This is a genomic window from Vogesella oryzae, assembly GCF_902829295.1.
Classification (GTDB): Bacteria; Pseudomonadota; Gammaproteobacteria; order Burkholderiales; family Chromobacteriaceae; genus Vogesella; species Vogesella oryzae.
This window is the reverse complement of record NZ_CADEPL010000006.1, coordinates 1-51,671: the sequence shown is the minus strand read 5'-3', so window position 1 is coordinate 51,671 and position 51,671 is coordinate 1. Positions and strand designations below refer to the sequence as shown.

General features: G+C 58.6%; 43 protein-coding genes. 20 read left to right on the top strand and 23 right to left on the bottom strand.

Going from position 1 to position 51,671, the window contains the following annotated elements; genetic code table 11:
- Window positions 1-164 precede the first annotated feature (164 nt).
- The 6 genes from HU218_RS02705 to HU218_RS02680 form a co-directional block, all read right to left on the bottom strand.
- Window positions 165-2,144, bottom strand: coding sequence for a methyl-accepting chemotaxis protein (locus tag HU218_RS02705; RefSeq protein ID WP_174873412.1), 1,980 nt, complete (start codon window positions 2,142-2,144; stop codon window positions 165-167).
- 204 nt (window positions 2,145-2,348) lie between these two features.
- Window positions 2,349-3,605: a UDP-N-acetylglucosamine 1-carboxyvinyltransferase gene (gene murA, locus HU218_RS02700; protein WP_174873411.1), complete on the bottom strand. Its 1,257-nt coding sequence runs from the start codon at window positions 3,603-3,605 to the stop codon at window positions 2,349-2,351.
- 8 nt (window positions 3,606-3,613) lie between these two features.
- Window positions 3,614-3,859 (bottom strand): BolA family protein, encoded by a 246-nt coding sequence (locus HU218_RS02695; protein WP_174873410.1) that lies wholly within the window; start codon window positions 3,857-3,859, stop codon window positions 3,614-3,616.
- A 67-nt stretch (window positions 3,860-3,926) separates the two neighbouring features.
- Complete coding sequence (locus HU218_RS02690) at window positions 3,927-4,682, bottom strand: ABC transporter permease (protein WP_174873409.1); 756 nt, start codon at window positions 4,680-4,682, stop codon at window positions 3,927-3,929.
- Window positions 4,682-5,587 (bottom strand): ABC transporter ATP-binding protein, encoded by a 906-nt coding sequence (locus tag HU218_RS02685; protein ID WP_174873408.1) that lies wholly within the window; start codon window positions 5,585-5,587, stop codon window positions 4,682-4,684. Before HU218_RS02685 ends, HU218_RS02690 begins: the two co-directional genes overlap by 1 nt.
- 50 nt (window positions 5,588-5,637) lie before the next feature.
- The gene (locus tag HU218_RS02680) at window positions 5,638-6,285 is read right to left on the bottom strand and encodes a TetR family transcriptional regulator (RefSeq protein ID WP_174873407.1); all 648 of its coding nucleotides are present in this window, start codon (window positions 6,283-6,285) and stop codon (window positions 5,638-5,640) included.
- A gap of 315 nt (window positions 6,286-6,600) precedes the next feature.
- Between HU218_RS02680 and HU218_RS02675 the strand changes: the two genes are divergently transcribed.
- The 7 genes from HU218_RS02675 to HU218_RS02645 all read left to right on the top strand — a co-directional run bounded on the left by HU218_RS02675 (window position 6,601) and on the right by HU218_RS02645 (window position 16,087).
- Window positions 6,601-7,773 (top strand): efflux RND transporter periplasmic adaptor subunit, encoded by a 1,173-nt coding sequence (locus tag HU218_RS02675; RefSeq protein WP_246210703.1) that lies wholly within the window; start codon window positions 6,601-6,603, stop codon window positions 7,771-7,773.
- 18 nt (window positions 7,774-7,791) lie between these two features.
- Window positions 7,792-10,920, top strand: coding sequence for an efflux RND transporter permease subunit (locus HU218_RS02670; protein WP_174873406.1), 3,129 nt, complete (start codon window positions 7,792-7,794; stop codon window positions 10,918-10,920).
- Complete coding sequence (locus tag HU218_RS02665; RefSeq protein ID WP_174873405.1) at window positions 10,910-12,292, top strand: efflux transporter outer membrane subunit; 1,383 nt, start codon at window positions 10,910-10,912, stop codon at window positions 12,290-12,292. Before HU218_RS02670 ends, HU218_RS02665 begins: the two co-directional genes overlap by 11 nt.
- 139 nt (window positions 12,293-12,431) lie before the next feature.
- Window positions 12,432-13,235, top strand: coding sequence for a ferredoxin--NADP reductase (locus HU218_RS02660; RefSeq protein ID WP_174873404.1), 804 nt, complete (start codon window positions 12,432-12,434; stop codon window positions 13,233-13,235).
- Between the two features lie 119 nt (window positions 13,236-13,354).
- A complete protein-coding gene (locus HU218_RS02655) occupies window positions 13,355-14,134 on the top strand; it encodes a transporter substrate-binding domain-containing protein (RefSeq protein WP_174873403.1) in 780 nt (259 codons plus the stop codon).
- A gap of 96 nt (window positions 14,135-14,230) precedes the next feature.
- Complete coding sequence (locus tag HU218_RS02650) at window positions 14,231-14,890, top strand: amino acid ABC transporter permease (protein WP_174873402.1); 660 nt, start codon at window positions 14,231-14,233, stop codon at window positions 14,888-14,890.
- A gap of 51 nt (window positions 14,891-14,941) precedes the next feature.
- On the top strand, window positions 14,942-16,087 hold the full coding sequence (locus tag HU218_RS02645; RefSeq protein ID WP_174873401.1) for a trans-sulfuration enzyme family protein: 1,146 nt from the start codon (window positions 14,942-14,944) through the stop codon (window positions 16,085-16,087).
- 89 nt (window positions 16,088-16,176) lie between these two features.
- Here the strand turns inward: HU218_RS02645 and HU218_RS02640 are convergent, their stop codons facing one another.
- The 7 genes from HU218_RS02640 to HU218_RS02610 all read right to left on the bottom strand — a co-directional run bounded on the left by HU218_RS02640 (window position 16,177) and on the right by HU218_RS02610 (window position 24,519).
- Window positions 16,177-16,659, bottom strand: a complete 483-nt coding sequence (locus HU218_RS02640; RefSeq protein WP_174873400.1) for a GlcG/HbpS family heme-binding protein — start codon at window positions 16,657-16,659, stop codon at window positions 16,177-16,179.
- A 454-nt stretch (window positions 16,660-17,113) separates the two neighbouring features.
- Window positions 17,114-17,734, bottom strand: coding sequence for a response regulator transcription factor (locus tag HU218_RS02635; RefSeq protein WP_174873399.1), 621 nt, complete (start codon window positions 17,732-17,734; stop codon window positions 17,114-17,116).
- Window positions 17,731-19,164 (bottom strand): sensor histidine kinase, encoded by a 1,434-nt coding sequence (locus HU218_RS02630; protein WP_174873398.1) that lies wholly within the window; start codon window positions 19,162-19,164, stop codon window positions 17,731-17,733. The genes HU218_RS02635 and HU218_RS02630 overlap by 4 nt, the downstream gene beginning before the upstream one ends.
- Before the next feature lie 127 nt (window positions 19,165-19,291).
- The gene (locus HU218_RS02625) at window positions 19,292-20,008 is read right to left on the bottom strand and encodes a substrate-binding periplasmic protein (protein ID WP_174873397.1); all 717 of its coding nucleotides are present in this window, start codon (window positions 20,006-20,008) and stop codon (window positions 19,292-19,294) included.
- A gap of 108 nt (window positions 20,009-20,116) precedes the next feature.
- On the bottom strand, window positions 20,117-22,375 hold the full coding sequence (locus HU218_RS02620; protein ID WP_174873396.1) for an arginine/lysine/ornithine decarboxylase: 2,259 nt from the start codon (window positions 22,373-22,375) through the stop codon (window positions 20,117-20,119).
- 465 nt (window positions 22,376-22,840) lie between these two features.
- On the bottom strand, window positions 22,841-23,053 hold the full coding sequence (locus HU218_RS02615) for a hypothetical protein (protein ID WP_174873395.1): 213 nt from the start codon (window positions 23,051-23,053) through the stop codon (window positions 22,841-22,843).
- Between the two features lie 17 nt (window positions 23,054-23,070).
- Window positions 23,071-24,519 (bottom strand): phospholipase D-like domain-containing protein, encoded by a 1,449-nt coding sequence (locus HU218_RS02610; protein ID WP_174873394.1) that lies wholly within the window; start codon window positions 24,517-24,519, stop codon window positions 23,071-23,073.
- 257 nt (window positions 24,520-24,776) lie between these two features.
- On the opposite strand from HU218_RS02610, the gene gltB reads away from it, so the two are divergent.
- From gltB to HU218_RS02560, 10 genes are all read left to right on the top strand, one after another.
- A complete protein-coding gene (gene gltB / locus HU218_RS02605) occupies window positions 24,777-29,222 on the top strand; it encodes a glutamate synthase large subunit (protein ID WP_174873393.1) in 4,446 nt (1,481 codons plus the stop codon).
- 83 nt (window positions 29,223-29,305) lie between these two features.
- A complete protein-coding gene (locus HU218_RS02600; protein WP_281357099.1) occupies window positions 29,306-30,721 on the top strand; it encodes an FAD-dependent oxidoreductase in 1,416 nt (471 codons plus the stop codon).
- Between the two features lie 181 nt (window positions 30,722-30,902).
- Window positions 30,903-32,333: a UbiA family prenyltransferase gene (locus HU218_RS02595; protein ID WP_174873392.1), complete on the top strand. Its 1,431-nt coding sequence runs from the start codon at window positions 30,903-30,905 to the stop codon at window positions 32,331-32,333.
- Entirely contained in the window at window positions 32,330-33,625 is a 1,296-nt protein-coding gene (locus HU218_RS02590; RefSeq protein WP_174873391.1) for an FAD-binding protein, read from the top strand. Before HU218_RS02595 ends, HU218_RS02590 begins: the two co-directional genes overlap by 4 nt.
- Entirely contained in the window at window positions 33,625-34,377 is a 753-nt protein-coding gene (locus HU218_RS02585) for an SDR family NAD(P)-dependent oxidoreductase (RefSeq protein ID WP_174873390.1), read from the top strand. The genes HU218_RS02590 and HU218_RS02585 overlap by 1 nt, the downstream gene beginning before the upstream one ends.
- Before the next feature lie 107 nt (window positions 34,378-34,484).
- Complete coding sequence (locus tag HU218_RS02580; protein ID WP_174873389.1) at window positions 34,485-36,176, top strand: hypothetical protein; 1,692 nt, start codon at window positions 34,485-34,487, stop codon at window positions 36,174-36,176.
- Window positions 36,177-36,240: 64 nt separating this feature from the next.
- On the top strand, window positions 36,241-37,188 hold the full coding sequence (locus tag HU218_RS02575; RefSeq protein ID WP_217450691.1) for an NAD-dependent epimerase/dehydratase family protein: 948 nt from the start codon (window positions 36,241-36,243) through the stop codon (window positions 37,186-37,188).
- Window positions 37,189-37,190: 2 nt separating this feature from the next.
- Window positions 37,191-38,480, top strand: a complete 1,290-nt coding sequence (locus HU218_RS02570) for an NAD(P)/FAD-dependent oxidoreductase (protein WP_174873388.1) — start codon at window positions 37,191-37,193, stop codon at window positions 38,478-38,480.
- Entirely contained in the window at window positions 38,477-38,878 is a 402-nt protein-coding gene (locus HU218_RS02565; protein ID WP_174873387.1) for a GtrA family protein, read from the top strand. Before HU218_RS02570 ends, HU218_RS02565 begins: the two co-directional genes overlap by 4 nt.
- Before the next feature lie 6 nt (window positions 38,879-38,884).
- Entirely contained in the window at window positions 38,885-39,826 is a 942-nt protein-coding gene (locus HU218_RS02560) for a lysylphosphatidylglycerol synthase transmembrane domain-containing protein (protein ID WP_174873386.1), read from the top strand.
- Between the two features lie 27 nt (window positions 39,827-39,853).
- On the opposite strand, the gene HU218_RS02555 is transcribed toward HU218_RS02560, so the two are convergent.
- The 10 genes from HU218_RS02555 to rfbB all read right to left on the bottom strand — a co-directional run bounded on the left by HU218_RS02555 (window position 39,854) and on the right by rfbB (window position 49,427).
- The gene (locus HU218_RS02555; protein WP_174873385.1) at window positions 39,854-40,666 is read right to left on the bottom strand and encodes a glycosyltransferase; all 813 of its coding nucleotides are present in this window, start codon (window positions 40,664-40,666) and stop codon (window positions 39,854-39,856) included.
- Window position 40,667: 1 nt separating this feature from the next.
- Complete coding sequence (locus HU218_RS02550; protein ID WP_174873384.1) at window positions 40,668-41,552, bottom strand: glycosyltransferase family 2 protein; 885 nt, start codon at window positions 41,550-41,552, stop codon at window positions 40,668-40,670.
- A 116-nt stretch (window positions 41,553-41,668) separates the two neighbouring features.
- Window positions 41,669-42,625: a WavQ gene (locus HU218_RS02545; RefSeq protein ID WP_174873383.1), complete on the bottom strand. Its 957-nt coding sequence runs from the start codon at window positions 42,623-42,625 to the stop codon at window positions 41,669-41,671.
- A 203-nt stretch (window positions 42,626-42,828) separates the two neighbouring features.
- A complete protein-coding gene (locus HU218_RS02540) occupies window positions 42,829-44,322 on the bottom strand; it encodes a lipopolysaccharide biosynthesis protein (protein WP_174873382.1) in 1,494 nt (497 codons plus the stop codon).
- Entirely contained in the window at window positions 44,319-44,894 is a 576-nt protein-coding gene (locus HU218_RS02535; protein WP_174873381.1) for an acyltransferase, read from the bottom strand. Before HU218_RS02535 ends, HU218_RS02540 begins: the two co-directional genes overlap by 4 nt.
- Window positions 44,894-46,015 carry a DegT/DnrJ/EryC1/StrS family aminotransferase gene (locus HU218_RS02530; RefSeq protein ID WP_174873380.1) on the bottom strand — a complete coding sequence of 374 codons (1,122 nt, stop codon included), beginning with the start codon at window positions 46,013-46,015 and terminating at the stop codon, window positions 44,894-44,896. The genes HU218_RS02535 and HU218_RS02530 overlap by 1 nt, the downstream gene beginning before the upstream one ends.
- Before the next feature lie 6 nt (window positions 46,016-46,021).
- Window positions 46,022-46,570, bottom strand: coding sequence for a dTDP-4-dehydrorhamnose 3,5-epimerase (gene rfbC / locus HU218_RS02525; protein WP_174873379.1), 549 nt, complete (start codon window positions 46,568-46,570; stop codon window positions 46,022-46,024).
- A gap of 15 nt (window positions 46,571-46,585) precedes the next feature.
- The gene (rfbA, locus tag HU218_RS02520; RefSeq protein WP_174873378.1) at window positions 46,586-47,455 is read right to left on the bottom strand and encodes a glucose-1-phosphate thymidylyltransferase RfbA; all 870 of its coding nucleotides are present in this window, start codon (window positions 47,453-47,455) and stop codon (window positions 46,586-46,588) included.
- A 17-nt stretch (window positions 47,456-47,472) separates the two neighbouring features.
- Window positions 47,473-48,366: a dTDP-4-dehydrorhamnose reductase gene (gene rfbD / locus HU218_RS02515; RefSeq protein ID WP_174873377.1), complete on the bottom strand. Its 894-nt coding sequence runs from the start codon at window positions 48,364-48,366 to the stop codon at window positions 47,473-47,475.
- Complete coding sequence (rfbB, locus tag HU218_RS02510) at window positions 48,363-49,427, bottom strand: dTDP-glucose 4,6-dehydratase (RefSeq protein WP_174873376.1); 1,065 nt, start codon at window positions 49,425-49,427, stop codon at window positions 48,363-48,365. Before rfbB ends, rfbD begins: the two co-directional genes overlap by 4 nt.
- Before the next feature lie 181 nt (window positions 49,428-49,608).
- Between rfbB and HU218_RS02505 the strand changes: the two genes are divergently transcribed.
- The 3 genes from HU218_RS02505 to HU218_RS02495 form a co-directional block, all read left to right on the top strand.
- Window positions 49,609-50,709 carry an MraY family glycosyltransferase gene (locus HU218_RS02505; protein WP_174873375.1) on the top strand — a complete coding sequence of 367 codons (1,101 nt, stop codon included), beginning with the start codon at window positions 49,609-49,611 and terminating at the stop codon, window positions 50,707-50,709.
- Window positions 50,710-50,869: 160 nt separating this feature from the next.
- Window positions 50,870-51,157 (top strand): co-chaperone GroES, encoded by a 288-nt coding sequence (gene groES / locus HU218_RS02500; protein WP_174873374.1) that lies wholly within the window; start codon window positions 50,870-50,872, stop codon window positions 51,155-51,157.
- Window positions 51,158-51,204: 47 nt separating this feature from the next.
- Window positions 51,205-51,671 (top strand): TCP-1/cpn60 chaperonin family protein (locus tag HU218_RS02495; protein ID WP_281357098.1); only part of this gene is annotated, 467 nt, incomplete at its 3' end.

The window sequence follows — 51,671 nt, the reverse complement described above, 5'->3', positions numbered from 1 at the left end:
GCCGGAGCTGGGTGGCGGCCAGCTGATGCGCGATGCGCAGGTGCCGCTCTTCACCGTGTGCACCTTCGAAGGGCTGTAACCAGTCTGGCTGGGTGAAAAAAGGCGCTGCTGATGCAGCGCCTTTTTTTTGTAACCGGGTTGGCCGCAGGGTGCGACCAACCCGGTTACAGCCGGAAGCGGGCCAGCAGCGCCTGCAGTTCGTCCGCCAGCCGGCGCAGCTCGCCTACCGCGCTGTTGGCGTGCCGCAGCGAGGCATCGGTGTCATCGGTCATGGCGTGGATATGCTCGATGTGCTGGGCAATCTCGCGGCTGGCGCCGGACTGTTCGGCGGTGGCCCTGGCAATGTCGGTGACGGTGCCCAGCACGCCGCGGTTGTGCTCGCGAATCTGCTCGATGGCACCGGCGGCGCGCTCCGCCAGCATCACGCCGTTCTCTACCTGCTGGATGGCGGCATCCATGCTGCCACTGGCGCTGGCGGTTTCGTCCTGAATCTGGCGGATGCTGCCGGCGATTTCCACCGTGGCGGCGGCGGTGCGTTCGGCCAGCTTGCGTACCTCGTCGGCCACCACCGCAAAGCCGCGACCCTGTTCGCCGGCGCGCGCCGCCTCGATGGCGGCGTTCAGCGCCAGCAGATTGGTCTGCTCGGCAATGTCCTTGATGACCTGCACGATGCTGCTGATCTCGGCGGAACGGTTTTCCAGATGCTCCAGCACACTACCGACACTGCGGATGGTGCCGGCGATGCTGCCGATCTCGCGCGCGGTGGAGTGTACGCTGTCGGCAACGTGTTCGGCTTCGTCGCCGGCTTCCAGCACTGCGCGTTCGGCCTGGCCGGCAGCCTCGGCGATACGGCCGATGCTGCTGGACAACTGCCCCACGCTGCTGGCGGTCGAGGTGGCCGCGCTGGCCTGCTGGCCGGAGTGGGCGCTGATGTCGGCGGTTTCGCTGGCCAGTGCCGCTACCGCGTCATGGACTTGCTCGGTGCGCTCGCGCACTTCCAGCAACATCTGGCGCAGCGACTGGCTGAAGCGGTTGAAGGCGCCGGCCGAGGCGCCGATCTCATCCTGGCCGCGGATTTCCAGCTGGCGGGTCAGGTCACCATCGCCGCCGGACAGTTCGGCTAGTGCGGTTTGCAGGCGGCCCAGTGGTGCGATCAACCGGCCCAGCAGCAGGCCGAGCGCCAGCAGGATGACCGGTAGCGCGGCCAGGCTGAGTAGCGCGGATTTGATGATGGCGGCGCGGGTGTCGGCAAAGGCACTGTGCTGCGGGATGGAGATGCGCAGCGCCCACGGATGGGCGGTGCGGCCAACCTGGATTGGCCGGATGAAGTGCAACACGCCGTCGCTGCGATAGTCGTAAGCTTGGCCGCTGGCCATGGCCGTACGCGCGGCTTCCGGCAGGGTGCTGTCGGGCTTGCCGACGGCGGTTTTGTCCGGTGCGCCGAGTACCAGCCCGCTATTGGCGTAGATGGTCATATAGCCGTCGCCATACGGTTGCACCGCGCTGGCCAGTTGCTGCAGTTTGCCCAGCCCCATATCCAGGCCGGCAACGCCGACAAACTGGCCGTTGCGCATGATGGGGTAGGACAGGGTGGCCATCAGTACCTTGATGTCGCGGTCCTCGTATGGCTCGGTCAATACCGGCTGCTGCAGGCGCTTCGGTCCGGCGTAATACTCGTCGCCATCGACATTATCGGCCCCCCACACCACGCCCTCCTGGCCATCCTTGCGATACCAGTACACGCCGGCGCGGCCATTGGCACCGTTCTCCGGCTTGCCGGCCAGCTCCGCGTCGCGGGTATCGAGACTATTTGGTTCCCACAGGGTGAAGATGCCGACCGCTTCCGGGTGCTGCGGCAGCAGGGCGCGGGTCTGGGTGCTGGCCAGTTGTCGTGGTTGTGGCGCGCCGCTGTCCGGCACGGCCTGCATGGCGGCGGCCAACCCTTCCACTGCGCTGTAGCTGCGCTCCAGCATCATGCTGAGCTTGTTGGCCTCGCCCTGGGCCTGGGTGCGGGCCTGTTGCAAGACGCTGTCTTCAGCCTGTTGCCATGCCAGCCAGCTGTTGAGGCCGGTGATGGCGGCAAAACCGATCAGTACCAGCAGGCCGGCCCCCGTCAGCAGCTTGGCCTTGATACTCTTGGGCATGCTGTTTCTCCGTGTTTAATTTAATCAATGCCTATGTCTATCCAGTTGCTTGGTTAGGCGATTTTCGGCCAATGTTGGCCGTGATTTATTTTTGTTTGATCAAATTATGGTAAACGCGGGATGGTTTTCAGCAAAGAGCTATCTGTTCGTTTAAAAAAATAAAAGCCCCTTGCGGGGCTTTGCTGTGGTTTTCGCGGGCCGGAATCAGCTGACGCGGCTGATATTGGCACCAACGCCGTTGAGCTTGGCTTCGATGTGCTCGTAGCCGCGATCCAGATGGTAGATGCGGTCGACGACGGTTTCGCCTTCGGCGGCCAGGCCGGCAATCACCAGGCTGGCGGAGGCGCGCAGGTCGGTGGCCATTACGGTGGCACCGGACAGCTTGTCCACGCCCTTGACGATGGCGGTATTGCCTTCCACTTCGATATTGGCGCCCATGCGGTTCAGTTCCGGCACGTGCATGAAGCGGTTTTCGAAGATGGTTTCGGTCATTACAGCCGCGCCTTCGGCGATGGTGTTGAGCGTCATCATCTGCGCCTGCATGTCGGTCGGGAAGCCCGGGTGCGGCATGGTGCGTACGTTAACGGCTTTCGGGCGGCGCTTCATGTCCAGCGAAATCCAGTCGTCGCCGCATTCGATGATGGCGCCGGTTTCCGCCAGCTTGTCGAGGATCACGTCCATGGCACGCGGTGCGGCATTACGCAGCACCACATGGCCCTGGGTCATGGCGCCGGCCACCAGGAAGGTGCCGGCCTCGATACGGTCCGGCATTACCGAGTATTCGGCGCCGTGCAGGCGTTCCACGCCTTCCACGATCATCTTGTCGGTGCCGATGCCCTGGATGCGGGCGCCCATGGAGACCAGGCAGTTGGCCAGATCGACCACTTCCGGCTCGCGTGCGGCGTTTTCCAGGATGGTGGTGCCCTCGGCCAGCGCGGCGGCCATCAGCAGGTTCTCGGTGCCGCCGACGGTGACCATATCCATCACGATATGCGCGCCGCGCAGGCGTTTGGCCTTGGCTTTCACGTAGCCGTGCTCGATGGAGATTTCGGCCCCCATCGCCACCAGGCCCTTGATGTGCTGATCCACCGGACGGCTGCCGATGGCGCAGCCGCCGGGCAAGCTGACGGTGGCTTCGCCGTAGCGGGCCAGCATCGGGCCCAGCACCAGGATCGACGCACGCATGGTTTTCACCAGCTCGTACGGTGCCACCAGTGTATCCAGGCTGGCGGCGGTGATTTCCACTTCCTGCACGTTGTCGGTCATTACCCGCACGCCCATGCCTTGTAGCAGTTTCTGGGTGGTGAACACATCGCGCAGCATCGGCACGTTGGCAAGTTTCAGCGTGTCGGCCGTCAGCAGGCCGGCACACAGGATGGGCAGCGCGGCATTCTTGGCGCCGGAGACGCGGATTTCGCCATTGAGCGGGCCGGTGCCGCCCTGGATGACCAGTTTGTCCATTATTCGATTCAGCCTTGTTGTTGTGCCCACTCTTCCGGGCTCAGCGTTTTCATCGACAGCGCATGGATTTCCGCACGCATGCGGTCGCCCAGCGCCTTGTAAACCAGTTGGTGACGCTGCACGCGATTGCGGCCGGAGAATTCCGGGCTGACGATCACGGCGTCGAAATGGGTGCCGTCATCGCCATTGACCTTGATGTAGTCACAGGCCAGGCCGGCGCAGATAACGTCCTGAATGTAAGTAGCACTAACCATTGGGTAATCCTGTCTGAAAGCTATTGTTATAGGCGCGCGGCAAGTGGCCGCGCTGCCGGTATCACTGTTATTGGCGTAATTTGTAGCCGCTGCGCAGCAAATGCAAGGCCCAGGCGGACAGTAGCAAGAAGCTGCCTGCCACGACCGCTGCGGCCAACCACGGCGACACATCGGCCTGGCCAAAGAAGCCGTAGCGGAAGCCGTCGATCATGTAGAACACCGGGTTGAGATGCGACACGGCTTTCCACAGCGGCGGCAGGCCGGAGATGGAGTAGAACACGCCGGACAGGAAAGTCAGCGGCATGATGATGAAGTTCTGGAAAGCGGCCAACTGGTCGAACTTGTCGGCCCAGATGCCGGCGATGATGCCCAGCGTGCCCAGCACGCCACAACCCAGCGCGGCGAACAGCAGCACCCACAGCGGGTTGGCCGGCAGCGGCAGACCGAACCAGGCGGTGACCAGCAGCACGCCGGCACCGACCACCATACCGCGCACCACCGACGCCAGCAGGTAGGCGCCGAAGAACTCCAGCGCCGACAAGGGCGGCAGCAGCAGGAACACGATATTGCCGGTGATCTTGGACTGGATCAGGCTGGACGAGCTGTTGGCGAAGGCGTTCTGCGCCATCGACATCATCGTCAGGCCCGGGATCAGGAAGGCGGTGTAGCTGACGCCCGGATAAGCCTCCACATGGCGCGACAGCACATGCGAGAAAATCAGTTGGTACAACAGGGCGGTCAGCACCGGCGCGGCCACGGTCTGGAAGGCAACCTTCCAGAAGCGCAGGATCTCTTTCTTGAACAGGGTCAGGAAGCCTTGCATCACTTCTTGCCTCCATGCATCAGTTCCACAAATACCTGCTCCAGATCGGTTTCATGTACCGACAGCTCGCGCACTTCCACTGCGGCCAGGCGCAGTTCGCGCAACACGTCTTCCAGGCGGGCGATGTCGGGCAGGACCAGGATCTGGCGGCCGTCGGTCTCGCGCGCCTGGTAGCTGGCGGCCAACGTTGCCGGCAGCGGGCCGGACAGCTTCAGCGAGATTTCGCGGCTGGCACTGTGCGCCAGCAGTTTGTCTTTGGCTTCCAGCGCAATCAGGCGGCCTTTCTTCATCATCGCGATGCGGCTGCACAGCGCCTCGGCTTCTTCCAGATAGTGGGTGGTCAGCACGATGGTGTGGCCGGCGTCGTTCAGCTCCTGCACGAATGCCCACAGGCTCTGGCGCAGCTCCACGTCCACGCCGGCGGTGGGTTCATCCAGCACGATCACCGGCGGGCGGTGTACCAGTGCCTGCGCCACCATCACCCGGCGCTTCATGCCGCCGGACAGCGCGCGCATATTGGTGTTGGCCTTGTCGGGGAGGCCGAGCTTGAACAGCAGCTCGTCTACCCAGGCATCGTTGTGGCGGATGCCGAAGTAGCCGGACTGGAATACCAGCGTCTCGCGTACGGTAAAGAAAGGATCAAATACCAGTTCTTGCGGTACCACCCCCAGCTGCATGCGCGCGGCGCGGGTATCGCTGACGGCATCGTGGCCCATGATGCGGATGCGGCCGCTATCGGGACGCGACAGGCCGCCCATGGCGGAAATCAGGGTGGTTTTGCCGGCGCCGTTGGGGCCAAGCAGGGCAAAGAACTCGCCGTGGGCAACCGTGAAGCTGATGTCATCCAGTGCCTGCAGCGTGCCAAAGCGCTTGCTGACCGACTCGATGCTAATCGCGTGGCTCATTTGGGTGTAATGGGGCTGTAAATGCGGGAAAGCCGGGCAGTATACGCGAATCAGTGTTCCGCTGCAGGCTCTGCTAGCCAGCAGCTGTCACGGAAAATCCCTACAAAATAAGGGCTTATCAGTGCATGGATATACTGGTGAACAGTGTTGTCTTCCGGATTGATCATCCAGGTGTGGCACAGGCCGCCGTACAGCGAGTGCAACCCCAGTGCCGCCAGACGCGGCTCGATGCCGTCGCGCAGCTGGCCGGCGCTGGCCGCATCCTCCAGTACCTGCTGCAAGCGGGCCTGCTTTTCCTGCGTCCAGCTGATCTGTTCCAGCAGCAGCGGCGCCATTTCGCCGACCTGTTCGCAGCCGAGGTGATGAATGCCGCAGATGCGACGCAGGCGCTCGTTGTCGCGCACCAGCGCAAACAGCGTGCTGGCGTGCTGCCACAGGCGCGCGGCAGGGGAGAGGCGGCTGTCGAGCAGCACGCTTTCCATCTCCTCCAGCTCCGGCATGATGCGGTCGCAGATGGCAGTGAACAGATCCAGCTTGTTGTTGAAGTGCCAGTAGATCGCACCACGCGTCACGCCCGCCGCCGCAGCGATGTCGGCCAGCGAGGTGGCGGCCACGCCTTTTTCCCAGAACACGCGTTCGGCGGTATCCAGGAGCAGGTGGCGGGTTTGTTCGGCTTCTTCTCGGGTCTTGCGGGCCATGATGGTGACAGGGTTTTTGTGCGGGCGTAAGGATAGCGATAAATGCCAGGCAGCGCAGCCGCTTTGTTTACATACGTACATGAATGTATGTATTATTTGCCATCTTTACGCTGCTGCCAATGTCTTTATTGTTGCCAGTTGCCAATGGCATGAATTTTTGTGCCAAGGGTGGCAAGATACGGCCATGACGGCGGCAATGCTCTGAACTACGGTAAAGCATGCCCGCGAGCGCCTGCCCGGCAGGCTGCTTGCTGCGTCCAACGCTTCGCACATCAAGCACCACTATCAGGACCCTCACCCATCAAGGAGCCCTTCGTGATAACCATCAAGCCTCGACACACGCTGGTATTGCTGCCGTTGGCCGCACTGCTTGCCGCTTGCGGCCAACAACAGAACGAGCACGCCGCCGCTGGCGGCAACATGCCGCCGATGCCGGTGAGCGTGGTTGAAATGAAACCGGCCGACGTGCCGGTTACCACCGAGTACGTGGCACAGACCAGCGGCTCGCGTGAAGTGGAAGTCCGCGCCCGCGTTTCCGGCATCCTGCAAAAACGTGCCTATACCGAAGGCGCGGCAGTGAAGGCCGGCGAATTGCTGTTCCAGATCGACCACGCGCCGTACCAGGCGGCGGTAGAGCAGGCGGATGCCTCGCTGAAGCTGCAGGAAGCCAACCTGATCCGCGCGCAGCAGGATTACGACCGCGTGCTGCCGCTGTTCAAGGAAAACGCCGTCAGCCAGAAGGACCGCGACGATGCCGTCGCCGCGCTGGCAACCGCCAAGGCATCGGTGGCAGCGGCACGCGCCGCATTGAAGGCGGCGCAGATCAACCTGGACTACACTCGGGTGACCGCGCCGATTTCCGGTGTTACCAGTGCCGAAGTGCGTTCCGAAGGCAGCCTGGTACAGTCCGGTGGCGACAGCCTACTGACCAAGATCTCGCAGCTCGATCCGATCTACGTGAAGTTCTCGCTGTCGGATAACGACGTACTCAAGACGCAGAAACTGGCACGGGAAGGCAAGCTGCGCCTGCCGGCCGGCAACCGCTACACGGTATCGCTGAAGCTGCCGGATGGCAGCCCGTATGGCCGAAACGGCGTGATCGATTTTGCCGACCGCGTCATCGATCCGGCGACCGGCACCTCGGCGGCGCGTGCCATCTTTGCCAACCCGCAGAACCTGTTGCGTGCCGGCCAGTTCGTGCGCGTGGAGCTGAAGGGTGCGGTGCGTGTCAATGCGCTGGTGGTGCCGCAGCAGGCGGTACTGTCCACCCAGCAAGGCAAGCTGGTGTGGGTGGCGGGCAAGGGCAACAAGGTCGAGCCGCGTCCGCTGCAGCTGGCCGAGACCCCTGCGGCCAACGGTGGCTTCATCGTGGAAAGCGGCTTGCAGCCAGGCGACAAGGTGATCGTGGATAACCTGATCAAGCTGCGCCCGGGCGCCACCGTGGCACCGCATCCGGCACAGGCCGCTTCGGCGCCGGCGCAAGGCTAAGGCGGGGGAGCAGACACTATGTTCTCAGCCTTCTTTATCCGCCGGCCGATCTTCGCGTCTGTACTGTCCATCATCATCGTGCTGGCCGGCTTCTTCGGCATGCGCGCGCTGCCGATCGAACAGTACCCGCAGATCGTGCCGCCATCGGTGGCGATTACCACCTCCTATCCGGGCGCCTCGGCCGAGGTGATTGCCGAAACCGTGGCTTCGCCACTGGAGCAGGCGATCAACGGCGTGGACGACATGCTGTACCTGCAGTCGACCAGTGCCAGTAACGGCCGGCTGACGGTCACCGTCACCTTCAAGATCGGTACCAATCCGGACCAGGCGGCGATTAACGTCAACAACCGTGTGCAGTCGGCACTGACCTCGCTGCCGGAAGAAGTCCGTCGCCAGGGCGTCAACGTGCGCAAGCAGGCGGCAACCTTCCTGCAGGTGGTGGCGCTGTATTCGCCGGACCAGCGCTTCGACACCCTGTTCATGAGCAACTACGCGTTGCTGAACGTGGTGGACGAGCTCAAGCGTATTCCGGGCGTGGGGCAGGTGACCAACTTTGCCGGCCAGGACTACGCGATGCGTATCTGGCTGAAGCCGGACCGGCTGGCGCAGCTGGGCATGACGCCTAGCGATGTGGCCAAGGCGATCCGCGAGCAGAACGCGCAGTTTGCCGCCGGCAAGATCGGCGCCACCCCGACCGAGGGCAAGCCGGACTTTACCTACACCATCACTACCCAGGGCCGATTCACCGACGCCGCCGAGTTCGAGAACATCATCCTGCGCGCCGGCAGCGAAGGCGCCAAGGTGCGGTTGAAGGACGTGGCAAGGGTCGAGCTGGGCGCGCTGTCCTACGACTTCTACGGCAAGTACAACGGCAAGCCGACCATTCCGATCGGTATCAACCTGGCGCCGGGGGCCAACCAGCTGGACACCGCCAAGGCGGTGGAAGCCAAGATGGCGGAGTTGTCCACCCGCTTCCCGCAGGGGCTGTCCTACGTGATTCCGTATGACACCACCCGCTTTGTGGAAGTGTCGATTCACGAGGTGGTGCAGACCCTGGCCGAAGCCATGATCCTGGTGTTCGCGGTGGTATACCTGTTCCTGCAGAACTGGCGTGCCACGCTGATTCCGGGTCTGGCGGTGCCGGTGTCCATCATCGGTACTTTTGCCGGCATGTACCTGCTGGGCTATTCCATCAACACCCTGACGCTGTTTGGTATGGTGCTGGCCATCGGTATCGTGGTCGATGACGCCATCGTGGTGCTGGAAAACGTCGAGCGCATCATGATGCAGGAGGGCAAGCCGCCGTACGAGGCTACCCTGCAGGCGATGAAGGAAGTCAGCGGTCCGGTGGTGGCCATCGTGCTGGTACTGTGCGCGGTGTTCATTCCGGTGGCTTTCCTCGGCGGTATCGCCGGCGAGATGTATCGCCAGTTCGCCATCACCATCGCCATCTCGGTGACCATCTCCGGCATCGTGGCGCTGACGCTGACCCCGGCCTTGTGCGCACTGATGCTCAAGCCGGAGCACCAGCACAGCAACCGCTTCTTTGAAGGCTTCAACCGCTTCTTCGATCGCCTCACCAGTCGCTACAGCCGTGGCGTGGCCTTCCTGCTGCGCCGTGCGCTGCTGGCGCTGCTGCTGTTCGGCGTGCTGATCGGCGCCTCGGTGTGGCTGTTCAAGCTGGTACCGTCGTCGCTGGCGCCGGAAGAAGACCAGGGCTACGTGATTGCCGCCACCATCCTGCCGGACGGTGCCGCCATCAACCGCACGCTGGGCGTGATGAACAGCTTCGACAAGCAGATTGCGGCCAACCCGGCGGTGAAGGATGTGATGAGCTTTGCCGGCTTCGACATCCTGTCCGGCTCCAACCGCAGTAATACCGGTGTGACCTTCATCACCCTCAAACCGTGGGACGAGCGCAAGGCGCCGGGGCTGTCGGCACAGGCAGTGGTCGGCGATGTGTTCGGCAAGGGCATGCGCGTACCGGAAGGGCTGGTGCTGGCCTTCAACCCGCCGCCGATCTCCGGCATGTCGTCTACCGGCGGTTTTGAAGCCTATCTGCAGAACCGAGCCGGTGCGACTTCCGGCGATCTGGCCGGTATGGCGCAGAAGCTGATGCAGGAAGCCGCCAAGCGGCCGGAGCTGGCCGGGGTGCAGACCACCTTCTCGGCCAACGTGCCGCAGCTCAACGTGAAGCTGGACCGCGACAAGGCCAAGGCGCTGGGTGTGGCGGTGAGCGACGTGTTCGATGCCATGAGCAGCACCTTCGGCTCGCTGTACGTCAACGACTTCAGCAAGTTTGGCCGCATCTTTACCGTGCAGCTGCAATCGGAGGCCAGCTACCGCGATAGCGTGTCCGACCTGTCCAATGTGTTCGTGCGTTCCAGTGGCGGGCAGATGATTCCGCTCACCTCGCTGGTAACCGTGGAGCAGACCACCGGTCCGGAAATCGTCGAGCGCTACAACGCCTTCCCGTCCGCCAAGTTCGTCGGCGGCCCGGCACCGGGTTACAGCTCGGGCCAGGCGCTGGCGGCGATGGAGCAGGTGGCGAAGGAAGTGCTGCCCGATGGCTACACGCTGGCATGGACCGGCTCGGCATTCCAGGAAAAATCCACCGGCGGATCGTCGTCGATGGTGTTCGTGGTGGCGCTGGTGATGGTGTTCCTGATCCTGGCGGCACAGTACGAGCGCTGGAGCCTGCCGATTGCGGTGCTGACCGCAGTGCCGTTCGCGGTGTTCGGTGCGCTGCTGGCTACCTGGCTGCGCGGTCTCGCCAACGACGTGTACTTCCAGGTGGCACTGGTGACGCTGATCGGCCTGGCAGCCAAGAACGCCATCCTGATCGTGGAGTTCGCGGTGCTGAAGATGGAAGAGGGCATGCCGCTGGGGCAGGCGGCGATCGAGGCGGCCAAGCTGCGCTTCCGTCCGATCGTGATGACCTCGCTGGCCTTCATCCTGGGTTGCGTGCCGCTGGCCATTTCCAGCGGTGCCGGCTCCGCCAGCCGCCATGCCATCGGTACCGGCGTGATTGGCGGCATGTTGGCCGCCACCTTTATCGCCGCGCTGTTCATCCCGCTGTTCTTCAAATTGATCATGCAATTGAGTCAAGGCAAGCAGAAACAGGAAGGAGCCGAGCATGACGCCTAAACACGCCCTGATGCCGCTGTTGCTGGCAGCGGTGCTGTCCGGCTGCGCCGCGGTCGGTCCGGATTACCAGCGTCCCGAGCTGGCCTTGCCGGCCGGCAAGGCGCTGCCGCAGGTGGAAGCCCGCTGGTGGCAGAGCTTCGGCGACCGTCAGCTGGATGCGCTGATCGACGAGGCCCTGCGCTATAACCGCGACCTGCAACAGGCTGCGGCCCGCGTGGACGAAGCCGCGGCGGCGCTGGGCAGCGCCCGCGCCAGCCGCTTGCCGCAGGTCACCGCCAATGCCGGCGCCACCCGCGCGCAGACGTCGCAGTACAGCAGCGGCGCCGGTGCCATCGGCAACCAGTACAGCGCGGCGCTGAACGCCAGCTGGGAGCTGGACCTGTGGGGCAAGCTCGCGCGCCAGCGCGAGGCGGCGACGGCCAACCTGTCGGCCAGCGAATACACGCTGGCGGCGGCGCGGCTGTCGCTGGCGGCCCAGGTCAGCAATGCCTACTTCCAGCTGCTGGCGTACGACGCGCAACTGGCGGCCGCCAGGGCCACGCTGCAGGGGCGCGAAGACAGCTTCCGCCTGCGCCAGAAGCGCTTTAACGGCGGCATGACCTCCGAGCTGGAGCTGAAGCAGGCGGAAGCCGAGCTGGCTTCGGCACAGGCGGCGGTGCCCAAGCTCAGCCAGGCGGTAGACCGCAGCGAACATGCGCTGGCGGTACTGCTGGGCCGCGCGCCGCGCGAACTGTTGCAGGCTCCGGCGCGGGGCAAGCCGCTGGAGCGGCTGGCGGAAGCGCCAAGCGTGCCGGGCGATCTGCCATCCGACCTGCTGCTGCGGCGTCCGGATATCGCCGCGGCCGAGCAGCAACTGATTGCGGCCAACGCCCGTATCGGCGTGGCGCGTGCGGCCTACTTCCCCAGCATCGGCCTGTCGGCCGGCATCGGCAGCGAGAGCTACAAGCTGTCGCAGCTGTTCAGCGGCCCGGCGCAGATGTGGAGTTTTGCCGGCAATCTGGCGGCGCCAATCTTCAACAACGGCGCCATCGCCGCCGATGTCTCGGCCGCCAGCGCACGGCAGAAGCAGGCACTGGCCGGCTACGAGAAGGCAGTGCAGTCGGCGTTTGCCGACACGCTGGACGCGCTCACCGCAGTGCGCAGCAGCCGCGAGACCGAGCTGGCACAGCGCAAGCAGCTGGAGGCGATGCGCGAAGCGCTGCGGCTGGCCCGCTTGCGCTACGACAACGGCTACAGCAGCTATCTGGAAGTGCTGGATGCCGAGCGCAGCGTGTTCCAGCTGGAGCAGTCGCTGGCCGATGCCCGCCTGGCCCGGCTGCAGGCGGCGGTGAGTCTGTACACCGCGCTGGGTGGCGGCTGGCAGCCGGGTTAACCCGTCAGCGTCAGCCAGACACCGGCCACCGTTCGCGGTGGCCTTTTTTATGGCTGGCTGCGGAAATGCGGGCGTGGCGGCTTGCAATCCTGCGGCGCTTGGGTGATGATTATCCGAGTAAATTAGTCGGATATTGGTCATGTCGAGCACTTCGCCCACTGCCGTCGTCACCCAGGACGACAAATTCACGGTCGAGCGCATCAGCTGGCTGCGGCGCTGGAGCGACAAACTGCTGAGCTTCCGCCTGAGCCGGCCGGATGGCTTCCGCTTCGTGCCCGGCCAGTTCGCCCGTCTCGGTCATGTGCTGGACGATGGCAGCATGGTGTGGCGCGCCTACTCCATGGTGTCGGCGCCGTGGGACGAGTACCTGGAGTTCTACTCCATCGTGGTGCCGGACGGGCAGTTCACCAGCCGGCTGGCAAGGCTGGGCGAGGGCGACAGCGTGCTGCTGGAGCGCAAGGCCACCGGCTTCTTTACCGTCGACCGGCTGCCGGATGGCGAACAGCTGTGGCTGCTGGCCACCGGTACCGGGCTGGCGCCGTATCTGTCCATCCTGCAGCAGGAGGATGTATGGCAGCGCTTTGCCCATATCGTGCTGGTGCATTGCGTGCGTGAAGGCATCGAACTGGCCTACCGCGACGAGATCGCCGCGCTGCGCGATCACCCGCTGCACGGCGATGCCTACGGCCACAAGCTGCAATACCTGCCGGTGGTGACGCGCGAGACGGTGCCGGGCGCGCTGTCCGGCCGTATTCCGGCGCTGCTGGCCGACGGCACGCTGGCCGCGGCTGCCGGGCTCACCATCAGCCCGGAACAGTCGCGCTTCATGATCTGCGGCAACCCGCGCATGGTGATGGATACCTACCGCCAGCTGCAGCAGCAGGGTTGCCGGCTGGCAAGGTTGGCCGCACCGGGGCAGGTGGTGCTGGAAAACGGCTGGTAACCGTGCTATTCCACGGTTGCATTTGTATAGTCAAATATGTTCGTTCGGGCTGCCGGCGTTTTTTGCTATAGTCCCGTCTGTTTTATTGATTCAATGATCAATAGCTTTAAGGAATAACAATGAAGAAGACACTGCTGACCCTGTCGCTGCTGGGCCTGACCGCCAACGTATTCGCCGCCGACCTGCTGGATACCGTGCAACAGCGCGGCACCCTGAAGATCGCGCTGGAAGGCACCTACCCGCCGTTCAACTTCAAGGACAAAGAGCAGAAGCTGACCGGTTTCGAAGTGGAACTGGGTGATGCGCTGGCCAAGAAACTGAAGCTGAAGCCGGAATTCATTACCGGCGAATGGAGCGGCCTGCTGGCCGGCCTGCAGGGCGGCAAGTTCGACGTGGTGCTGAACCAGGTGTCCATCACCGACAAGCGCAAGGAAGTGTTCGACTTCTCCGTGCCGTACACCATTTCCAGCGCGCAGCTGATCGTGCGCAAGAACGAGACCCGCAGCTTCAAGAGCCTGGCCGACCTGGCCGGCAAGAAGATGGGCGTGACCCAGGGCAGCAACTACGCCGACATGGTCAAGGCACAGGGCGGCATCGAGTCCAAGTTCTACCCGTCTGCCGCCGAGATTTTCCAGGATCTGGCGCTGGGTCGCGTGGATGCGGCGATCAACGACAGCCTGCTGATCCCGTTCGCGCTGAAAGAAGCCAAGCTGCCGCTGAAAGCCGGCGCGCCGGTGGGCGGCACCACCTCGATGGGTATCCCGTTTGCCAAGGGTAACCCCAAGTTCAAGGCCGCCATCGATGGCGCGCTGAACGCGATGTACAAGGACGGCAGCTTCAAGAAGATTTCCGTGAAGTGGTTCGGTATTGATGTATCGAAGGCACCGGCCGCACGCTAAAATCGGCCGTTGAACCACGCCTCCGCGTCGTGCGGAGGCGTTTGTATTTGTAGAACACGCTACGCGGCCGCTTGCCGGCGGCGGGAAGGGAACAACATGGATTGGCTGGAGCTGGCCAAAGACGCGCTGCCGGTGCTGATCAAGGGTACCGGGCTGACACTGTTCTTTGCGGTGATCTCCATGGTGCTGGGCTTGGCGCTGGGCTTTGTGGTGGCGCTGCTGCGGGTGGCGCGCGTGCCGCTGCTGTCGCAGCTGGTGGCGTTCTACGTCAGCGCCATGCGCGGCACGCCGCTGCTGGTGCAGATTTTCGTGATCTATTACGGCCTGCCGTCGGTCGGCATCGAGTTCGAGCCGGTGACCGCCGGCGTGCTGGCGCTGACGCTGAACGTGGCCGCCTACCTGTCGGAAAGCCTGCGCGGCGCCATCGCCGGCGTCGATCGCGGCCAGTGGGATGCCGCGCTGTCGCTGGGGCTGTCCTGGTGGCAAGGCATGCGCTACGTGGTGGCGCCGCAGGCGCTGCGTCTGGCGGTGCCCAGCCTCGCCAACAGCCTGATCTCGCTGATCAAGGATACCTCGCTGGTGTCGGTGATTACCGTCTCCGAGCTGATGATGTCGACCAAGGACCTGATCGCGCAGACCTTCCAGCCCTTGCCGCTGTACCTGATGGCCGCCGCCATCTACTGGGTGCTGAGCGCGGTGTTCGAGCAGGTGCAGCGCCGGGTCGAGATCAAACTGCAGCGCGCCTACCAGCGTTGATCCAGCTTGCGGCCAACGTTGGCCGCAAGTTCACCGAATACGGAGTTGCCGATGAAATTCGCCACCAAGGCCGTCCATGCCGGCTACGACTACCACGGCCACCAGCGCGCGCTGATGCCGCCGATCTACCAGACCTCCGCCTTTGCGCATGACGAAGTCGGCGAGCAGCTGGATTTTGCCTACTCGCGCACCGGCACCCCGACCCGCGCGGTGCTGGAAGCCAACCTGGCGGCGCTGGAAGGTGCCGCGCACGGCCTGGCGTTCGCCAGCGGCATGGCGGCAGTGGACGCGGTATTGCGCGCCACGCTGCAGCCGGGCGACGAAGTCATCGCCGTGGCCGATCTGTACGGCGGTGCCTACCGCATCCTCACCAAGGTGATGGCGGCGCAGGGCATCAAGGTGACCTTTGCCGATCTGACCGCTGCGGCCAACCTTGAAGCGCTGATCGGCAGCAACACCAAGCTGCTGTGGCTGGAATCGCCGACCAACCCGCTGCTGAACCTGGTGGACATCGCTGCACTGTCGGTCATCGCCCACCAGCACGGCGTGAAAGTGGCGGTGGACAGCACCTTCGCTACCCCCTACCTGCAGAACCCGCTGGCTCTGGGCGCCGACATCGTGGTGCATTCCGCCACCAAGTATCTGGGCGGCCATTCCGACGTGCTGCTGGGGCTGGTGGCGGTGAGCGATGCCGAGCTTTTCAAGGCGATCAAGTTCATCCAGAACGCCGCCGGCGCGGTGCCGGGGCCGCAGGACTGCTTCCTGACCCTGCGCGGCATCAAGACCCTGGCGTTGCGCATGGAACGCCACTGCGACAATGCCGAGAAAGTGGCGGCCTTCCTGCAGAACCATCCGGCCATCGACAAGGTGTTCTATCCCGGCCTGCCGGAGCATCCGGGGCACGAGCTGGCCCGTCGCCAGATGCGTCGCTTCGGCGGCATCGTCACCGTCTACCTGAAAGACAATAGCCGCGCCGCCGCCAGCCGCATCGCCGGCAAGCTGCAGCTGTTCATGCTGGCCGAGTCGCTGGGCGGGGTGGAGTCGCTGGTCAACCACAGCTACACCATGTCGCACGGCGGCATGCCGCCGGAGCAGAAGGCGGCGCTGGGCATCCGCGACGGCCAGCTGCGCTTGTCTATCGGTATCGAAGACATCGACGACATCCTCGCCGATCTGGCACAGGCGCTGGCGGACTGAGCCGGCGTTTAGCATGAAAAGCACAAGGCCACGCCCATCGGGCGTGGCCTTGTGCTTTGGCGCTGCGGCCAAGGTTGGCCGCACGCGGCTTACTTGAACAGCGCCGCGTTGGCGTCGATGGCCGCCAGCGCGCACTGCTCGTCCAGGTGGCCACCGGGGGCGCCGCCGATGCCGATGGCGCCGATCACCTCGTTGCCGGCTTTCAGCGGTACTCCGCCGCCCAGCAACAGGAAGCCCGGAATGTCAGTCAGGTTGGCCGCACCCGGATTCTTCTGCGCGTTTTCCATCATCGCCAGCGTCGGTGCCTTGGCGGAGGCGGAAGTGAAGGCCTTGGCGCGGCTGGCCTCGATGGTGTGGGTGCCAGCATTGTCGGCGCGGGCGAAAGCCTTCAGGTTGCCGGCGCGGTCCACCACGCTGACGCCGACGTTCCAGCCCTTGGCCTGGCACAGCGCTACCGCGTCGCTGGCCAGTTTCTGCGCGTCGGCCAGCGCGATATTGCGTTCGGTGAGCGGGGCGGCCTGGGCCAGGGTGGCGGTGGCAAGCAGCAGGGCGGTGCAGGTGGTACGGATCATGGTGAAGCTCCTGTTCGTGGTGGGGCGAGGGATGGCTTCATGGTAGGCAATCGGTGGCGACGGCAACATTCGGTTGATTACGCCGCGGCCTCCGTAGTGCTACGGAGGCCGGGTTGGCCGCAAGCCATGACTGGTTTGCGGCCAACGTGTTTTGGTGGTGGGGAATCCGCTGCGCGGATAATGATTGAAGTCGCCGGTTCCGCCCGGCGGACGGGCCAGGGGGCGTGCCGCCGCCCCCTCGCGACCCCGCTCGCCCCAATGGTCCGCGAAACCCCGGCAATACAGGCCCGCGCAAGGCGCCGCTGATTCGCCGCTTGCTAACGGCGCGCGGCTCAAGCAGCGTCTTAAAACCTTGCACAGACCTGTTTTGCCGGCGCTCCCCGTGGGGCAGTCGGGCGCTTCACAATGTTGGCCGCAGGCTTGTTTGCAGCGGTATCTCGACGCCCTCGGCTTGTCAGATGCCCTCCGCCAGCAACACCAGGTAGTGGCGGATCAGCTGCGCCAGGGTATCCACTTCCAGCTTGGCGAACACATTGGCGCGGTAGGTTTCCACCGTGCGCGGCGACAGCGCCAGCTCGCGGGCGATTTCCTTGTTGCTCAGGCCGTCGGCGATACGCTGCAGCACGTCCAGCTCGCGGCCGGACAGCCGCGCCAGCTTGTGCCGTGCGGCCAATGTGGCCGCCTGCCGCTCGCGGCTGGCGATGTGCTGGCGCACCGCTTTCTGCACCGCGTCCAGCAGCACGTCGTCGTCCACCGGCTTTTGCAGGAACTCCACCGCACCGCTCTTGAACGCGCGGCGGCACAGGTCCACGTTGCCGTGGCCGGTGAGCATGATCACCGGCAAGTCGCTGCTGGCCAGCTGTTCCAGCACGTCCAGTCCGCTCATGCCGGGCATGCGGATATCCAGCAGCAGGCAGCCGATGGCGCCGCGGTCATGGCTGGCGAGAAACGCCTGCGGGTCGGCAAAACCTTCGCTGCGCAGCCCGACGCTGCGCAGCAGCAGCGCCAGCGCGTCGCGCACCGCGTCGTCGTCGTCCAGCAGGTAGATCAGCGGGGATTGCTTGTCGGCAGTCATCGGGACTCCTCGGCCAGTGGCAGGCTCAGGGTGAAACAGGCGCCGCCGGCTGGCAGGTTGGCCGCAGTGAGCTGGCCGTGCATGCCATGCGCCAGCGTTTCGCTCAGGCTCAGTCCCAGCCCCATGCCGCCTTCGCGGGTGGTGAAAAAGGGCTGGAACAGTTGCGGCAACTGCTCGGGCGGGATGCCCGGCCCGTCGTCGCTGACCGTCAGCCAGTAGCGGCTACCCAGCGCCTCGCCGCGCAGGCGGATATGGCCGCCACGGCTGCCCAGCGCTTCGACGGCGTTCTGCACCAGGTTGTGCAGGATCTGCTCCAGCGCCACCGGCTCGGCCTGCAGCCGTGCCTCGGGGCTGGCGTTATCCCAGCTGAGGGCAATCCGGCGCGCGGCCAGCTCGTCGTGGCGCAGCACCAGCAGCGACTCCAGCAGCGGTTGCGGATCGAGTGCGCGGCTGCCGCCACTGCCCGGCTGCGTCACCATGGCGCGCAGGCGGCCAACGATGTCGGCGGCGCGGCGGGCCTGGGCGGCGCTGGTCTGCAGTGCCTGGCGTACGCTATCGCGTTCGTCATCGTCGTCCAGCAGGCGCTCGGCCGCCCGCACATTGGCGAGGATGGCGGTCAGCGGCTGGTTCAGTTCGTGGGCGATGCCGGCGGCCATTTCCCCCAGCGTCCCCAGCCGGTTGAGGTTGGCGAGGCGCAGCTGCTGTTGTGCCAGATGGCGCTGGGCGCGGACCTGCAGCCGGCTGCGGATGCTGCCCAGCAGCAGGGCCAGTAGTAGCGACAGCGCCAGCCACTGTGTCCACGGCCATTCGGCCGGCGTCAGCACCCTGCGGCTGTGAAAGGCAAACGGCTGGCTGGCGGCCGGCAGCCGTTTGTCCAGCGCCAGCGGCCAGCCCCATGGCAACGGTTGCGGTTGGCGCGCCAGCAGGGCCAGCTCGCCGCTAGGTAGTTCAAGGCTGATGCGCGCCAGTGCCGGCGGCCAGTCGCTACCGGCCAGCAGGAGGCGGGCATCGATCAGCAGACTCCAGCCGGAGCCGTCCACCAGCCAGTAGCGGCCATTGCCGGCCGGCAGGGTCTGGGCGAGATGCTGGCTTGCCGCCTGGCGGTAAGCGGCGGCGATGCCGGCGGGGGCGGCACTGCTGCCGTGCCAGCTGTCGTGTTGCCAGTAGCCGATGGCCAGCAGTTGCGGCATGGCCGGTTGCAGGCCGGCCAGCAGGGGTTGCGCTGGCGGCGGCGTTTCCAGCTGGGCCAGCGTGGCCAGCACCGCCTCGTGCTGTACCGTTTTCTGGCTCAACAGGCGGTGGGCAATACTGCTGTCCTGGCTGAAGCGTTGTTGCTGTTCGCGCAGGGCAAACCAGCCGCTCAGCAGCGCGCCCAGCAGGCTGGCGAGCAGCCAGTAGCTGATGCTCTGGCGCAGGGTGGGGATGTTCATGCACTGCATTATGGCAGCGGTGGCGGCACGGCAACCTCCGTAGCGCTACGGAGCCTGCACGCTGCCTGGGGCGCGGTGCGGCCAACCGTGGCGCTTTAGACGGGGGATTGCCCGGCGGGGAGGACGATCAGTGGTAGTAACGCAGGGCGATGCGGCGTGCTTCGCCATTCTGCTGCAGTTGCTGCAGTGCCGCCGCCAGCCGGTTTGCCGCTGCCGAATTGGTGCTGCGGCTGCAGCCCAGCCAGGAGTCGGCGTGCGCCAGTGGCAGTACCTGGCGCAGCGTTACGTGCTGCTGCTGGGCGAAGTAGCGGGCCACGACATCATGCACCGCCCACAGGTCCACGGCATGATCCTGCAGCATCTGCAGGCTGTCGCCGGGAGTATGGGTGGTGCTGTAGCTGAGCTTTTTTTCCTTCAGCCGGTTCTCGGCGGTGGTACCCAGCATCACGACGATGCGTTGCCGTGCCGCCGCGGCGAGACTGACGGATGCGGGGGCGTCGCCATTGTCCAGCGTGAACAGGGCCAGTTCGCCGCGGTTGAGCAGTGCCAGCCAGAGGTACAGCTTTTCCCGCTCGGGGGCGCGGGTCAGCGGATAGGCGCAGGTGTCGGGCGTCTGCTGGGTCGTCTGCTGTGCCCGTTTCCACGGCAGGTCGCTGCGGATGTCGAGGCTGACGCCGCTTTGCTTTGCCGCCAGCTGCAGCAGGTCGTAGCCGATACCGCTGTTGCGTCCGTTCTCGCTGACGATGCTCAGCGGCGGATAGTCGGCGGTATAGATGGTAAGGTCTGCGGCCTGGAGCGCGGGGGCGGCCAGGCTCAGCAAACAGGCTAGGGTCCGGGGTTTCACGAACTGGACTCCGTGGGTGGGTGTTTCATTATGACCGCTGCGCCGGCGGCTGCAAACAAAACGGCCAACCCCGCGAGAGGTTGGCCGCATGTCGCCGCAGCTGCGCGATCAGGCGCGGACGCAGTCCACGCAGTAGGTCTTCTTGCCGTCGATGTCGGTAGCCACCAGACCGTGCACGTCGGTCTCGAAGCCCGGCAGCTGGCGGTTGAAGGCCTGCACGAAGCGCAGGTAGTCGACGATGGTCTGGTTGAACACCTCGCCCGGAATCAGCAGCGGGATGCCCGGCGGGTACGGCGTCAGCAGCACGGCGGTGACGCGGCCTTCCAGCTGGTCCACCGGCACGCGCTCGATGTCGCGGTGCGCCATCTTGGCGAACGCTTCGCCCGGGCGCATCGCCGGCGCCATTTCCGACAGGTAGATCTCGGTGGTCAGACGGGCAATGTCGTGCTCGCCGTACAGGCGGTGAATCTTCAGGCACAGGTCCTTCAGGCCGACACGCTCGTACTGCGGGTACTTGGCGACGAATTCCGGCATCACGCGCCACAGCGGCTGGTTCTTGTCGAAGTCGTCCTTGAACTGCTGCAGCAGCGAGATCATGGTGTTCCAGCGGCCCTTGGTGATGCCGATGGTGAACATGATGAAGAAGCTGTACAGGCCGGTCTTTTCCACTACCACGCCGTGCTCGGTCAGGTACTTGGTGACGATGGCGGCCGGGATACCCAGCTCTTCGAAGCTGCCGTCCAGCGCCAGACCCGGGGTCAGGATGGTGGCCTTGATCGGGTCCAGCATGTTGAAGCCGTCTTCGATGCCGGCAAAGCCGTGCCAGCTGTCTTCCGGTTTCAGCGTCCAGTCGGCCGGGTCGCAGATGCCGTCATCGGACAGGGTGTCCGGGCCCCACACGCGGAACCACCAGTCACGGCCGTATTCGCCCTGTACCTTGCGCATGGCGCGGCGGAAGTCCAGTGCTTCCACCAGCGATTCTTCCACCAGCGCCTGGCCACCCGGCTGCTCCATCATCGCCGCCGCCACGTCGCAGCTGGCGATGATGGCGTACTGCGGGCTGGTGGAGGTGTGCATCAGGTAGGCTTCGTTGAAGCTCATGGTGTCCAGCTTGCGGTTCTCCGGGTCCTGCACCAGGATCTGCGACGCCTGCGAGATGCCGGCCAGCAGCTTGTGGGTGGACTGGGTGGAGAAAATCATCGACTCCTTGCAGCGCGGACGGCCCTCGCCGATGGCGTGGAAGTCGCCGTAGAAGTCGTGGAAGCTGGCGTGCGGCAGCCAGGCTTCGTCGAAGTGCAGGGTATCGACCTCGCCATCCAGCAGGCCCTTGATCTCCTCGACGTTGTACAGAATGCCGTCGTAAGTGGACTGGGTGATGGTGAGGATGCGCGGCTTGGCGCCGTTGTTCTTGGCCAGCGCCTCGCGGGCGAACGGGTTGGCCTCGATCTTGGCGCGGATAGCCTCCAGCGAGAACTCGCTTTTCGGAATCGGGCCGATGATGCCGTAGTGGTTGCGCGTCGGCATCAGGAACACCGGAATCGCGCCGGTCATGATGATGGCGTGCAGGTTCGACTTATGGCAGTTGCGGTCCACCAGCACGATGTCGCCGGCGGCCACGGTGCTGTGCCATACGATCTTGTTGCTGGTGGAGGTGCCATTGGTGACGAAGAACAGGTGGTCGCAGTTGAAAATGCGTGCCGCATTGCGTTCCGACGCCGCCACCGGGCCGGTGTGGTCCAGCAACTGGCCCAGCTCGTCCACCGCGTTGCACACGTCGGCGCGCAGCATGTTCTCGCCGAAGAACTGGTGGAACATCTGGCCCACCGGCGACTTCAGGAACGCCACGCCGCCGGAGTGCCCCGGGCAGTGCCAGCTGTAGGAGCCATCGTAGGCGTAGTTCACCAGCGCGCGGAAGAACGGCGGCGCCAGGCTGTCCAGGTAGCTCTTGGCCTCGCGGATGATGTGGCGTGCCACGAACTCCGGGGTGTCCTCGTGCATGTGGATGAAGCCGTGCAGTTCGCGCAGGATGTCGTTGGGGATGTGGCGCGCGGTGCGGGTTTCGCCGTACAGGTACACCGGAATGTCCGGGTTGCGGCGGCGGATTTCGGCGACAAAGCCGTACAGGCCGCCCAGCGCGGTTTCGGCGTCTTCCTCGGTGTGGAATTCCTCGTCGTCGATCGACAGGATGAAGCCGGCGGCACGGCTTTGCTGCTGCGCGAACGAGGTCAGGTCGCCGTAGCTGGTGTAGCCGATGACGTCCATGCCTTCGGCCTTGATGGCGTCGGCCAGCTCGCGGATGCCGGAGCCGCTGGTGTTCTCGGAACGGAAATCCTCGTCGATGATGACGATGGGGAAGTGAAAACGCATACCTGAGTCCTTAGTTGCTGGCGGGCGAGCGGACTCGCCCAAACTCGGACATACCGGTGCTGCATGAAGACTGCCGGGCAGAGCGTGAACCATGCAGGGTGCAACTGCATGGTCTTTGGCACCTGTAACGCCGCTGGCGGCTTTCACGGCATGGCCGGAAATGTCACTCGGTGCGCGTTGGGGCACAGTTCTGTACGTACGACGTGATGCCGCCGCCCTGGATGGCTGGCCTTGAGGCGCGTTGTTTTAACCCGGAGGCAGCCAGAATCGGGGGGCGGCTGCAACCGGAACAAAAGGGGCGCTTTGCACCGCGGGGCGCACTGGGAGGCGGGCCTCCTTCACGTCTGCCGGCTTAGGGTGTTGTCTACCGGCTGGCAAGGTTGGCCGCACCGGAAAACACCTTCGAATAACCCAAGAAAGCGCGCATTGTAGCGACATTGTCGGCCTTCATGTTGCGCAGCAGTATTACAGCGCGGATTTTTCTTTGTCCGGCCTGGCGGTAGGCGTACCTGCCATCCTGATGGCATGTTTTGTTGCCGTGGCGCTGACCGCTGCTGTTACTTTCTGCCAGGTGGGCAGGCGTTGGTTTTGATCCGTTGCTTTGCTCTGTTGTTTATACAAATCAATGGCTTGGCTATGTGGTTTCGCGGTGCTGCTGTCGCTGCGCTGCGGTGCCAAGGTTGGCCGCAGGCTGGCTAGTGGCGGTCCGTTTCTGCCGGCGGGTGTTGTTTTTTATGCCAGCGCCGGTGGTATAGCTGCCAGGCGCGCAGTAGCACGCTGGCGGCGGCCAGCAGCAACAGCACGGTCAGTGGCAGGGCGGCAAGGTAGGGGAACACGCTGATGGCGATAGCCAGCAGCAGCAACACCAGGCCGATGCTGAGAAAGGCGCTGGCTTCGCTGTCATCCACGTCGCGGGTACCGCGTACCGCGCTGTCCAGCACCTCGCCGATGCGGGCCGCCTGGCGCGCGGCGGCGGCGGCGCTGGCGACCGCCTGCTGCCGCAATGGCAGTCGTTCCAGGCGCTCGCGCTGGCGCGCCGGTACCGGCCGGCGGCGCTGACCGCCGAGTACGATCTCGGTAGCGTTGTCCAGATCGACGAGAAAGCGCTGCGCCATGGCTGCGGCCACGCCGGCATCCTCGATCGCCAGGTCGATTTCGCGGTTGGCCAGCCAGCTGGAGAGATTGAGGTTGGTCGAGCCGATGCGTGCCCAGCGGTCATCGGCGACGGCGGTCTTGGCATGCACCATCGGGCCATCCCATTCGAACACCCGCACGCCGGCATCCAGCAACGGGCGGTACTGGGTGCGTGATACGGTGGCAATCCAGCCGATATCGCTGGCACGCGGCACCAGTAGCCGCACATCCACGCCATCCCGCGCGGCATTCTGCAACGCCGCCAGATAGGCGCTGGTACCCATGAAATAGGCGTCGGTAAGCCACAGCCGCTCGCGGGCAAAACCGGCGATCAGCAAATCGAGTCGCATCAGGTTGGCCGTGGCCGGGGTGGTGGCAATCAGCCGCGCGGCGATGTCGCCGCAGTTTTGCGGCGCCGGCAGCGGTGGCAGTTGCAGCGGCGCACCGCACTGCGCCCAGCTGTCGGCAAAGGCGGCCAGTGCATCGGACAGCAGCGGGCCACTCAGCCGCAGGCCGGTATCGCGCCAGTCATTCCAGCGCGAGCTGGCGCACAGCCCGCCTATAAAGGCGACCTCGCCATCGACAATGATCAGCTTGCGATGGTCACGCCCCAGCAGGCGCAGGCCGCGCCCCAGTCCTGGCGCCTGCCAGACACGGATCTGGGCGCCCGCCTGCAGCAGGGGCTTGAAGAAACCGCGGTAATGCTCGCGCCAGCAACCCAGCCAGTCATACAGCAGGAACACCTGAACTCCGGCTTTGGCTTTATCGCACAGCAGGGCGCGCAGCTGGCGACCGAAATCGTCATTGGCAAACAGGTACATCTCGACCTGGATGACGGTTTTGGCTTGCTGGATCGCTGCTAGCCAGGCAGCAAAGTTGGCCGCGGCATCAAACAGCAGCGCTACCTGATTGCCGGCGACCAGCGGAGCGCCGGCGGAGCGTGCCAGCGCCTGTTCTGCCATTTGGCGGAACAGGGGAGAAGCAGCCGGGGTATGTCGAAAAAATGCCATTTATTTATTGTCTGACAATATTTGAAATTCAGTATTTTGTAGGGGTGAAAATACAATATTTTCCTGTCGTTTTTTTGAAGGTTAATGTCCCTAAAACGTAAACTTTGAGCTTTGTGAAGCAGGTGAAATTTGCGTGCAAATAACTACAACTTATTGTTTTTGTTAAGATAATGCGTCGCACAAAAAGCGGTTGCAGGTCAGCTATCTTGACCTTAGAATCGAAGTCATTCGCTTCACATTATAAGCAGGGACAAACGATGGACAGACAGCGCTGGCTGGAGGGCACTCTATATCGCCCGGATTTCGAACAGGACAGCTGCGGCTTCGGCCTTATCGCACAGCTGGACGACAAACCTTCCCACTGGCTGGTACAAACCGCGATTTCCTCGCTGGCCAAGCTGACGCACCGTGGTGCGGTAGCGGCAGACGGCAAGTCGGGTGACGGCTGTGGCCTGCTGTTCCGCAAGCCGGACGGCTTCCTGCGCGAAGTGGCGGCCGAGGCCGGCATTACGCTGAAGGCAACCTACGCCGCCGGCCTGGTGTTCAGTCATCCGCAGGATGGCGAGCGCAGCCGCAACCGTGTGAAAGAATATCTGGAAAGCCAGGGTCTGGAAGTGGCGGGCTTCCGTGCCGTGCCTATCGACCTGGATGCCTGTGGCGAGCAGGCGATGGCGTCGCTGCCCAGCTTCCACCAGGTGTTCGTCAACTGCCCGTTCGGCATGGACGAGCTGGCATTCCAGCGCCGTCTGTACATGGGGCGCCGTCTGGCTGAAAAAGCCAACAAGGTCGACGATCCGTATTTCTATATCCCGACCCTGTCGCCGCACACGCTATCGTACAAGGGCCTGGTAACACCGGAAAACCTGCACAAGTTCTATCTGGACCTGTCCGATCCGCGTTTCGAGTCCAGCCTGGCGGTCTTCCACCAGCGCTTCTCCACCAACACCTGGCCGCAGTGGAAACTGGCGCAGCCGTTCCGCTTCCTGGCGCACAACGGTGAAATCAACACCGTGCAGGGCAACCGTAACTGGGCGCGTACCCGCGAGCGCATCATGACCTCGCCACACCTGGACATGGATGCCATCCGTCCGATCGTGCAAACCGACGGTTCCGACTCCATGTCGCTGGACAACATGCTGGAAGGCCTGCTGATGGGCGGCATTCCGCTGTTCCGCGCATTGCGCCTGCTGGTGCCGCCGGCATGGCAGAACGTGGACAGCACCGACAAGGATCTGCGCGCGTTCTACGAATTCAACTCCATGCACATGGAGCCGTGGGATGGCCCGGCCGGCATCGTGCTGACTGATGGCCGTTATGCCGGCTGTATGTTGGACCGTAACGGTCTGCGTCCGGCACGCTGGGTGCTGACCAAGGACAATATCCTCACCATCGCGTCCGAAGTCGGTGTCTGGGACTACCAGCCGGAAGACGTGGTGAAGAAGGGCCGTGTGAAGCCGGGCCAGCTGTTTGCCGCCGACCTGCAGACCGGTGAAATCCTGTACCCGGAAGACATCGATGCCCAGCTGAAGTCCGCCAAACCGTACCGTCAGTGGATCAAGGACGCCGGTTCGCGTCTGGAGCTGTCGATCGAGGACGATGCCGGCCTGGAAGCGTGGCCGAAAGAGCAGCTGCTGACTTACCAGAAGCTGTTCAACATCAGCTTTGAAGAGCGCGACCAGATTCTGCGCGTGCTGGCCGAAGACGGCCAGGAGGCCGTCGGCTCGATGGGCGACGATACCCCGATGGCGGTGTTGAGCCAGAAAGTGCGCTCGCCATTCGATTACCTGCGCCAGCAGTTCGCGCAGGTGACCAACCCGCCGATCGACCCGATCCGCGAAGCCATCGTGATGTCGCTGAACACCGTGTTCGGCCCCGAGCGCAATATGTTCGAGGAGACCGCCGAGCACGCCAAGCGTCTGGAAGTGCGCAGCCCGGTGCTGTCGCGCGAGAAATTCGTGCGCATTACCACCCGTACCGAGCCGTACCTGAAGGCCACCACTTTCGATCTGTGCTACGACCCGGCGGAAACCACGCTGGAAGACGCCATCCGCAAACTGTGCGCCCACGTGGTGGAAGCGGTACAGGAAGGCAGCGTGATCGTGGTGCTGTCCGACCGCACCATTGCGGCCAACCGTCTGCCGATCCACGCACTGTTCGCCACCGGTGCAGTGCACCACGCGCTGATGGATTCCGGCCTGCGCTGCAAGGCCAATATCCTGGTGGAAACCGGTACCGTACGTGACCCACACCAGATGGCGGCGTTGATCGGCTATGGTGCCACTGCCGTCTACCCGTACCTGGCGTACCAGACCATTGTCGACCTGGTGCAGACCGGCGACGTGCAACTGCGCGTCAACGAGGCGTTGCAGCACTACCGCAAGGGCATCAACAAGGGTCTGATGAAGGTGCTGTCCAAGATGGGTATCTCCACCATCGCCAGCTACCGTGGTGCCCAGTTGTTCGAAGGTATCGGCCTGCACGAAAAAGTGGTCGAGCTGTGCCTGAAGGGCACGGTATCGCGTATCTCTGGCGCCAACTTCGACGACTTCGAAGACGACCAGAAAAAACTGGCCAAGCTGGCGTTCAATCCGATGCGTCAGGTTACCCAGGGCGGCCTGCTCAAATACGTGCACGGCGAGGAGTACCACGCCTACAACCCTGACGTGGTGCAGGTGCTGCAGAAGGCGGTACAGAACACCGACTACGACGCCTACAAGCAATATGCCGAGCTGGTGAACAACCGTCCGGTGGCGATGTTCCGCGACCTGATGGAACTGAAACTGGATGGCATCACCCCGATCTCCATCGACGAAGTGGAGCCGGTGGAAAGCATCCTCAAGCGTTTCGACTCTGCCGGCATGTCGCTGGGCGCTCTGTCGCCGGAAGCGCACGAAGCGATGGCAACTGCCATGAACCGCCTCGGTGGCCGTTCCAACTCCGGTGAGGGCGGCGAAGATCCGGCGCGTTACGGCACCGAGAAGATGTCCAAGATCAAGCAGGTGGCTTCCGGCCGCTTCGGTGTCACCCCGCATTACCTGGTCAACGCCGAAGTGCTGCAGATCAAGGTAGCCCAGGGCGCCAAGCCGGGTGAAGGCGGCCAACTGCCGGGCGACAAAGTGTCGCCGCTGATCGCCAAGCTGCGTTGCTCCAAGCCGGGCATCAGCCTGATCTCGCCGCCGCCGCATCATGACATTTACTCGATCGAGGATCTGGCCCAGCTGATTTTCGACCTGAAGCAGGTCAATCCCAAGGCGCTGGTGTCGGTGAAGCTGGTGGCCGAGCCGGGCGTGGGTACCATCGCCGCCGGTGTCGCCAAGGCCTATGCCGACCTGATTACCATTTCCGGTTATGACGGCGGTACCGGTGCCAGCCCGCTGACCAGCGTGAAATACGCCGGCAGCCCGTGGGAACTGGGTCTCACCGAGGCGCAGCAGGTGCTGCGTGCCAACGGTCTGCGTGGGCGCGTGCGCGTGCAGACTGACGGCGGTCTGAAGACCGGCCTCGACGTGATCAAGGCAGCATTGATGGGCGCCGAAAGCTTCGGCTTCGGCACCGGCCCGATGATCGCGCTGGGCTGCAAGTTCCTGCGTATCTGCCACCTGAACAACTGCGCCACCGGCGTGGCCACCCAGGAAGTGAAGCTGCGCTCCAAGTACTTCATCGGCTTGCCGGAAATGGTGATGAACTACTTCCTGTTCATCGCTCAGGAAACCCGTGAGTGGATGGCCAAGCTGGGCGCCCGCAACATGGAAGAGCTGATCGGCCGCATGGATCTGCTGGCGCTGCGCGAAGGTGCCACCGGCAAGCAGCAGAAGCTGGACCTTGGCCCGCTGCTGTCGCAAGGCTCGGTGCCGGATAGCGTGCCGCGTTACTGCGTCACAGACTCCAACCCGTCGTTCGACAAGGGCGAGTTTGCCGAGCAGGTGCTGCAGGATGCGCTGCCGGCGATCCACAACAAGCAGATGCTGGAGCTGACCTCCCGTATCGAGAACCCCCACCGCTCCATCGGTGCCCGCCTGTCCGGCGAGATCGCCCGTGTACACGGTGCGGCGGGTCTGCCGTTCGGCTGCCTGAAAGTGAAGTTCCAGGGCTCGGCCGGCCAGAGTTTCGGTGTGTGGAACGCATCCGGCTTGCATCTGGAGCTGGAGGGCGATGCCAACGACTACGTCGGCAAGGGCATGGCTGGCGGCCGCGTGGTGATCTACCCGCCGAAAGACGCGAGCTACAAGTCGGGCGAGTCCATTATCGTCGGCAACACCTGCCTATACGGTGCCACTGGTGGCCAGCTGTTCGCCGCCGGTGTGGCTGGCGAACGTTTTGCGGTGCGTAACTCCGGCGCGCTGGCAGTCATCGAGGGTGCGGGTGACCACTGCTGCGAATACATGACCGGCGGCAGCGTGATCGTGCTGGGCGAGACCGGTTACAACTTTGGCGCCGGTATGACCGGGGGATTTGCCTTCGTGTTCGACCGCGCCGAGAAGTTTGCCTACCGCTACAACAACGAGCTGGTGGATATCCACCTGATCAACGGCGAAGCGATGGGCATGTACCGCGCCTACCTGCTGGAGAAGATCGCCAAGCACGTGGAACTGACCGGCTCCGAAACCGGCCGCGCCATGCTGGAGAACTTCGACGACTACGTGGATTACTTCTGGCTGGTGAAGCCGAAGGCCGCCAAGCTCGACAGCCTGCTGAAAGACTAAAGGGACGGGCGGCACGTCCGCCCCTTTACACGGAAATACCGATGTGCGGCCAACGTTGGCCGCAACATCCGAGGAACGGAATCATGGGTGACGTTTTCCAGTTCATGAAGCTCTCGCGCAACCCCGGCGACAAGGTCGAAGTCGCGGTGCGCAAGATCGAATTCAAAGAAATCTACACACCGCTGCACGCGGTGGACGCCGGTGACCAGGCTGGTCGCTGCCTGTCCTGTGGCAACCCCTACTGCGAGTGGGAGTGCCCGGTACATAACTACATCCCCAACTGGCTGAAGCTGGTGAAGGAAGGCAAGCTGTTCGAAGCCGCCGAGATGTCACACAAGACCAATAGCCTGCCGGAGATTTGCGGTCGCGTTTGCCCGCAGGATCGCCTGTGCGAAGGTGCCTGCACGCTGGAGCAGGGTGGTTTTGGCGCGGTGACCATTGGCAGCATCGAGAAATTCATCACCGACGAAGCCTATAAGGCAGGCTGGCGTCCGGACATGTCCAAGGTGGTGTGGAGCGACAAGAAGGTCGCCATCATCGGTGCCGGCCCGGCCGGCCTTGCCTGTGCCGACGTACTAGTGCGCAATGGTGTGCGTCCGGTGGTGTTCGACCGTTACGAGGAAATCGGCGGCCTGCTCACCTTCGGCATCCCCGAGTTCAAGCTGGAAAAGGCCGTAGTGAAGCGCCGCCGTGAGATCATGGAAGGCATGGGGGTGGAGTTCCGCCTCAACACCGAGATCGGCCGCGACATCCAGATCGAAGAGCTGCTCAGCCAGTACGACGCGGTGTTCATGGGCATGGGCGCCTATAAGTACATGAAGGGCGGCTTTGAAGGCGAAAGCCTGCCGGGTGTGCTGGAAGCACTACCGTTCCTGATCAACAACGTGCGCCAGTGTCTGGACACCCTGCCGGCTGGCGAAGCACCGGTATCGATGGCAGGCAAACGCGTGGTGGTGCTGGGTGGTGGCGATACTGCCATGGACTGCAACCGCACCTCCATCCGTCAGGGCGCCAAGAAAGTAATCTGCGCCTACCGTCGTGACGAGGCCAATATGCCGGGCTCCAAGCGCGAGGTGAACAACGCGCGCGAAGAGGGCGTGGAGTTCCTGTGGAATCGCCAGCCGATGGGCATCGAACAGGCCACCGACGGCAGCCTGCGCCTGAAACTGGCGGAGACACGCCTGGGAGCACCGGATGCCAAGGGCCGCCGTAATGCCGAGATCGTGCCGGGCAGCGAAGAAGTCATCGAGTGCGACCACGTCATCATCGCCTTCGGCTTCCAGGCCGAAGCTGCCGACTGGTTCGAGCGCCAGGGCATCAACGTTGCGGCCAACGGCCGTACTCTTGCCAGCGCTAACTGTGAGATTAAGTACCAGACTAGCAACCCGAAAATCTTCGCCGGCGGCGATCAGGTACGCGGCGCCGACCTGGTGGTGCGGGCCGTGTTCGAAGGCCGCCAGGCGGCGGAGGGGATGCTGAGCTACCTGCAGGTGTGGTAATGTTTTTTTTCATAATGTAAAAAACCCGCCATTTATGGCGGGTTTTTTACATAGTACAAGCAACGCAGAATCGTGTTCCTGGTTTTTGATGGCATCTAGATGTTTTCTGGCTGTCAGCTGTTTTTTCAAAAGAAGAAAAATCGATTATTCTTCGTCCGGTTATGTAAATAAGGTAGTACTAATGCAACCCCCTTTATGCGTGGATCTGGACGGAACGTTGATTCACTCGGATATGCTGCATGAGTCTGCGCTGAGCCTTCTGAAAAGCCAACCGCTCTCATTGCTGCAATTTCCAGTTTGGCTTGCTCAAGGAAAGTCTGTTTTAAAACAAAAGATTGCATTGGTTGCTGACTTCAACCCGGCTACCTTGCCATATAACCAATCTTTTCTCTGCTGGTTGCGTGAACAGCGTGAAGAAGGTCGCAAGCTTGTTCTTTGTACTGCTTCTGACAGACTGATTGCAGACCGCATTGCAAACCATTTGGATTTATTTGATGACGTAATGGCGAGTGAGGGTCAAGTCAATTTGGCAGGCCAGCATAAGGCCGATGCACTCGTCCGGCGCTACGGAGAGAAAGGTTTTGACTATGCTGGCAACTCCAGCGCCGACTTTGCTGTTTGGGAGCATGCGCGAAAAGGTATCGTAGTGAATGCATCGCGCACGGTACAGCAGGATGCCGAAGAATGTGTCGAAGTAGAGCGTGTCTTTGAAGGGCCAAATAATGGTTTTGCGGTATGGGGCCGAGTATTGCGGGTGCATCAGTGGTTGAAGAACGTGTTGTTGTTCACTCCACTGATAGCTGCGCACCGGATTGGTGAGCTTGATGCCTGGATGCAGCTGCTGTTGGCGTTTGTGGCATTTAGCCTATGTGCTTCTTCGGTCTATGTGGCAAACGACTTGCTGGATTTGGAAAGTGACCGGCATCATCCGCGCAAGTGTCAGCGGCCGTTTGCGTCCGGAGCGGTTCCTGTATGGCAAGGCTGTATTATTGCTCCCTTTTTAATGGTTTCCAGTTTCGCCGTCGCACTATATGTGGGTGGCAGCTTTCTATCTTGGTTGGTAGGCTACTTTCTGCTGACGTGCCTGTACTCGCTGAAGTTAAAGCAGCTAGCATTGGTAGATTGCCTTACGCTGGCCTTGCTGTATACCTTGCGGATACTGTCAGGCGCTGCTGCAGTATCAATGGAACTATCGTTTTGGCTGCTTGCCTTTTCCGGTTTCCTGTTCCTGTCGCTGTCCTTTGTCAAACGCTTTGCTGAACTGCAAATGCAGATACTGCACAACAAGCACAAAGCCCATGGCCGTGGCTATTACTCCAGTGATGCGCCATTGGTGCAGATGTTAGGCATTGCTTCTGGTTTCTCTGCCGTATTGGTGTTGGCTATGTACCTGAACAGCAAGGAAGTGCTGCTGCTGTATCGCAATCCGGAATGGATTTGGGGTACGGTGCCGGTCATGCTGTTCTGGATCAGCTGGATGTGGCTGAGGGCGGTACGCGGCCAGATGCATGACGATCCGCTGGTGTTTGCAGTGAAGGACAAGGCCAGTCTGGTGGCTGGCCTGGTATTTGCCCTGTTGCTGCTGGCCGGTTCGGTGGGAGGCATGGCATGAAGGTGTATTCATGGGGCCGGCTCAGTGGTGAGCATCACGCAGTGAACATGCTTGGCAGCACCAGTAATCTGCCGCCTCTGGCCGAAGGGCCGCGGGCGCTGCCGCACGGCATGGGTCGCAGCTATGGCGACAGCTGCCTGAATCCGCAGGGCACATTGTGGAAAACCACTGCGCTGGATCACTACGTTTCTTTCGACCCGGCTTCCGGTCTGCTGGTATGTGAAGCCGGCATCTTGCTGCGAGACATCCAGCGTACTTTCATTCCCCGTGGCTGGATTCTGCCCGTCACCCCCGGTACTCAACTGGTGACCGTAGGTGGGGCCATTGCCAATGATGTGCACGGCAAGAACCATCATGTGCATGGTTCCTTTGGCGACCATGTCCGACAGCTGCGCCTGTTGCGTACCGATGGCAGCGTGATCGAGTGTGGCCCTGCGCAGAATACCGACTGGTTTGCTGCCACCGTGGGTGGGTTGGGCCTGACAGGTGTCATTACCCAGGCCTGCCTGCAATTGCGCCCGGTAGCCGGGCCGTGGATGGAGACGGAAACCTGTCCGTATTACACGCTGGATGACTTTTTCCAGCTGGCCGATGCCTCAGAAGCGCAATGGGAGCATACGGTATCCTGGATCGACTGCATGTCTGGCAGTCGCAGTCGCGGTATTTTCATGCGCGGTAACCACGCAGCAGCAGACATCCGGCAGCCAGAACCTGGTGCCAAGGCGCTGACTGTTCCCTTGGTGCCGCCGGTTTCACTCATCAATCCGTTATCGTTGCGTCCCTTCAATGCGGCCTATTTCCACGCGCAGGCACAAAAGTCTGGTCGCCGCATCCAGCACTATGCCGGTTATTTCTACCCGCTGGACAATCTGTTGGAGTGGAATCGCATATATGGCCCGCGCGGCTTTTACCAATATCAGAGCGTGGTGCCACGACAAGTTGGTCAAGAAGCCGTCGCCGCCATGCTAAAAGAAATTACCCGCGCTGGTGCCGGCTCCTTCCTTGCGGTGCTGAAAACTTTCGGTAACCGTCAAGCCGCGGGCATGATGAGTTTTCCACAGCCCGGAGTGACGCTGGCACTGGATTTCCCCAATAAGGGCGCACAGACGCTGGCCTTGTTCGAGCGCTTGGATGCCATTGTGCGCGAGGCCGGTGGTCGTCTGTACATGGCCAAGGATGCGCGCATGCCGCGCGACTTGTTCGAGGCTGGCTATCCCCGGCTGGCCGAGTTCCTCAATTACCGCGACCCGGGCTTAAGTTCAGCCTTGTCGCGCCGTCTGATCGGATACTGATGTCTACTCTGCGTAAAATTGTGATTGTGGGTGCCACCTCCGCCATGGCCGAGCATTGCGCTCGACTGTGGCTGCAACAAGGCGTGGAAGAAATGGTGCTGATCGGACGAGATGCGCAGCGCGTTGACCGGGTGGTAGCCGATTTGCGCGTGCGTGCCCCGCAGTGCCTGATTCAGACCATCATCAGCGACTTTCTGCAGCCGGAAGCCATTGCCCGGACGGTAGAACAGGCCTGTACCGCTGTCAGTCCCGACATCGTACTGCTGGCCCATGGCTCCCTGCCCGAGCAGGCTGTTTGTCAGCAAGACCTGCAACACAACCGTGTCGCACTCGAAGTTAATGCCATCTCGCCGGTGCTGTTTGCCGAAGCCTTTGCCAGCCGACTGGAACAGGTAGGGCAGGGCAAACTGGTGCTGATTGGTTCGGTTGCCGGGGATCGCGGCCGTAAGTCCAATTATGTGTATGGCGCCGCTAAAGGCCTGGTTACCCGTTATGCACAAGGCCTGCAGCACCGCTTTGCCGGCAGCCGGATTCAAGTGGTGCTGGTTAAGCCGGGCCCGACCGACACCCCGATGACCGCGCATCTCAAGAGCAGCGGGACTAAGCTGGCGAGCGTGGAACAGGTGGCCAGCAACATCGTATCCGGGGTGGCAGGTGGCAAAACGGTTATTTATGCACCGGCCAAGTGGCAGTTGATCATGCTGATCATCCGGCATTTGCCGCGTGTTATTTTTAATAAGCTCGATATCTAGCTGAGTAAAAGATAGTTTCTGCTCTGGATATTATCTAATTGTATTGTGTCATGATGTTTTGATCATTTTTTTGATTGAACATTTGAATGCTGAGTTGAGGTGGGGAAGTGAAGAAATTGAATGGTGCTAGGTATTTGCTTTCGTTTAGTGTGACCGTCTTTTTTTTTATGTTTGGGCTGGCTATTATTGGTGGTTGGAAAAATTACACGGCTATTCCATTTTGGGATATGTGGGATGGTACGATAGATTTTTTGCTGAAAGTACGTGCTGGTGATTATGGTGTATGGTGGGAGCAGCATAACGAACATAGAATTCTTTTGGCGAGAATAATATTCTGGCTGGATTCTGAATTTTTCGGAGATGTTAGTATTTTTTCAGTGTTTGCAAATTATTGCCTTTTTGCTGTTAGTGGTCTGATTTTTTATTTTTATGCAAAAGATCTTGCCTATGAAGAGCAACTTTCGAAAGATTATTTTCTGACTTTTGTTTTTACCTTGTTTTCTTGGGTATTTTTACTGACACAATCTGATAATTTTTATCTGGCATTTCAGTCTCAGTTTATTCTGGCTCAGTTGTTGCCCTTGAGTGCGTTTTATTTTCTTGCGCGGTATGCTCAGCTCCGCCAGGTTATATATTTTATTCTTGCTTTTTGTTGCGCAGCCTTGGCAATTGGCTCTATGGCAAATGGAGTGCTGGCTTTTCCGCTGATGTTCATCTATGCCTGCTTGCTGAGACTAGATGGAAGTAAATGTGTTGTATTACTTATTGCGGCAGTCATCTTTCCCATTGCGTATTTTTTTCATTACCAAGCCCCAGATGGACATGGTCATTTAATGGCGGCTCTCTTGGAAAGACCTGACCGTTTTTTGTGCTATGTCTTGATGTATATTGGTAGCCCATTTCATTACCTGTTAGGTAAGGGAAATTTGGGGCCGGTTGCTGCAGTCTTGGCAGGAGGGGCATTTGTATCATTTGCATTGCTTTCTCTTTACCGGCAATGGCAAAAAAAACAAAAATCGGCATTTGTTTTTGCACTACTGTTTTTTATCGCGTACATCATCGGAACTGCAGTTGGTACGGCTGGTGGGCGTTTAATATTCGGTGTTGAACAGGCGTTGGAGACCAGATACACCACGCCGGCCATCATGGCATGGGCCGCATTGGCGCTAGTAATGGGAAAAACCTTTGCTTTCACAAGCATAAACAGTAAAAAAATGCTGTGTACAGGCACTATTCTCTTGATGGTAGCCATGCTTGGTTTTCAGCTGAAGGTGCTGAAACCAGTAGATACTATATATAAAGTGCGTCAGCAAGCTGCGATTGCTCTAGCCCTGAAAGTGAATGATACGGAGTATCTGAAAACTTTGTTTCCCGATCCGGATTATTCATTGAAGATAAGTGGCGAGGCGGCAACTCAGGGCATTTCTGTTTTTGCAAGGCCGCCATTTTCTGAAATGATGGGCAGTATTGGTAAGAAACTAGATGTGAATAATGTACATGGATGTATTGGCTCGGTCGATCATGTCGCTGGGCTGGGGCGTGCTCCGGATTACATCCGTATTGATGGTTGGGTCTATTCGTCGATTGATAAAAAATCACCAGAGCGAATGACCATTGTTAATGATCAAGGCTTGATCGCGGGATATGCCATCGTCGGCATGCCGAGAGATGATGTCGGAACCAAATTTGGTAGTACTGCCAGAAATTCAGGTTTTGGTGGTTACGTCAAAAAATCTCTGTTGACGCAATCCATGTACGGAATAGGCAGTGCGCCGCAGTGCCATTTCGTCATGAAGTGATGATTCATCCAAAATAGACTTATATCTATTGCTTCCTGATGACTAAGGAAAGGAAGCAATCAAAATGGAAATGCTGATGAGCGATAAAATAATTCTACCCGGCGGTGCCGGTCTGGTAGGTCAGAATCTGGTGGTTCACCTGAAAAGAGCGGGATATACCAATCTGGTGGTGCTGGACAAGCACAAGGCCAATCTGGAGATTCTACGTAGCCTGCATCGTGACATTACCGTCGAGTATGCTGATCTGGCAGAACCGGGTGAGTGGGAGCGCCACTTCGAAGGTGCCGCAGCGTTGGTGATGCTGCAGGCACAAATCGGCGCACCCACGCAGGAGCCCTTCGTCCGGAACAATATCACCTCTACCAAGCATGTACTGGCGGCCATCAGGCGCTACAACATTCCCTACACCGTGCATATCAGTTCGTCGGTGGTTGAGTCGGTGGCGAACGATGATTACACCAACACCAAGAAAGAGCAGGAAGAAATGGTGCTGGCCAGTGGCATCAATTGCGTGGTATTGCGGCCGACCCTGATGTTTGGCTGGTTTGATCGCAAGCATCTGGGGTGGCTGTCGCGCTTCATGCAGAAGGTGCCGGTGTTTCCCATTCCCGGTGATGGCCGCTATATGCGCCAGCCGCTGTATGTCGGCGATTTCGCCAGCATTATCGTCAGTTGCCTGAAATCCGGTATTAATGGGCAGGTATTCAATATCAGTGGCCGGGAGAAGATCGACTACGTAGATATCATCCGTGCCATCCGTAAGGCTGTCGCTGCCAGAACCATGCTGTTGCACATTCCCTATGGACTATTCTACGTTTTGCTGAAGACTTGGGCGCTGTTTGACCGCGACCCGCCCTTTACCGCCGATCAGCTCAAGGCATTGGTTGCTCATGACGAATTTGAGGTCATAGATTGGCCTGCCATTTTCCAGGTGACGGCAACACCTTTCAGCAAGGCTGTGGACGCAACTTTCAATGACCCGCAATACAGCCAGGTAGTACTGGATTTCTGAGAATGCAAAAACAACGTATCGCCGTACTGGGAGCCGGTCCAATGGGCTTGGCCGTTGCTTATCAACTGGCTCGCGATGGTCATGTTCCGGTTCTGTTTGAGGCGGATGACCGGGTTGGCGGCATGACTGCCACTTTTGATTTTGATGGCCTGGATATTGAGCGCTACTACCATTTTCATTGCATCTCCGACCATGCCTTCCTGCAGGTGCTGGACGAGTTGAAACTGGGCAGCAAGATGCAATGGGTGGAAACCAAGATGGGTTACTGGTTTCAGAACCGCTTGCAGCCCTGGGGGAATCCGCTGGCCTTGCTCGGTTTCAAAGGGCTGGGCCTGGTGGCGAAGTTCCGTTACGGCCTGCATGCCTTTCTCTGCACCAAGCGTAACGACTGGAAGCCACTGGATCATGTCGAGGCGACTGGCTGGATCCGCCGCTGGGTTGGCGAAGAGGCTTATGAAGTGCTGTGGCGTCGCCTGTTTGATTACAAGTTTTACCACTACAGCTCCAATCTGTCTGCCGCCTGGATCTGGAGCCGTATCCGCCGTATCGGTCGATCACGCTACAGCCTGTTCCGTGAAAAACTGGGTTTTCTGGAGGGCGGCTCGGCGACCTTGTTGCAAGCCATGCGGAATGATATTGCGGCGCATGGCGGGGAGATTCGCCTGAGCACGTCGGTCAACCGGGTGGTGATGGCTGAAGGCAAAGTGCGCGGTGTGGAAACCGCCGCCGGGTTCGAAGCCTTTGACAAGGCCATCAGCACGGTCCCGTTGCCGTTTATCCCCAGAATCATGCCGGACTTGCCCGCAGATGTGCTGCAGAAATTCCAGCAGATCAAGAACATCGCCGTCGTTTGTGTCATTGCCAAGCTGAAAAAGCCGGTAACGGAAAACTTCTGGCTCAACACCAATGACGAGGAAATGGATATTCCTGGCCTGGTGGAATACAGCAATTTGCGCCCGCTAGACCAGCATATTGTCTATGTACCGTTTTACATGCCTTGGGAACATGCCAAGTATGCCGAACCGGATGAAGTGTTCTTGGGCAAAGTGAAGCGCTATCTCAAGAAGATCAATCCGGAGCTGCAGGACGACGATTTCATCGCCATGCGGGCTAGCCGTTATCGTCATGCACAGCCGATCTGCGATCCGGGTTATCTGGAGCAGCTGCCGCCGGCCGCATTGCCGGTTCAAGGCCTGTGGGTGGCGGATACCTCGTATTACTATCCGGAAGACCGTGGCATTTCCGAGAGCATCGGTTATGGCCGGGCACTGGCACAAAAGGCGGTGGCATGATCCGTCACTTCATGTCGCGCCAGTTCCTGGTGTTCCTGCTGACCGGGGGGCTGGCTGCTGCGGTCAATTTTGGCTCGCGCATTGTGTACAACCACTGGTGTGACTTCTCCACCGCGGTAATCCTGGCCTACCTCACCGGGATGATCACTGCTTTTGTGCTGGCCAGAATGTTTGTCTTCAAGCAAAGCAGCCAGTCTATGCACCGTTCTGCGCTGTATTTCACCCTGGTCAATCTGGTTGCGGTGATACAGACTTGGCTGATCAGCATGGGCATGGCGCTCTACCTGTTGCCCATGCTTGGTGTGACCCACTTCAGCCGGGAGATCGCCCACGCCATCGGGGTGGCAGCCCCGGTGTTCACCAGTTATCTGGGACACAAACGCTGGTCTTTCCGCTGATACAGCATGAAGCGGAATCGACCATTACTGACATTTGCTGCACTGACTGCGTGTTATCTGACGGCGCTACTGATTACGGATGCCCGGCATGACATGTTTGCCCGTTTACCGGTGCTCGCCAGCATCATGCCGGTACTGATGGGCATGGCGTTGCTGTCCTTTTTCTTGCGCTATCTGCGCTGGCATTACCTGTTGCAACGTGCCGGACAGGCGCAGCCCTTCTGGCTGGGCTTTTACATTTATCTGTCCGGCTTCGCCTATACCGCCACGCCGGGCAAAGTGGGGGAGCTGATCCGTATTCGCTACCTGCAACGGCTGGGCATATCGCACGAACAGGTCCTGTCAGCTTTTATCTATGAGCGTGGCTGGGATTTATTGGTGGTACTGCTGTTGACCATGCCTGGGATGTTGGCCGCGCCGCTGTTTCCTGTGCTGGCCCTGTTTGTAGGTGTGGTGCTGCTGCTACTGGCCATCCTGATGAGACAGCCGCGCTGGTTGGGACGGTTGCATGCGAAGCTGCGCTGGCACCGTTGCCACAGATCGTATCGGCTCATGCGCCTGTTGCGCCGAGGTATGCGGGGTGGACTGCGTTGGTTGGGCTGGCAAGACCTGGCGGTTGCCGCCGTAGCGGGCGTGGCGGCGTGGTCGCTTACTGCTACGGCCTTTGTCTGGCTGGTGGAATCTTTGTCCCCCGGCATGTCGTGGTTGGCGTTGTTTTCCAGTTACCCACTGGCGATGCTGGCGGGGGCGGCTTCCATGTTGCCGGGCGGCATAGGTTCTACCGAGTCGGTCATCGTGGGCAGCCTGCTGTGGCAGGGCGGTTCGATGGCAACGGCTGTTCTGGCTGCGGTGGGTATCCGCTTTGCCACTATGTGGTTTGCCGTATTGCTGGGGATGGCAGCCATTGTGCTGGCGGAGTGGAAGTTGCCAGAAAGCGCCGCCGTCTGACCCTCCATCCCCATTCTTGCGGGCGGTTCAGTCAGAGCGGGTAGGTAGCTGTGCCAGGCAAGCCTTGTTCAAACGACTGCGCGTGCGATCGAATAGCCAGCCCCACTTGCTGAAATACTGCAAGGCAGAGCGGATATGGGCTTTCAGCAATTTCCGGTCGGTATACGATGCCTTGGCAAAATGATGGGTGACGGTCATCTCCGGCAGATACAGATTGCCAAATCGCACTGCGCAGCGACGTGAGAGATCGACATCCTCCATATACATGAAGAAATTGTCATCAAAGCCGTTCAGCTCCAGCAGCGCCGCGGCGCGGAACAGCATGAAGCAGCCGGATAGCGACGGGGCAAAGAAGGCTTTGTCAAAGTCGGCATGGCGGAGCATGTAGCGCTGGTCCAGCTTCTCTGCCAGCGCGGGCAGGAAACGGCGCGCAAACAGATTGGCCGGGCTGGGGAGCAGCTTGCACAGCTCCTGCTGCGTGCCATCGGGGTAAACGATGCGCGGCATGAACAAGCCCGCTGCGTGTCCACTCAGCCCGGCTAGATAACTGTCCAGATCCGCGCTGTGAAACTGGATGTCCGGATTGCAAATCAGAAAATAATCCGCTTGTCCGGCAAATGCCCGTATGGCCTGATTGTGCCCATGACCATAACCGCCATTGCGGTCAGAGCGGATGTAATGCACCTTGGGCAGTGCCAGCTGTCCGGCCCATTCACAGTCGCCATTATCCACCAGCACCAGACCGTGCAGGCTGTTGCAGCCAAGCAGCGCATCCATGGTGGGTTTCACATCCTGATACTGATGCTTGTACAGCACGATGGACGCAAAAAGCTTGGGCATTTCAGTACTTTCCATTCAGTCCATCCTTCAACCCGCGCCACAGCGAACGCACATAACCCATTTTGTTCTGTCCAAACAGAATCAATACCATCTGATGCACCAGGTTGAAGGCAATTTCCCGTACTGCCAGCAAGGTTGGAACATGCGGCATCTTCAGCAGGAAAAAAGCATTGCGGATGCGGTAATAGCGGCGAAATGCGCTATGCACCGGTACGCGCCATTTCAGCAATTTCAGCGAGTTATCGCCAATGGCGTGCAGCATCTGTACCTGAGGGTTGACATAGATGCTGTAACCCTTGGCCTGCGCACGCAGACACCATTCGGTATCGACATAATCAATGAAGAAGCGCTCATCCATCGGGCCGATGGCGCGTAATGCATCTGTGGCCACCAGACTGCCGGAGGAAATGATTAGCGACGCAGCAAAAGGCTGCTGCATATGCTGGGTATCAATCTTGGTACGTCTACCATAGCGGTCAATATTGACGATCTTGTAATGAAAACCGTGTTTCTTGTCGACAAAGGCGGGGCCAAGCGCCGCTAGATTTGGTTGTTGCGCTTTTATACAAGAAAATGTTTGGGTTTGTTTTTTTAGATAGCTGCTGTCAATGGTGCTATCTTGGTCAAAGAAAAAAATTTGAGTAAAATTATTCTTCTCTGCATATTCGATTCCTATGTTTTGAGCGTGTGCAATTCCAGTGTTTTTTTCTAGAATGAATAGATGTGCCCGATCTAGGGCTTGCACTTTGTTTTTTAGGGAATGTTTGTTTGAAGAATTATTGTCGATGATAACAACAAAAGAGCCTTGTTCTACAAGAGTCTCTGCTAAGCAAATAATATTGCTTAGATCCGGGTTGAAACTTACTATTATTGAGCAAATTTGCATTTTTTTCCGATTGTATTTTCACGCCCCTGTCTGTGGTGTTTTCGCGGTGCGCTATTTTGCAAGTTTTTGATGTTTTATTGTATTGTTTGGTTTGCGAAATTTAATGGAGTAAGAATTTAATTTGATTTTGATGGTAAAGAAGAGGCAAAAAAATCAATAGCTGATTTGGCAAATTTATCAACTGACGCAATGGTACGTTCGTGCTCAGTAATGACTCTAGAAATCTGTAACTCTCGTGTGGATGCGGCCCAGTCTAAGCGGTCAAATCCATATGCAATACCATAGCGATCCTCTTCGCTTGGATACCATTGCTCTTCGCTAATTCCATCATCAGGGATAACAATAGATTCACTGCCGCATAGTATTGCAAAAATGGAATAAGCGGTATATGTATCGTACGATATGAATTGTTTCACTTTTTTTAAAACTGCCGCTACTTCGCTGTGACTCATGCCATCGATCAATATTGAGTCATTCAGATCGTGGACGATTTTCTTTCCTTTTCCTTTTCGAAGACAATATGCAGTGCCTTTTCGCTCTGTAGAGACTCCGTCCATATTGTAGTGTTCGATGGGGAAACTAATTACTCTCAATAAATCATCAGCCATGGTAGAGCCTTCGATTTGGATCGAACGTATTGCATCATTGAATCTATAGTACAACTCTCCTGTGCCATAAAAAACTTGATTTGTATGAAAGCCGGGACGATGCAAGAACCATCTAACAACGTTTTTCGCAGCCACTGGGTTGCCATCAACTATTTCTGGGTAAATCACTATCCACTCGCGGCTGTCACGAACTGAATGGCAGGATTTTAATAGTGGTGTATTGTATTTGGGGTTAAGCTGGAATTTATGAAAAAAAATATAGGAAAACAATTTTATGTCATCATAAATGCCTAAGAAAATCGTTTTTAATCGCTGGCCGTGATAATAAGGTCTAGCATTAATATGGGGATATATATACGAAGAGTATCCCAACTCATTGAGGATGTCGCACAGTTTGTGTAGCACAACGACACCACCAGATGTTTCTTGAAAGGGTGGGGATACCACCAGGAATTTTATAACCACGTACGCTACCTTTATTTGACATCGACTCAATCATAGCCACAAGTGATCACGCTCATCAAACAATCTGAAATGTAGTCTTCATGATTGGATGTAAAAATACATACGGAAATTTTTGGTGGTTTGATTGATGGTTGTGTTTTTGAAGGCACTATTTCAATTTTGGAAAATGTTTCGCTGGATGATTGGTTTTCTATTCAAATGCTTTAATAAGAAAATATTTTGTATTTTACTCTTTGTCTAATTTCTGGCATTGTTACTAACAGCGCGAGAGTCGATGTGAGCATTACCAGTAAAGCTAATGCAAATAAATAGATTCGATTAGGGTGCTCGGGCTGTATAAATTTTGTTACTAGCCACGAAGAGAAAAAGGCTGTTGCCAATGGTGTAAGTGTATCTCGCCATAACCAGCGTGCACGTATAGCTGGGGCTAGCTTTGAAAGAAGAAACGAATTCCAGCCAAGAAAAAGAAGTAGATTAATTCCTGCCCACAACCACCCTGCACCTTCTGCACCATATTGTTTTGCTACCCAAGGCACTGTTGGGATCAATATCATAGCAAAAATCAAATTGCCACGTAGATGCCATTTTATATTGCCAATGGCAAGCTGCATAAGATAAAGCAGTCCTCCAATCGCAATCAAAGTGTTTCCAATAACATAACCTCGCAACACGTTAGCAACGTTAGTCGAAACTGCGTAGTCCCCTGTCCATATGTATACAACAGATTCTGGCATTGCAAAAAGTACGGCACCGATTGGGGCAATCAGCAATACCAGAAGTTGGGTGCATAATATTAGTTCTTCGGTGATTAACTTTGTCCCACCTTGTGAAAACGCCTTTGTCATTCTTGGTTGAAATGCTTGGCTTACTGGTTGTGCTAATATCAAAATACCACTGGCCAATAGTATGGCGATACTATAGTGGCCGTATTTTTCGAGTGACAATATGCCGGACAAAATTAGTTTGTCGAGTTGTGTCAATAATATCCATACTGTACTTGTGAAAGTAAGGCTCGCAATAATGTGGCCATGCTTCTTTAATTCGACATGGTCGAATGTAAATAGTGGAATAGAAATTGGAATTAATTTATTTATTTTGCGCTGGATGCTAAAATATTCAATGAATGCTATTATTGCCCACCAGGAAAATAGCACTTCAATATTGCGCCAAGTGTAAACAATGGGGAGAGATGCAGCAAATCGCAGTGCGTTGAAAAAGGCTAAATTTGCATTTAGCCAAAGTTGTGCCTCCATATTTGCGATGACTCCACGACTGACGCTGGAAAGTAAGCGTGTCAAAGTCATTAGAACTAACAGTGTTAATGAAGTGGATACTGTTTTAGTTTCAAGGTGGGTTTTTTCCAGCCAATTATTTGCTAGCCAAGGTCCTGTAAATACTATTCCTAAAAAGACGAGCAATGACAAACCCGCCATTAGCCAGTCAATTGTGCGGAAAAGTCGTCCAGTTTCATTCCAGTCGGCAGCTCCTCCATGTGCTCGTGCCGCCTGACGACCGACTACTGGAGCCAAGCCTGCGTTGAGTAGCATAACCCATCCCTGAACCAAAGATGCAATTCCCACTAACCCATATGCTTCAGGGCCTAGCCATTTTATATAAAATGGGACAACCCAAAAGCTTAAAACTGTGGATATCAAGGTACCGGCATAGTTGGAAAGAATGTTTTTCTTTAAACTCATGTTTTATTTTTTTTGTCTTCAAGAAATTGAACTTCTAAGTCGAGTAAATTTTTCTTTCTTTCTTTCAATGGCTTTGCCGGTACGCCACCGTAAATTTTGAATGGCTCGCAATCTTTGTTTACTAGACTTAATGCGGCTATGACAGATCCATCGTTTAAGGAAATCCCGGGTAAAATAATTGATCCACTGCCAATAATTACATGTTTTCCAATAAAAACGTCCGCGGAGATGACTCCAGTGTATTTGGGGGGGACTGTCGGATTTGTCATTCTGTCCCCTGTGTAATCATCATTGCTCGAATAGATGGATACGCGTGAGGATAAGCCGCTGTAATCGGAAAGGGAGATTTTTCCTGAACCAATTAGAGAGCTGTAAGCGGCAACGTGAACATAATTTCCTATACTAACCCCTCCATGACCTGCAGAGATTATGCAGAAATCATCAATTCTAACATTGTTTCCAATGGAAATATTTTGAGGGTTGTAAATGGATGCTTTATCTGAAATAAGTACGTTTTCTCCAATTGAAGCAAAGCCCATTGTTGATAGCTGGGTAGCGCTTAGCCAAGCCATTAGATGACACTCCTTATAATTTCACATATGAGCGCTTGCTCTGCTTTGCTGAGCTCCGCATAAATTGGCAGACAAAGTACTTTATTTGCCATTTGGTGTGCAATTGGGAGGTTGTCGCTTTTAGATGATGCTAAGCCACGATACATAGGCATTTCGCTAATTAGTGGATAGAAGTAGCGTCGTGCCAAAATGTTGCTTTGACGTAATTTTTCATACAATTCATCGCGAGTCAGGGGGTAGTTTTCTTCGACAAGAATTGGGAAGTAAGAGTAGTTGCGGGTTGCGTAATTTGATTGAATTGGTATGGTTATTCCAGGCACCTTCCCAAGGTGTATTCGATATTGATCATCAATGTTTTTACGTAAAGCAATTGCTTCGTTAACATATTTTAGTTGTAGCAGGCCAAAGGCGGCCTGGAACTCACTCATTTTCCCATTGATGCCTGGGGCAGTAATCGTAACTTCATCTGCAAACCCGAAGTTCTTTAAGTGGTCGATACGCTGTTTGGTCGTGCTATCACGGCTAATGATGGCGCCACCTTCGAATGTATTGAATACCTTGGTAGCATGAAAACTCAATACGGATAAATCACCGTGACGCAGTAGGCTTTGATTCTTGTAGTTAACGCCAAATGCATGGGCTGCGTCGTATATAACGCGTAAGCCATAGTTGTCCGCAATTCGCTGAATCGCTTCTACATCACACGGGGCTGCATAACAGTGGACTGGCATGATAGCGGTGGTATGCGGAGTAATGGCGGCTTCAATTTTGCTTGGATCAATATTAAAATTTTTAGGATATATGTCAACAAATACTGGTTTTAAATTATTCCATAACAGTGAATGACTAGTGGCAACGAAAGAGAATGGCGTGGTGATAACCTCGCCAGTAATGCGTAGGGCCTGCAATGCAGTAACAAGAGCGATGGTTCCATTGGTAAATAGAGAAATGTGCTGGACGCCGAGATAGTCGCACAATTCGGCCTCTAGTCGCTGATGGAAAGGGCCATTATTAGTTAGCCAGCGGTTTTCCCAGATCTGTTCCAGATAGGGGATGAACTCTTCCAGAGGGGGGAGAAAGGGTTGTGTTACCGGAATAGATTTATTTTGGGATGTTGGCATGTTGATTTAATCAAATGTCTCGGCGGTTTCAAAATGTTTCCCGCAGGCGTCTTTTTCGGATAGCGAAGGTTGTCTGTTAATTGGCCATCCTATGTTTAACTCTGCGGCATTCCAGATAATGCTTCGTTCACTTTTAGGGGAATAATAATTGGTTGCTTTGTAAAGAAATTCTGCCTCATCGGAAAGAGTCAAGAAACCATGTGCAAATCCTTCCGGAATCCATAGCTGTCGTTTGTTTTCCGCTGACAAATTTACCCCAACCCATTGGCCGAAAGTCGGTGATGACTTGCGGATGTCCACAGCCACGTCGAAGACTTCGCCAACCACGCAGCGTACCAGCTTGCCTTGTGCATGGGGCGCTAACTGGTAGTGCAGCCCACGCAGTACTCCTTTAACTGAGCGGGAGTGGTTGTCTTGTACGAAGTCGACCTTGCGGCCAATGGCTTCCTCAAAGCGCTTCTGGTTGAAACTTTCGAAGAAGAAGCCACGGTCGTCGCCGAATACGGCAGGTTCAATGATTTTGACGTCCGCAATGGCGGTATCGATGATTTTCATGAATGGCTAGCTTTCTTACTTCAGCAGCTGCAGCAGATATTGCCCGTAGGCATTTTTCTTCAGCGGTTGCGCCAGCCGTTCCAGGTTGGCGGCATCAATCCACTGTTGCACATAGGCAATTTCTTCCAGGCAAGCCACTTTCAGTCCCTGCCGATTTTCTACGGTTGCAATAAACTGGCTGGCTTCCAGCATGGATTCATGTGTGCCGGTATCCAGCCAGGCATAGCCGCGCCCCATGGTTTGTACGTCAAGCTGGCCTTGCTGTAGGTAGCAGTTGTTAACGTCGGTAATTTCCAGCTCGCCACGGGCAGAGGGTTTTATCGACTTGGCAATATCCACTACCTGGCTGTCGTAGAAATACAGACCGGTTACCGCGTAATTGGACTTAGGCTGGGCGGGCTTTTCTTCAATGGACAATGCCTTGCCCTGGGCGTCGAATTCCACCACGCCGTAGCGTTCCGGGTCGTGTACATGGTAAGCAAATACACTCGCGCCTTCCGCTTTGGCATTGGCCGCCTTTAGCAGTTTCGGGAAGTCATGGCCATGGAAAATGTTGTCGCCAAGAACGAGTGCGGACGGCGCGCCGGCGAGAAATGCCTCGCCAATGATGAACGCCTGCGCGAGCCCATCCGGGCTGGGCTGTACTGCGTATTGCAGGTTGATGCCCCATTGGCTGCCGTCGCCGAGCAATTGCTCAAAGCGCGGGGTGTCTTGCGGGGTGGAGATAATCAGTATGTCCCGGATACCTGCCAGCATCAGCGTGCTTAGCGGGTAATAGATCATCGGCTTGTCGTAGATGGGCAGCAGCTGTTTGCTCACTGCCAGGGTGGCCGGGTACAGGCGGGTGCCGCTACCCCCGGCCAGAATGATGCCTTTTCTACTCATGGACACAATCTCGTTTGTCAACGTTGGTCAAGCTGGGCCATGACGTGCTTTACGCTGTCCTGCCAGTCTGGTAAGTGAATGCCAAAAATTTTCTGAATTTTACTGCAATCCAGCTGTGAGTTGCGTGGTCTGCGCGCTGGCGTCGGGTAGCCTGATGTAGGGATGGGCTGGATGTCTGCGGCGGACAGTTTTAGCGGAAAGCCATGTGTTGCGGCCAACTCAACAACCAGCTGGGCGTACTCGTACCAACTGGTGCTACCGCTGCAGCTGAGATGGTAAAGGCCGCTAGGAAAGTCGCGTTTGTTCCGGCGATATTGCTGAATGATGTGTGCGGTTACATCAGCAAGCAGGCTGGCCGGGGTTGGCGCCCCTATCTGGTCGGCGACGATGCTGAGTTGGTCGCGCTCCTTTGCCAGCCGCAGGATGGTTTTCAGAAAGTTGCCGCCATGTGCACCAAATACCCAGCTGGTACGCAAAGTGGCATGGGCGGCCCCCGCTGCGGCAACGGCCTGTTCCCCGGCCAGTTTGCTGCTCCCATAGACAGATTGAGGGTTGGCCGCATCTGTCTCTGTGTAAGAGCCGTTTTTTTCTCCATCGAACACGTAGTCAGTGGAGTAGTGAATCAATAGTGCTCGGTGCTCTGCAGCCCATGCGGCCATGGTGGAGGGGGCGTCGGCATTCACTCGTTTGGCTGTTGCGGGGTCGCTTTCTGCTTTGTCCACCGCGGTGTAGGCCGCAGGGTTGACGATGATGTCCGGTTGCATGCGGTCCAGTGTTTGTCGAATAGCAGCTACATCGCATAAATCGAGGCTGGATCGGCCCAGACACACAGTCTGGCCTGTCACGGCCAAGGCTCGTTGCAGCTCAAAACCAAGTTGGCCATTGCTCCCGGTAAGCAAAATCCGGGTCATGCTTCGTTCCCATACTGGCGGTCTATCCATTGCCGGTAGCTGCCACTCGTTACTGCATCTGTCCACTCCCGATTTGCCAGGTACCAGGCTACTGTTTTACGAATACCTGTCTCAAAGGTTTCGGCGGGGTTCCAGCCAAGTTCCTGTTCCAGTTTGCGTGCGTCAATCGCGTAGCGGCGGTCATGGCCGGGGCGGTCCGCTACAAAAGTGATTTGCTCTGCATAAGGTTTGCCGTCACTGCGCGGCTGCAATTCGTCAAGCATGGTACAGATGGTATGTACTACGTCCAGGTTGGCTTTTTCGTTCCAGCCACCCACGTTATAGGTTTCGCCCACCTTGCCAGCGGCCAGTACGCGGCGTATTGCAGCGCAGTGGTCCTTTACGTAAAGCCAGTCGCGAATCTGCTGGCCATCGCCGTAAATAGGCAGTGTTTTTCCGGCGATGGCGTTGAGGATCACCAGCGGGATCAGCTTCTCCGGGAAGTGGTAGGGGCCATAGTTGTTGCTGCAATTGGTGGTGACTACCGGCAGGCCATAGGTGTGGTGCCAGGCGCGTACCAGATGATCCGAGGCGGCCTTGCTGGCGGAGTAGGGGCTGTTGGGTTCGTAGCGGTTGGCTTCGCTGAAGGGGGCATCCGTTGCGGCCAACGTACCATAGACCTCATCCGTTGATACGTGCAGGAAGCGGAAGGACGATCGCTCTTCTTCGCTCAAGGTTGCCCAGTAACCACGCACTGCTTCTAGCAAGTTAAAGGTGCCAACGACATTGGTCTGGATGAAATCGCCCGGGCCGTGAATGGAGCGGTCAACATGTGATTCGGCTGCAAAATTGACCACGGCCCTGGGGCGGTGTTCGCGCAAAAGACTGGTTACCAGATCCCGGTCGCCGATATCTCCACGGATAAAGTGATGGCGGGTGTCCCGTTCGAGCGATGACAAAGTTTGCAGGTTGCCGGCGTAGGTAAGCTTGTCGAGATTGACAACTGGTTCACCCTCGCAGGCTAGCCAGTCAAGAACGAAATTGGCGCCGATGAATCCGGCCCCGCCAGTAACAAGAATCATGGGTTAGGGTTCCAAAAGTCAGATTGAGGCCCGAGAGAAAGTCAGGCAGCACACTTGTTTGTTGATGAGACTGCGAAAAATCCGAGTATATCCTACTATCTGTTATCCTCCCGACCCTGCCGCCGGAAGCCTGGCTCCGGTACGGGCTTGGCAAAGGCCTTAACTCTGGACTCGTTTCGCGATGCTGCAAATACTACTGACAGCCATGTTGGTTTCTACCCTTGCTGGCCTTGGCCTCATCAGGTACTCGCATCTACATTCTCGTTTCACCGCTGACACCGATACTGCTGGCGTACAGAAATTTCACGCAATACCGGTGCCGCGTATTGGCGGAATTCCCATCATGTCTGGGTTAGTGGTTGGCTGCGCACTCTCCGGTTATCTCAATACCTCGGTCTGGGTGCTGTTGTTGCTACTATCGACCATCCCCGCATTTGGCTTTGGTCTGCTGGAAGATGTCACCAAGAAGATTGGCCCAATGGCGCGCTTGCTCGCAACGTTTGTGTCGGCAGCGCTGGGATATTTTCTGATTCAGGCGATGCTGACCAGGTTGGGGGTTCCCCTTGTTGATCAGATGCTGGTGCGCTATTGGTGGCTATCCCTCTTGGTGACGATGATTGCCGTCGGTGGGGTGGCGCATGCTTTCAATATCATTGATGGCTACAACGGCTTGTCCGGCATGGTGGCAGTGCTTGTTTTTATTGCCATGGCCTATGTGTGCCTCAAGGTGCATGACGTCCTATTGATGAGCGTATGCATGGCCATGATCGGCGCCGTGCTGGGGTTTCTGTGCTGGAATTTCCCGCGTGGGCTGATTTTTGCCGGTGACGGCGGGGCCTACTTGGTGGGCTTCATGATTGCAGAAGTCTCTGTGCTGCTCGTTGCGCGCAACCCGCAAGTGTCGCCCTGGTTCCCACTACTGTGTGTGATTTACCCGGTGTTCGAGACCTTGTTTTCCATTTACCGCCGTAAGTTCCTGCAAGGCCGAGCGGTGGGCTGTCCTGATGCGCTGCATCTACACCAAATGATCTACCGACGTCTGGTGCGCTGGATGGTGGGGTCACGCGAGGCCCGCCACCTTACCCAGCGTAATAGTCTGACTTCCCCCTATCTTTGGCTGCTCTGTTCATTTTCAGTACTACCAGCCATGCTCTTCTGGAACAAAACGTGGGTGTTGCTGGTGTTTGTGGTGCTTTTTATTGCTGGCTACCTCTATTTGTATCAACTCATTGTGCGCTTCCGCGCCCCGCGATGGTTGACCCTGCGCAAAGGTGGCCAGTGAGGGGGGCTCACAATTGCAGAGTTTCTTCACATCACCCTCTTGAAAGCTGGCAACCCCGTCCCTATGATTAGCACTCGCAGGCAGGGAGTGCTAATCAGTGCTCTCTGCCCACCTACAAGCTAGATCATTGTTCACATAGCTACTGATTCAGGAGAGATCAATGGCAATCCGTCCTCTGCACGACCGTGTTGTTATCAAGCGCCTTGAAGCTGAAGAAAAAACTGCTTCCGGCATCGTTCTGCCGGGCGCCGCTGCCGAGAAGCCGGACATGGGCGAAGTTGTTGCCGTAGGCCACGGCAAGATTCTGGAAAACGGCGACCGCCGCGCGCTGGAATTGAAAGTTGGCGACAAGGTGATCTTCGGCAAGTACTCCGGCCAGACCGTCAAGGTTGATGGCGAAGAGCTGCTGGTAATGCGCGAAGAAGACGTGATGGGCATCGTCGAGTAATCCGACCCCTCACAATTGTTTGATACAGATTCTGGAGATTATTGAGAATGGCTGCTAAAGACGTACGCTTTGGTGATTCCGCCCGCGCCAAGATGGTGGTGGGTGTCAACATTCTGGCTGATGCCGTTAAAGTGACCCTGGGCCCGAAAGGCCGCAATGTGGTACTGGATCGTTCCTTCGGCGCGCCGACCATCACCAAGGATGGTGTTTCCGTTGCCAAGGAAATCGAACTGAAAGACAAGTTCGAGAACATGGGCGCGCAGATGGTGAAGGAAGTTGCTTCCAAGACTTCCGACGTGGCCGGTGACGGTACCACCACAGCTACCGTGCTGGCGCAGGCTATCGTGCACGAAGGCATGAAGTTCGTGACCGCCGGCATGAACCCGATGGACCTGAAGCGTGGCATCGACAAGGCCGTGGTTGCCCTGGTGGGCGAGATCGCCAAGATCGCCAAGCCGTGCGCGACCACCAAGGAAATCGCCCAGGTGGGTTCCATTTCTGCCAACTCCGATAG

Coding starts and splice junctions, on each gene's coding strand:
- gltB (WP_174873393.1), top strand. CDS start 24,777: ATGGACAGACAGCGCTGGCTGGAGGGCACTCTATATCGCCCGGATTTC.
- HU218_RS02555 (WP_174873385.1), bottom strand. CDS start 40,666: ATGCCCAAGCTTTTTGCGTCCATCGTGCTGTACAAGCATCAGTATCAG.
- HU218_RS02535 (WP_174873381.1), bottom strand. CDS start 44,894: ATGGCTTGGCTAAGCGCTACCCAGCTATCAACAATGGGCTTTGCTTCA.
- groES (WP_174873374.1), top strand. CDS start 50,870: ATGGCAATCCGTCCTCTGCACGACCGTGTTGTTATCAAGCGCCTTGAA.
- HU218_RS02670 (WP_174873406.1), top strand. CDS start 7,792: ATGTTCTCAGCCTTCTTTATCCGCCGGCCGATCTTCGCGTCTGTACTG.
- HU218_RS02640 (WP_174873400.1), bottom strand. CDS start 16,659: ATGATCCGTACCACCTGCACCGCCCTGCTGCTTGCCACCGCCACCCTG.
- rfbA (WP_174873378.1), bottom strand. CDS start 47,455: ATGAGTAGAAAAGGCATCATTCTGGCCGGGGGTAGCGGCACCCGCCTG.
- HU218_RS02660 (WP_174873404.1), top strand. CDS start 12,432: ATGTCGAGCACTTCGCCCACTGCCGTCGTCACCCAGGACGACAAATTC.
- HU218_RS02540 (WP_174873382.1), bottom strand. CDS start 44,322: ATGAGTTTAAAGAAAAACATTCTTTCCAACTATGCCGGTACCTTGATA.
- rfbB (WP_174873376.1), bottom strand. CDS start 49,427: ATGATTCTTGTTACTGGCGGGGCCGGATTCATCGGCGCCAATTTCGTT.
- HU218_RS02680 (WP_174873407.1), bottom strand. CDS start 6,285: ATGGCCCGCAAGACCCGAGAAGAAGCCGAACAAACCCGCCACCTGCTC.
- HU218_RS02635 (WP_174873399.1), bottom strand. CDS start 17,734: ATGACTGCCGACAAGCAATCCCCGCTGATCTACCTGCTGGACGACGAC.
- HU218_RS02650 (WP_174873402.1), top strand. CDS start 14,231: ATGGATTGGCTGGAGCTGGCCAAAGACGCGCTGCCGGTGCTGATCAAG.
- HU218_RS02565 (WP_174873387.1), top strand. CDS start 38,477: ATGATCCGTCACTTCATGTCGCGCCAGTTCCTGGTGTTCCTGCTGACC.
- HU218_RS02595 (WP_174873392.1), top strand. CDS start 30,903: ATGCAACCCCCTTTATGCGTGGATCTGGACGGAACGTTGATTCACTCG.
- HU218_RS02585 (WP_174873390.1), top strand. CDS start 33,625: ATGTCTACTCTGCGTAAAATTGTGATTGTGGGTGCCACCTCCGCCATG.
- HU218_RS02620 (WP_174873396.1), bottom strand. CDS start 22,375: ATGCGTTTTCACTTCCCCATCGTCATCATCGACGAGGATTTCCGTTCC.
- HU218_RS02645 (WP_174873401.1), top strand. CDS start 14,942: ATGAAATTCGCCACCAAGGCCGTCCATGCCGGCTACGACTACCACGGC.
- rfbC (WP_174873379.1), bottom strand. CDS start 46,570: ATGAAAATCATCGATACCGCCATTGCGGACGTCAAAATCATTGAACCT.
- HU218_RS02685 (WP_174873408.1), bottom strand. CDS start 5,587: ATGAGCCACGCGATTAGCATCGAGTCGGTCAGCAAGCGCTTTGGCACG.
- HU218_RS02575 (WP_217450691.1), top strand. CDS start 36,241: ATGGAAATGCTGATGAGCGATAAAATAATTCTACCCGGCGGTGCCGGT.
- HU218_RS02560 (WP_174873386.1), top strand. CDS start 38,885: ATGAAGCGGAATCGACCATTACTGACATTTGCTGCACTGACTGCGTGT.
- HU218_RS02530 (WP_174873380.1), bottom strand. CDS start 46,015: ATGCCAACATCCCAAAATAAATCTATTCCGGTAACACAACCCTTTCTC.
- HU218_RS02690 (WP_174873409.1), bottom strand. CDS start 4,682: ATGCAAGGCTTCCTGACCCTGTTCAAGAAAGAGATCCTGCGCTTCTGG.
- HU218_RS02505 (WP_174873375.1), top strand. CDS start 49,609: ATGCTGCAAATACTACTGACAGCCATGTTGGTTTCTACCCTTGCTGGC.
- rfbD (WP_174873377.1), bottom strand. CDS start 48,366: ATGACCCGGATTTTGCTTACCGGGAGCAATGGCCAACTTGGTTTTGAG.
- HU218_RS02630 (WP_174873398.1), bottom strand. CDS start 19,164: ATGAACATCCCCACCCTGCGCCAGAGCATCAGCTACTGGCTGCTCGCC.
- HU218_RS02550 (WP_174873384.1), bottom strand. CDS start 41,552: ATGCAAATTTGCTCAATAATAGTAAGTTTCAACCCGGATCTAAGCAAT.
- murA (WP_174873411.1), bottom strand. CDS start 3,605: ATGGACAAACTGGTCATCCAGGGCGGCACCGGCCCGCTCAATGGCGAA.
- HU218_RS02655 (WP_174873403.1), top strand. CDS start 13,355: ATGAAGAAGACACTGCTGACCCTGTCGCTGCTGGGCCTGACCGCCAAC.
- HU218_RS02610 (WP_174873394.1), bottom strand. CDS start 24,519: ATGGCATTTTTTCGACATACCCCGGCTGCTTCTCCCCTGTTCCGCCAA.
- HU218_RS02570 (WP_174873388.1), top strand. CDS start 37,191: ATGCAAAAACAACGTATCGCCGTACTGGGAGCCGGTCCAATGGGCTTG.
- HU218_RS02665 (WP_174873405.1), top strand. CDS start 10,910: ATGACGCCTAAACACGCCCTGATGCCGCTGTTGCTGGCAGCGGTGCTG.
- HU218_RS02600 (WP_281357099.1), top strand. CDS start 29,306: ATGGGTGACGTTTTCCAGTTCATGAAGCTCTCGCGCAACCCCGGCGAC.
- HU218_RS02590 (WP_174873391.1), top strand. CDS start 32,330: ATGAAGGTGTATTCATGGGGCCGGCTCAGTGGTGAGCATCACGCAGTG.
- HU218_RS02705 (WP_174873412.1), bottom strand. CDS start 2,144: ATGCCCAAGAGTATCAAGGCCAAGCTGCTGACGGGGGCCGGCCTGCTG.
- HU218_RS02695 (WP_174873410.1), bottom strand. CDS start 3,859: ATGGTTAGTGCTACTTACATTCAGGACGTTATCTGCGCCGGCCTGGCC.